This window comes from Citrobacter sp. wls714 (genome assembly GCF_005281025.1).
GTDB classification, from domain to species: domain Bacteria; phylum Pseudomonadota; class Gammaproteobacteria; order Enterobacterales; family Enterobacteriaceae; genus Citrobacter; species Citrobacter werkmanii.
Map to the genome: position 1 here is coordinate 1 of NZ_SZWZ01000039.1, position 46,875 is coordinate 46,875.

Here is a 46,875-nt window from a genome sequence, read left to right on the forward strand (position 1 = left end):
ATTATAGGGAGTTATTTCAGGCTGACAAGTTAAAAATACAAAAAACTTATCAAACGATTACTTTTTACTCAACCCTTCTATTTTTGCCTGGTTTTTAAACAAAAACGAGCCCCGCAGGGCTCGTTTATTGTCGTTTTGTGACTTACTGCACTGCCACGATACGGTCGTCGTTCACTTCCAGGCGAATGGCTTTGCCAGGAATCAGCTCCCCAGACAAAATTTGCTGCGCCAGCGGGTTTTCGATCTGTTGCTGGATAGCGCGTTTCAATGGACGCGCGCCATATACCGGATCGTAACCATTCGCGCTCAGCAGTTTGAGCGCTTCGTCAGAGATATGGATTTCATAGCCACGCTCTTCCAGACGTTTATACAGACGCTGCAGTTGGATCTGAGCAATAGAAGCAATGTGCTGCTCACCCAACGGATGGAATACCACAACCTCATCTATACGGTTGATAAATTCCGGACGGAAGTTATGGCTCACAACGCCCAGCACCATATCCTTCATGTGGCTGTAATCAAGCTCGCCAAAACGTTCCTGGATCAGATCGGACCCCAGGTTCGAAGTCATGATGACCACCGTATTACGGAAGTCGACCGTTCTCCCTTGCCCGTCAGTCAGACGACCATCGTCAAGCACTTGCAGCAGAATGTTGAACACATCCGGATGCGCTTTCTCCACTTCATCCAGCAGGATGACAGAGTAAGGACGACGGCGCACTGCTTCAGTGAGATAACCGCCCTCTTCGTAGCCGACATATCCCGGAGGCGCACCGACCAGACGAGACACCGAGTGTTTCTCCATAAACTCGGACATATCGATACGCACCATTGCATCGTCACTGTCGAACATAAAGTTTGCCAGCGCTTTACACAGTTCAGTTTTACCGACACCGGTCGGCCCAAGGAACAGGAATGAACCAATCGGACGGTTCGGGTCAGACAGCCCAGCACGGCTACGGCGAATCGCGTTAGATACCGCTTCAACCGCTTCGTTCTGGCCAATCACACGGCTGTGCAACTCCTGCTCCATACGCAACAGTTTTTCCCGTTCGCCTTCCAGCATGCGGGCAACCGGGATCCCCGTCCAACGCGCCAGCACTTCAGCAATTTCTGCATCGGTCACTTTGTTACGCAACAGACGCATAGTTTTACCTTCCGACTGGGTAGCGGCTTCCAGCTGTTTTTCCAGCTCCGGAATTTTACCGTACTGCAGCTCGGACATCCGCGCCAGATCGCCCACACGACGCGCCTGCTCAATGGCAATCTTCGCCTGCTCCAGCTCAGCCTTAATCGTCTGAGTACCAGATAGCGAGGCTTTTTCCGCTTTCCACTCTTCTTCCAACTCAGAATACTGGCGCTCTTTGTCGTCCAGTTCTTCGTTGAGCATATCGAGACGCTTTTTACTCGCCTCATCAGACTCTTTCATTAATGCCTGCTGTTCCAGTTTGAGCTGGATAATACGGCGGTCGAGTCTGTCCAGTTCTTCCGGCTTGGAGTCAATCTGCATACGAATGCTGGATGCCGCTTCATCGATTAGGTCGATAGCTTTATCCGGCAACTGACGGTCGGCAATATAGCGGTGAGACAGCGTCGCTGCCGCCACAATTGCCGGGTCAGTGATCTGCACATGGTGGTGCAGCTCATAACGCTCTTTCAGACCACGCAAAATGGCGATGGTGTCTTCTACTGAAGGTTCAGCCACAAACACTTTCTGGAAACGACGTTCCAGCGCCGCATCTTTTTCGATGTACTGACGATATTCATCGAGCGTGGTTGCGCCTACGCAGTGCAGTTCCCCACGCGCCAGCGCCGGTTTCAGCATGTTCCCGGCGTCCATGGCGCCATCGGCTTTACCCGCGCCAACCATGGTGTGCAGCTCATCAATAAACAAAATGACGTTGCCTTCTTGTTTAGAGAGATCGTTCAGCACACCTTTTAAACGTTCTTCAAACTCGCCACGATATTTCGCCCCGGCCACCAGCGCGCCCATATCCAGCGCCAGTACGCGGCGGCCTTTTAAGCCTTCCGGCACTTCGCCGTTGATAATACGCTGCGCCAGCCCTTCAACGATGGCAGTTTTACCGACGCCAGGTTCACCAATCAACACCGGGTTATTTTTAGTACGACGTTGCAGCACCTGAATGGTGCGGCGAATTTCTTCATCACGACCGATAACCGGATCGAGTTTGCCCTGTTCGGCGCGTTCGGTCAGATCGACGGTATATTTTTTCAAGGCCTGACGTTGGTCTTCAGCTCCCTGATCATTCACGCTTTCACCTCCACGCATTTGTTCAATTGCCTGAGTGATATTGGCGGTCGTCACCCCTGCTGATTTTAATAAATCGGTCAGCGTACCGCGTGACTCAAGCGCCGCCAGAACGAACAGTTCTGACGAAATAAAGTTGTCCCCTCGTTTTTGCGCCAGCTTGTCGCAAAGATTCAGTACGCGCACCAGATCCTGAGAAGGCTGCACATCACCGCCGGTGCCTTCTACCTGCGGCAAGCGGCTCAGCGCCTGGTCAATGGCTGTACGTAACTGGCCGGCATTAATGCCAGCAGAGGTTAATAAAGGACGTACCGATCCCCCTTCCTGATTCAGCAAGGCGCTCATTAGATGAAGTGGTTCGATGAATTGATTGTCGTGCCCCAATGCAAGTGACTGGGCATCGGCAAGAGCAAGCTGGAATTTATTAGTAAGACGATCCAGACGCATAACTCCTCCCATAACAGGTCAAAATTGCTACTGGAGATTAAATGAGGTCATCCCTCAATTATTCAAGGTGAATGACCTGAATTATGTGAAAAGAAAATTACACGTACCGGATCGTCTTGATTCTTTAGGTTATATCAGCCAAATAAAACTTGCCATACGCCCCGTGGTATTGTCGCGACGATAAGAGAAGAAAGTCTCACTTTCGCTGAAGGTGCAACGGTCACCGCCATAGAGGTGCGTCACGCCAACATTTGCCAGACGCTGGCGCGCAAGCTGGTAGATATCCGCCAGATATTTGTCTGCGCGCGGTACAAATGCGAAGTCTGCCTGCGAATCTTTCGCCATAAACGCTGTGCGGACTTCTGGCCCCACTTCGAACGCGTTCGGGCCAATCGCCGGGCCTAGCCAGGCAATAATATTTTCAGGTTTGTCGGCAAAACACGCTACCGTCTCTTCCAGCACGCCAGCGCATAATCCGCGCCAACCCGCATGGGCCGCCGCGACTTCCGTACCTGCACGATTACAAAATAATACGGGCAGACAGTCCGCCGTCATCACCGCACACACCGTGCCCGGCGTATTGCTGTATGACGCATCCGCACGTTTGGATGAGTACGGCTCGCCCGTCAGTTTCAGGACGTCCTTACCGTGGACCTGTTCCAGCCAGACTGGCTTTGAAGGCAGATTGCCCGCAGCAAACAGTCGTTTGCGGTTCTCTTCGACATGCTCCGGGTTATCGCCGCAATGGGCGCCCAGATTCAGCGAATCATAAGGCGGCATACTGATACCGCCAATACGGGTAGAACTACATGCCGCAACACCTTGCGGTAGCGGCCACTGCGGGACAATTAGCTTACTCATAACCAGGCAATATCATCCTTATGTTCTTCGAAATCAGCGCGCATCACTTCAATCAGTTCCACCATATCTTGCGGAATTGGCGCATGCCATTCCATTTCGATACCGGAAATCGGGTGATACAGACGCAGCATGGTCGCGTGCAGCGCCTGACGGTCGAACTTACGCAATACGGAAATAAATTCGTCAGAAGCGCCTTTCGGTGGACGCGGACGGCCGCCGTAGACCTGATCGCCCACCAGCGGATGGGTAATATGCGCCATGTGCACGCGGATCTGGTGCGTTCGTCCGGTTTCCAGACGCAACCGCAGACGCGTGTGCACACGGAAGTGTTCCATAATGCGATAGTGCGTCACCGCCGGTTTACCCATCGGGTGTACCGCCATGTGTGTACGCTTGGTCGGGTGACGGCTAATCGGCTCTTCAACGGTTCCGCCCGCTGTCATATGACCAATCGCCACGGCTTCGTACTCACGGGTAATTTCACGCAGCTGTAATGACTCCACCAGACGCGTTTGCGCCGGAACGGTTTTTGCCACCACCATTAATCCGGTCGTGTCTTTGTCCAGTCGATGGACGATACCCGCACGAGGAACATCTGCAATTGGCGGGTAGTAATGCAGCAACGCATTCAAAACCGTGCCATCAGGATTGCCTGCACCCGGATGCACCACGAGGTCACGCGGTTTGTTGATAACAAGAATATCGTCATCTTCATACACGATATCCAGCGGGATATCCTGAGGCTCAAAACGAACCTCTTCGTCAATTTCTGCATTGATGGAGACCTGCTCTCCACCCAACACTTTTTCTTTCGGTTTATCGCAAAGATTGCCATTTACCAGCACGCGCTGGTCGAGGATCCATTCTTTTATGCGCGATCGCGAATAATCAGGGAACAATTCGGCCAAAGCCTGATCTAAGCGTTGACCGAGCTGATTTTCGGAGACTGTTGCGGTGAGTTCTACTCGTTGTGCCATAAACTGCTTCTTTGTTTAACGTTGGGTTTTACGGCTTTGCCGTTTAATATAGTGTGCTATTGTAGCTGGTCTTAACCGGGAGCAGGAACAGAGAATCTCCCGTAAAACATTTTGAGGAAAGTCAAAACGTCATGACGCGCATGAAATATCTGGTGGCAGCAGCCACGTTGAGCCTGTTTTTGGCGGGTTGCTCTGGTTCAAAGGAAGAGGTGCCCGATAATCCGCCAAATGAAATCTACGCGACTGCTCAGCAAAAGCTGCAGGACGGTAACTGGAAACAGGCAATAACGCAATTGGAAGCGTTGGATAACCGTTATCCATTTGGACCGTATTCTCAGCAGGTGCAATTAGATCTCATCTACGCCTACTACAAAAACGCCGATCTGCCACTTGCTCAGGCTGCCATCGATCGTTTTATTCGTCTTAATCCGACACACCCTAACATTGATTATGTCATGTATATGCGTGGCCTGACCAATATGGCGTTGGATGATAGCGCACTGCAAGGATTCTTTGGGGTTGATCGCAGCGATCGCGATCCACAACATGCCCGAGCTGCGTTTAATGACTTTTCCAAACTGGTACGTGGCTATCCGAACAGCCAGTACACCACTGATGCCACTAAACGTCTGGTGTTCCTGAAAGATCGTCTGGCGAAGTATGAATACTCCGTTGCGGAATATTACACTGCCCGTGGCGCATGGGTGGCGGTGGTAAACCGTGTGGAAGGCATGCTGCGCGACTACCCGGATACCCAGGCAACGCGTGATGCTCTGCCGTTGATGGAAAACGCTTATCGCCAGATGCAAATGAATGCGCAGGCAGAAAAAGTAGCGAAAATCATTGCCGCCAACAGCAGTAATACCTGATTTACCTCAGAATGCAAAACGGCAGCCACGCCATAACTGAAGCGGTTTAGCTCCGACGCATCTCATCAAATATGGCCTGCTTTCTGCTATTCCTCAAGTAAAAAATCGCTTGTTCCTGCGGTGCCTCACAAAAAGGTTTTCTTGACAAAAAGCGACAAAATAATGTGATTTAAATCACACATTTTGACATTAGGAACGGTATGCTGGAATCACCAAGACGGGAAAGACAAGAGGTAAAATTTATGACAATGAACATTACCAGTAAACAAATGGAAATTACTCCGGCAATTCGCCAGCATGTCGCAGACCGTCTCGCCAAACTTGAAAAATGGCAAACTCATCTGATTAATCCACATATCATTCTGTCTAAGGAGCCACAGGGTTTCATTGCTGATGCTACCATCAATACACCGAACGGACATCTGGTCGCCAGCGCAAAACACGAGGATATGTACACCGCAATTAACGATTTGATCAACAAGCTGGAACGGCAGCTCAATAAAGTGCAGCACAAAGGCGAAGCCCGTCGTGCAACAACTTCAGTCAAAGACGCCAACTTCGTCGAAGCAGAAGAAGAGTAGTCCCTTACATTGAGTGTATCGCCAACGCGCCTTCGGGCGCGTTTTTTGTTGACAGGGTGAAAACAGTACGGGTACTTTACTGACGTAGCCAAAGGAAAATTACATGAAACTTGTCCCGTTCTTCTTCGCATTCTTTTTTTCCTTCCCCTGAATGGGAGGCGTTTCGTCGTGTGATAAAGAATGCGAAGACGAACAATAAGGCCTCCCACAACGGGGGGCCTTTTTTATTGATAACAAGAAAGGCAACACTATGACATCGGAAAACCCATTGCTGGCGCTGCGCGATAAAATCAGTTCGCTGGATGAAAAATTACTGGCCCTGCTGGCTGAACGGCGTGGGCTGGCCGTAGAAGTCGGTAAAGCTAAACTGCTTTCACATCGTCCGGTACGTGATATCGACCGCGAACGCGATCTGTTAGACCGACTGATTCAGCTTGGCAAAGCGCATCATCTCGACGCGCACTATATCACCCGCCTGTTCCAACTGATTATCGAAGACTCCGTCCTGACTCAGCAGGCACTGCTCCAGCAACACCTGAACAAAATTAACCCGCATTCCGCGCGCGTCGCCTTCCTTGGACCAAAAGGCTCATACTCACACCTCGCCGCACGTCAGTATGCTGCCCGTCATTTTGAACAATTCATTGAAAGCGGTTGCGCGAAATTTGCCGATATCTTTAATCAGGTCGAAACCGGACAAGCTGACTATGCGGTCGTCCCGATTGAAAACACCAGCTCCGGTGGGATTAACGACGTCTACGACCTGCTGCAGCACACCAGTCTGTCTATCGTTGGCGAGATGACTATTACGATTGACCACTGCGTACTGGTATCCGGCACAACCGATCTCGAGACCATTGATACGGTATACAGCCACCCGCAGCCGTTCCAACAGTGCAGCAAGTTCCTGAGCCGTTACCCACACTGGAAGATTGAGTACACCGAAAGCACCTCAGCGGCAATGGAAAAAGTTGCACAAGCTAACTCACCGCGCGTAGCCGCACTGGGGAGCGAAGCCGGAGGCGTACTGTATGGTTTGCAGGTTCTCGAGCATATCGAAGCTAACCAGACACAAAACATCACCCGCTTTGTGGTACTGGCACGCAAGGCTATCAATGTTTCCGACCAGGTTCCGGCGAAAACCACGCTGCTGATGGCAACAGGCCAACAGGCCGGTGCGCTGGTTGAAGCGCTGCTGGTACTGCGCAACCATAATCTGATTATGACTAAACTGGAGTCACGCCCGATTCACGGCAATCCATGGGAAGAGATGTTTTATCTTGATATCCAGGCCAATCTGGAATCCCCCCAAATGCAAAAAGCGTTAAAGGAATTGGGGGAGATTACGCGTTCGATGAAGGTGCTGGGATGTTACCCGAGTGAGAACGTGGTGCCGGTCGATCCGAGTTAACGTGACAATGCCGGATGGCGCCAGGCTTATCCGGCATCTTACTTAAGGACGGCTGTCATTCGCCTGACGCAACAGCGTACGGCTTTCGCTCTGGAAGCGTTTCGCATAATCGCCAAACCAGTGCTCCACCTTGCGGAAGCTGTCGATAAACGCTTGCTTATCGCCCTGCTCCAGTAAACCAATCGCCTCACCAAAACGTTGATAGTAGCGTTTGATCAGCGCAAGGTTGCTCTCAGACGACATAATGATATCAGCATAAAGCTGCGGATCCTGGGCAAACAGGCGTCCAACCATCGCCAGCTCAAGGCGGTAAATCGGCGAGGAGAGCGCCAGCAATTGTTCCAGTTGCACGTTTTCTTCCGCCAGATGCAGACCATAGGCAAAGGTCGCAAAGTGACGCAAGGCCTGAATAAACGCCATATTCTGGTCGTGTTCAACGGCGCTGATCCGATGCAGCCGCGCGCCCCAGACCTGAATCTGTTCCAGGAACCACTGATAGGCTTCCGGCTGACGTCCATCACACCAGACAACCACCTGTTTTGCCAGACTGCCGCTGTCCGGACCAAACATGGGATGTAACCCCACCACCGGACCATCGTGCGCTGCCAGCATCGCCTGTAAAGGACCATTTTTCACCGATGCCAAATCGACCAGAATACAGTCAGACGGCAGACGCGGTAATTTGGCGATCACCTGCTCGGTGACGTGGATCGGCACGCTGACGATCACCATGCCTGCATCAGAGACGATCTCCGGCGCGCGATCCCAGTCCTGCTGTTCCAGGATCCGCACCTGATAACCTGACAGAGTGAGCATTTTTTCGAAAAGACGCCCCATCTGACCACCGCCGCCGACGATCACCACCGGTCGCAGAGAAGGACAAAGAGTTTTAAATCCTTTGTCATTTTCACTGGAGTAGGACTCGCGCATAACCCGGCGCAGCACATCTTCAATCAGATCCGGCGGTACACCAAGGGCTTCCGCTTCCGCACGGCGTGAAGCCAACATAGAGGCCTCCCGCTCCGGCACGTAGATCGGCAGCCCAAAGCGGCTTTTTACTTCACCGACTTCAGCAACCAGCTCCAGGCGGCGTGCCAGCAAATCCAGCAGCGCCTTGTCGACTTCATCAATTTGATCGCGTAATGCGGTCAATTCAGCAACCATAACCAACCTCTTATGCTACACGCGCCGACAGCTGGCCGTTTAAATCCTGGCTAATTTCACGCAGCAGCGCATCCGTCATTTCCCAGCTAATGCACGCATCGGTTACGGACACACCGTATTTCATTGCGCTGCGCGGCTGTTCGGAAGACTGGTTGCCTTCATGAATATTACTTTCAATCATCAAACCAATGATCGAGCGATTGCCATCTTTGATTTGCGCAATCACGGATTCAGCCACGGCAGGCTGACGGCGGTAATCTTTATTGGAGTTACCATGACTGCAATCTACCATCAGGGAAGGTCTTAGTCCCGCCTGCTCCATCTCTTTTTCGCATTGGGCAACATCTGCCGGGCTGTAGTTCGGCGCTTTGCCGCCACGCAGGATCACATGACCGTCCGGATTGCCCTGAGTTTGCAGCAGCGCTACCTGCCCTGCCTGGTTAATACCGACAAAACGGTGTGACTGCGCCGCGGCACGCATGGCGTTGATAGCGGTGGCCAGGCTGCCGTCAGTGCCGTTCTTAAAGCCAACCGGCATCGAAAGACCAGAAGCCATTTCACGGTGAGTCTGTGATTCCGTGGTACGCGCACCGATTGCTGACCAGCTAAACAGATCGCCCAGGTACTGCGGGCTATTAGGATCCAGAGCTTCAGTTGCCAGCGGAAGTCCCATATTTACCAGTTCAAGCAGCAGCTGACGCGCAATTTTCAGTCCTGCTTCAACATCAAAAGAGCCATCCATATGAGGATCGTTAATTAACCCTTTCCAACCAACGGTAGTACGGGGTTTTTCAAAATAGACGCGCATCACCAGGTAGAGGTTATCGCTTACCTCTGCGGCAAGGGCTTTAAATCGACGAGCGTACTCAATTGCCATTTCAGGATCGTGAATGGAGCACGGACCACATACCACCAGCAGACGCGGATCTCGACCGGAGATAATATCTGAAATGGTTTTACGCGACTGGGCGATTTGCGCCTCTTGCGCCTGGCTCAGCGGAAATTCAGCTTTCAGCTGCTCCGGAGTCATCAGAACCTGTTCGTCGGTAATATGTACGTTGTTCAGCGCGTCTTTTTGCATGATGGTGATCCTGTTTAGCTCGTTTGCGATAGTTGATCCTCAGCGAGGAGGAAATAACGATATCACAACAGGTAAAGATTTCAATCCATAATCCGTAAATTTTACTTTACATCATGCTATTAAGCACTAAATAAAGCCCATCTGCATGTATATTTAAATTTACACCCACCCAATATCAGATCCACTATGCTTAAAAAAACGCGGGAGAACAGGCAATGAAGCAACTCATCAGCACCTTATTGATACTACTTCTGAGCGGCTGTCAGATAGATCCCTACACTCACGCTCCTACCTGGACAGGAACCGACTGGTACGATGCCGGGATACGCGATGCCATTTCAGGCTATGCGGTTAAAGATAATGAAATTCTTGCCGACAATTACAATGATCCAGAAGTCGATCGTACGGAATATCTTAAGGGTTACGCCGAGGGACAACGTAAAACCTGCCAGCAGGATTTTGTTTACGCCAGGGGTCTGGCCGGGAAAACCTTTCCCCCAAGTTGCGATACGGTCGAAAATGTTGACCAGTTACACAACGCCTGGCAAAAAGGGGAAAACGAAGCTAATGCCTCTATAAGATTAAATTAAACAATAGCTTATATTTTATAAGCACATAAGATTTAACTTAAATTATCAATAGCTTTATACCCGGAATAATGACGACTTAGGAAAATAATGTTATTTTGTCTCAAACAATCTTGAGTGTATTTCGACGCTTTACGGCAACCGCTGGTAGGTAACTATTCATGAGCTATTCTTACCGACTCATACTTCTACTGGCACTGCTCCTGACCGGATTACCGCTGTACGCCCAGAGCGTTACGGAAGAAGCAAAATCTGTACGCGCGATGGTTTCCGGCATCGTCAGTTATACACACTGGCCTTCACTTTCCGGGCCACCAAAACTGTGTATTTTCTCTTCATCGCGTTTTTCCAGTGTACTGGTAGATACCAGTACTGGTGCTTTACCCTATCTTCCCGTCATCATTCGTACGGAACAAGAAATATTAGTTGCGCAGTGTGATGGTTTTTATTTTGGAAAAGAATCCCCTGGTTATCAGGTGGAATTAAAGAATAAATATCCGACAAAGGCACTGTTATTAATCGCTGAACAGAATCCCGAATGCGTTATTGGCAGTGCCTTTTGCCTCATAATTAAAGATGAAGATGTGAGATTTTCCGTAAATATGGATTCCCTTTCACGCAGTGGCGTAAGGGTCAGTCCAGACGTATTGATGCTTGCACGGAATAAAAAGCATGGATAAGGGCCATTCTCCCATAACACGCCCGACGTTTAAGCGGACATTACGGCGTATCAGCATAATCAGCGTCCTGGTCACCATGACGTTGATCTGGCTACTGCTTAGCATTTCCTCCGTGCTGGCATTAAGACAGTATGCGCAAAAGAACCTGGACCTGACCGCAGCCACTATGACTCGGACACTTGAAGCTGCATTAGTCTTTTCTGACAGTGTTGCGGCCACAGAAACACTGGCGGCGCTAGGGCAACAAGGGCAGTTTTCCGTAGCGGAAGTGCGTAATAAAAATCAGAACGTGATTGCCACCTGGCGCTATGACGCGCAGGACACCACTGAAAAGATCAGCGGTCTGATCAGCCACTGGCTGTTTCCGCAACCGGTCACACAGCCCATTTTGCACAATGGCAGCGTGATTGGTGAAGTGCGCCTGACTGCCCGCGATAGCGTGATCAGCCATTTCATTTATCTGTCGCTGGCCGTTCTTACCGGATGCATTCTGCTGGCATCAGGCATTGCATTAATGCTCACTCGCTATTTGCACAATGGCGTAGTAGAAGCCCTGCAAAATATAACCGAGGTGGTACATGATGTCCGTACCAACCGTAACTTTTCACGACGTGTTTCAGAAGAACGTATCGAAGAATTTCATCTTTTTGCCCAGGATTTCAATAGCCTACTGGACGAAATGGAGGAATGGCAACTTCGGTTGCAGGCAAAGAACGCTCAGCTTTTGCGTACCGCGTTACATGATCCTCTGACAGGACTGGCAAATCGCGCCGCATTTCGCAGCAGCATTAACGCCCTGATGAACGACGATGCTGCCCGCAGCAGTTCTGCATTGCTATTCCTTGATGGTGATAATTTTAAATTTATTAACGATACCTGGGGCCACGCAGCGGGCGACCGTGTCCTGATTGAAGTTGCAAAAAGGCTGGCCGAGTTTGGAGGTGATCGACATCACCCCTACAGGCTTGGCGGCGATGAGTTTGCCATGGTGCTGTATAGCGTTCACTCAGAATACGAAGTTCAGCGTATCTGTGCCGCACTGTCGCAAGCGTTTAACCGACCTTTTGACCTGCACAATGGTCATCTGGCAAGCATGACACTCAGCATTGGCTTTGCGCTGACGTGGGAACATGCCTCTGCCGAGAAATTACAAGAACTTGCCGATCAAAATATGTATCAGGCCAAACATTTGCGTTCTGAACGCATTATTAAATAAGGAATTACACACATGTTAAAACGTCTATTTTCACCGTTTTTTCTGCTTTTACTGATCGTGGCAGGCTGTCAGGCACCTCAGGGAAAATTTACCCCGGAGCAAATTGCAGCTATGAAATCGTACGGATTTAGCGAAGTTTCAGGAGACTGGTCTCTTGGCCTTTCTGACAATATCCTGTTTGATAAAAACGACTATAAGCTCCGTCCGGAAAGTGAAAAGCAGATTCAGGAAATGGCATCCAAACTGGCTGCTACCGGGCTAAACCATGCACGTCTGGACGGTCATACGGATAACTACGGCGAAGACAGCTACAACGAAGCTCTGTCGCTCAAACGCGCAAATGTCGTGGCCGATGCCTGGGCACAAGGCGCTAATATTCCCCGTACCAATCTGACCACCCAGGGACTCGGGAAGAAATACCCTATCGCCAGTAACCAGACCTCAAAAGGTCGTGCTGAAAACCGCCGTGTCGCGGTAGTGATCGCCACACCGTAATCATTCCCGGCTGACTGTATCCAGAGAGTAATGTAAAATCCCCCGGCAGTCAGTCTGTTCCCATAAATAAATATCGCGATAAAAAAAGGGCCAGCCTTTCGGCCAGCCCTTTTCTAACAGGATGTCGCTTGCGCGAATCTTAGTTAAGACGCTCTTTGATACGAGCAGACTTACCAGTGCGCTCACGCAGGTAGTACAGTTTAGCTTTACGAACAGCACCACGACGTTTAACAGCAATGCTGTCAACTACCGGAGAGTGAGTCTGGAAGACACGCTCAACGCCTTCGCCGTTGGAAATTTTACGAACAGTGAATGCAGAGTGCAGACCGCGGCTACGAATAGCGATAACCACGCCCTCAAATGCCTGCAGACGTTTTTTGGAACCTTCAACAACCCATACTTTCACTTCCACGGTATCACCCGGACGGAAGGAAGGTACGTCCTGCTTCATCTGTTCTTGTTCAAGTTGCTTAATAATGTTGCTCATAATTTAATCTCTTATCCTGGGTAAACTGATATTGGGGGCTTACGCCTGCCCATCATGTTTATGTTGCTGTTGTGCGTGTTCCTTTTTGAACTCCGCCAGCAACCTTGCTTGCTCTTCAGTCAGAGCCAGGTTTTCCAGAAGTTCAGGTCTTCTAAGCCAGGTCCGGCCCAGCGACTGTTTCAAACGCCAGCGACGTATCTCAGCGTGGTTCCCCGACAGTAATACTGCCGGTACTTCCATCTGCTCTAACACTTCAGGTCGGGTATAGTGTGGACAGTCCAGCAACCCGTCAGCAAACGAATCTTCGATTGCTGATGCTTCATGACCCAGAACCCCCGGAATAAACCGGGAAACGGAGTCGATCAGCGTCATTGCCGGTAACTCACCACCACTGAGGACGTAATCGCCGATTGACCATTCTTCATCAATTTCGGTTTGAATCACGCGCTCATCGATACCTTCATAGCGACCACACACCAGAATCAGCTTTTGATTCGTGGCCAGTTCGCTGACGCCCGCTTGATCAAGCTTGCGTCCCTGAGGTGACAGATAAATCACCTTTGCGCCTTCACCAGCCGCAGCTTTTGCTGCATGAATGGCGTCCCGTAAGGGTTGCACCATCATTAACATCCCCGGTCCGCCGCCGTAAGGACGATCGTCCACGGTACGGTGCCGGTCATGAGTAAAGTCTCGAGGACTCCAGCTCTGGATGTTCAGCAGGCCATTTTTTACTGCCCGGCCAGTTACCCCGTAATCGGTAATTGCGCGGAACATTTCAGGAAACAGGCTAACGATACCTATAAACACAAGCCAATCCCCATAACGCCGACTTTTACCGTTTATCCGGTGGTTTAAAAACCAGGATCCCAATCTACTTCGATAGTACGAGTAGCGAGATCGACTTTCTTGATAACCTGCCCATCGAGGAACGGTACAAGACGTTCCTTGATACCAAACGCATCTTTCAGGTTTGCCTTGATGACGATGACGTCATTCGAACCGGTTTCCATCATATCGACGACTTTACCGAGATCGTAGCCTTCGGTGGTCACTACCTGGCAGCCCATAAGGTCTTTCCAGTAGTAGGAACCATCTTCCAGCGCTGGCAACTGCGAGGAATCCACGACAATTTCACAATTGGTCAGTAGATTCGCCGAATCACGATCGTCAACGCCTTTCAGCTTGATGATCAGATCCTGATTGTGGTGCTTCCAGCTTTCCAGCTGTACTTGCTGCCACTGACCCGCCTTCTGGATAAACCAGGGCTGATAGTCAAAAATGCTTTCGGCGTCTTCAGTGGAAGAAAACACTCTGAGCCAACCACGAATACCGTAAGAAGACCCCATTTTCCCCAAAACGATGGGTTCCACAGGAGCCTGCGCGGCGAGTTGCTTGCTCATCATGACCACCGTGACAGATTAAGCTGCTTTGTTTGCTGCTTTGATCAGCGTAGCTACGCGATCAGAAATAGTCGCGCCCTGGCCAACCCAGTGAGCGATGCGATCCAGATCCAGGCGAGTGCCTTCTTCTTTTTCGCTAGCGATTGGGTTAAAGAAGCCAACGCGCTCGATGAAGCGACCGTTGCGTGCATTACGGCTGTCGGTGACAACAACCTGGTAGAACGGACGCTTTTTAGCGCCGTGACGAGCTAAACGAATAGTAACCATAACATCCTCTTGTGTGAATAAAACACCGGGCCCCATCGAGGGAAGGGACCCGGTGTCATATTAAAAGCCCGAAAATTTTACTGATTTCTGGGAAAAAAGCAATCAACAGTTAATAACTCTGCTGTAGAAGGCCGTCGGCGGCGCAGCGAGTTCGGTGCCGGCGTGCGCGCAGCCACCGCAGCGTACACACAGTACGTGAGGATGGCGAGCACACCCCGGTGCCGAAGTAGCAAGTGAGCCAGGCCGGGAAATTAGCGACCCGGGAAGCCTGGCGGCATCATCCCCTTCATACTCCGCATCATCTTCGCCATCCCGCCCTTCTTCATTTTCTTCATCATGCGCTGCATGTCGTCGAACTGTTTCAGAAGGCGGTTAACGTCCTGTACCTGCATACCGCAGCCGGTAGCAATACGGCGTTTACGGGAACCTTTGATGATTTCCGGCTTAGCGCGTTCTTTCATCGTCATTGAGTTGATGATGGCTTCCATACGCACCAGTACTTTATCGTCCATCTGCGATTTCACATTGTCAGGGATCTGACCCATGCCCGGCAGTTTGCCCATCAGGCTTGCCATACCGCCCATGTTTTTCATCTGCTTGAGCTGCTCAAGGAAATCGTTGAGATCGAAGCCGTCGCCTTTTTTCAGCTTGCTGGCTAATTTCTCTGCCTGCGCGCGGTCAACTTTGCTTTCGATATCTTCGATCAGCGACAGCACGTCGCCCATGCCGAGAATACGTGAAGCAATACGATCCGGGTGGAAAGGCTCCAGCGCTTCGGTTTTCTCGCCGACACCGAGGAATTTAATCGGCTTGCCGGTGATATGACGAATAGAGAGCGCCGCACCGCCCCGCGCATCACCATCAACTTTGGTCAGCACCACGCCGGTTAACGGCAGCGCTTCGTTAAAGGCTTTTGCGGTATTCGCGGCATCCTGGCCGGTCATCGCATCGACAACAAACAGCGTTTCTACCGGCTTGATAGAAGCGTGGACCTGTTTGATTTCGTCCATCATCGCTTCGTCAACGTGCAGACGACCGGCGGTATCCACCAGCAGCACGTCGTAGAATTTGAGTTTGGCTTCTTTCAGCGCGGCGTTGGCGATATCGACCGGTTTTTGACCGACATCCGACGGGAAGAAGTCCACACCGACCTGCTCGGCCAGCGTTTCCAGCTGTTTAATCGCCGCCGGGCGATAAACGTCCGCGGAGACCACCAGAACTTTCTTCTTGTGCTTCTCACGCAGGAATTTCCCCAGCTTACCGACGCTGGTGGTTTTACCCGCCCCCTGCAAGCCCGCCATCAGCACGACGGCAGGCGGCTGAGCAGCCAGATTCAGGGTCTGGTTTTCTTCGCCCATTGCCGCAACCAGCTCGTTACGGACAATCTTGACGAATTCCTGACCCGGCGTCAGGCTTTTGTTAACTTCATGACCAACCGCTTTCTCTTTTACGCGATTGATAAACTCACGCACTACCGGCAGCGCTACGTCAGCCTCCAGCAGCGCCATGCGCACTTCGCGCAGCGTCTCTTTAACGTTGTCTTCAGTAAGGCGTCCACGGCCACTGATATTGCGCAGCGTGCGCGACAAACGATCGGTTAAATTATCAAACATTGTCTCTCGCCTGGGGTGGAAACGGTCGGTCGCGACAGCGACACATCAACAGAAATTTGTCGCAGTATAACATGAAGCCGCCTTTGTTGTTATGCAACGGTTGGAGCAGCGGTCACGTAACGCTATACTGCTTTTCTTTATCACTGGCCAACTGTCGACACCTAATATGCCCGTTTTTGCTCTGCTCGCCCTTGTCGCCTACTCAGTCAGCCTTGCGCTGATTATTCCCGCCCTGCTGCAAAAAAACAGCGGCTGGCGGCGTATGGCTATTCTTTCTGCGGTCGTCGCGCTGGTAAGCCATGCTATTGCCCTGGAAGCGCGTATCCTGCCCGGCGGTGAAAGCGGACAAAACCTGAGCCTGTTGAACGTCGGCTCGCTGGTTAGCCTGATGATCTGCACGGTAATGACTATCGTCGCTTCCCGCAACCGTGGCTGGCTATTACTGCCCATTGTCTACGCCTTTGCGCTGATCAACCTCGCCTTCGCGACGTTTATGCCTAACGAGTTCATCACCCATCTCGAAGCGACACCGGGCATGATGATTCACATCGGATTATCGCTGTTTGCTTACGCCACGCTGATTATTGCCGCACTGTATGCGTTACAACTGGCGTGGATCGACTATCAGTTGAAAAACAAAAAACTGGCGTTCAGCAATGAAATGCCGCCACTGATGAGCATTGAGCGGAAAATGTTTCATATCACCCAGATCGGCGTGGTTCTGCTGACGCTCACTCTGTGTACTGGCCTGTTTTACATGCATAACCTGTTCAGTACTGAGAATATTGATAAAGCCGTTCTTTCTATCGTGGCATGGTTTGTCTATATCGTTCTGTTGTGGGGGCATTACCATGAAGGCTGGCGCGGACGTCGCGTCGTATGGTTTAACGTCGCAGGCGCAGTCATTCTGACGCTGGCCTATTTCGGCAGCCGTATACTGCAGCAGTTCGTGAGTTAAATCTTTAAGGAACCCTACGTGGAACACATCTCCACCACCACGCTCATTGTCACGCTTCTCATCATGGTGGTCATTTCCGCCTATTTTTCCGGTTCTGAAACCGGAATGATGACCCTGAATCGCTATCGTCTGCGGCATCGGGCCAAGCAGGGTAATCGTCAGGCAAAACGCGTTGAAAAGTTACTTCGCAAACCGGATCGCCTGATAAGCCTGGTACTGATCGGGAATAACCTGGTGAATATTCTGGCCTCCGCGCTTGGCACTATTGTCGGTATGCGCCTGTATGGCGATGCCGGCGTCGCCATCGCTACCGGGGTGCTAACGTTTGTGGTGCTGGTTTTTGCCGAAGTACTGCCAAAGACCATTGCCGCGCTGTATCCAGAAAAAGTCGCCTACCCGAGCAGTTTTTTGCTGGCTCCCCTGCAAATCATCATGATGCCGCTGGTGTGGTTGCTTAATACCATCACCCGCCTGCTGATGCGCATGATGGGTATCAAAACGGATATCGTGGTGAGCGGTTCGCTGAGTAAAGATGAACTGCGAACGCTGGTCAATGAATCGCGCTCCCAAATCTCGCGTCGTAATCAGGATATGCTGCTGTCCGTGCTGGATCTGGAAAAAGTCAGCGTCGATGACATCATGGTGCCGCGCAGTGAAATCATCGGCATTGATATTAACGACGACTGGAAATCAATCGTGCGCCAGCTTTCGCACTCCCCTCACGGCCGCATCGTGCTGTACCGCGACTCACTCGACGATGCCATCAGTATGCTGCGCGTACGCGAAGCCTGGCGATTAATGGCGGAGAAAAAAGAGTTCACCAAAGAGACCATGTTACGCGCGGCCGACGAAATTTATTACGTCCCGGAAGGTACGCCCCTCAGCACCCAGCTCATTAAATTTCAGCGCAATAAGAAGAAAGTGGGTCTGGTGGTCAATGAATATGGCGATATTCAGGGGCTGGTCACGGTCGAAGATATTCTGGAAGAGATTGTCGGCGATTTCACCACATCAATGTCACCGACGCTTGCTGAAGAGGTGACGCCGCAGAATGATGGCTCAGTGATCATTGACGGCAGCGCCAACGTTCGTGAAATCAATAAGGCGTTTAACTGGCACCTGCCGGAGGATGACGCACGTACCGTGAACGGTATTATTCTTGAAGCGCTGGAAGAGATCCCGGTAGCTGGCACACGAGTGCGTATTGGGCAGTACGATATCGATATTCTCGACGTGCAGGACAATATGATTAAACAGGTACAGGTGTTGCCGGTTACACCACTGCGCGAGAGTGTAGCGGACCAGTGAGCATAGTCCGGGCCGGGTAGCGCATCAGCATTACCCGGCCCAGGGCTGATTAGCCTTTGGCTTTCGCCACGGAGACCATCGCCGCACGGATGGTACGTCCGTTCAGGGTATAGCCTTTCTGCATTACCATCAGCACATTACCGGCGGCAACGTCGTCAGACTCTACCATTGCAATGGCCTGATGCACGTTCGGGTCCATCGGCACATCGATATCCGCAACCACCTGCACACCAAACTTCGCCACCACATCCAGCATTGACTTACGCGTCAGCTCAATACCTTCAATCATTGGTGCCATCGCATCATTGTCTTTGTCCGCCACTTCCAGCGCACGATCCAGACTGTCCAGCACCGGCAGCAGCTCGTTGACGAATTTTTCCAGCGCAAATTTATGCGCTTTTTCTACATCCAGTTCGGTACGACGACGCAGGTTTTCCATTTCCGCTTTGATACGCAACACGCTGTCGCGCTCGCGAGTTTCGGCTTCAGCAAGCTGAGCTTCCAGATTCGCAATTTTTTCATCGCGCGGATCCACCTGCTCAGCAGAAGCGTCTGGTTCAACCGCCTCAACTTCTTCGTGCTGATCCATGATAATTTCTTCCGGGGCTTGCCCCTCAGGCGTTTTCTGTTCTTTACTACTCATGAATTTCTCCGCGTTTTTTTCGCATTCATCTCGCTAACCTGGATTATTATGGGGATAAGATTCAGGGTTTCAAGGGAAGTACTCACATTGTCACTAATCTTCGTTACAAGGACCTCGAGAAAATGAACAATCATTTCAAGTGTATTGGCATTGTGGGGCATCCACGTCACCCCACTGCACTGACAACACATGAAATGCTCTACCGCTGGCTGTGCGCCAAAGGTTATGAGGTTATCGTGGAGCAACAAATCGCGCACGAGCTACAGCTGAAAAATGTGAAAACCGGTACGCTCGCGGAGATTGGCCAGCAGGCAGACCTCGCCGTAGTCGTCGGCGGCGACGGCAATATGCTGGGCGCTGCGCGCACCCTTGCACGTTATGACATCAAGGTTATCGGAATTAACCGCGGTAACCTCGGTTTCCTCACCGACCTTGATCCAGACAATGCCCACCAACAGTTAGCTGACGTACTGGAAGGCCACTACATCAGCGAAAAACGCTTTTTACTCGAAGCCCAGGTATGCCAACAGGATTGCCAAAAGCGCATCAGCACCGCGATCAACGAAGTGGTGCTGCATCCAGGCAAAGTGGCGCATATGATTGAGTTCGAAGTGTATATCGATGAAATCTTTGCCTTCTCTCAGCGTTCCGACGGGCTAATTATCTCTACGCCTACCGGCTCTACCGCCTACTCGCTCTCTGCCGGAGGCCCAATTCTGACGCCTTCCCTGGATGCCATTACGCTGGTGCCGATGTTCCCGCATACGCTTTCTGCGCGCCCGCTGGTGATCAACAGTAGCAGCACAATTCGCCTGCGCTTTTCTCATCGCCGTAGCGATCTGGAGATCAGCTGCGACAGCCAAATCGCCCTGCCGATACAGGAAGGTGAAGACGTATTGATCCGCCGCTGTGATTATCATCTGAACCTGATACATCCAAAAGATTACAGCTATTTCAATACATTAAGTACCAAGCTGGGCTGGTCAAAAAAATTATTCTAATTTAACGCCAACCTCTTTACTGTATAAAAAACCAGTTTATACTGTATGTAATTACAGTTATGGTTTTTCATACAGGAAAACAGCTATGTTGGCACAACTGACCATCAGCAATTTTGCTATCGTTCGTGAACTTGAGATCGATTTCCAGAACGGCATGACCGTCATCACCGGTGAGACAGGTGCGGGTAAGTCCATTGCCATTGATGCTCTCGGTTTGTGCCTGGGCGGGCGCGCAGAAGCCGACATGGTGCGCGCAGGCGCTGCGCGAGCCGACCTCTGTGCCCGTTTCGCCTTAAAAGACACCCCAGCAGCCCTGCGCTGGCTGGAAGAGAACCAGCTTGAAGACGGCCGTGAGTGCTTGCTGCGTCGCGTTATCAGCAGCGACGGCCGCTCCCGTGGCTTTATTAACGGTACCGCCGTTCCGCTATCACAGCTTCGTGAGCTGGGCCAGTTGCTGATTCAAATCCACGGTCAGCACGCACACCAGCTTCTGACAAAATCCGAACACCAAAAATTCCTGCTTGATGGTTACGCCAATGAAGCGTCCCTGACCCAGGAAATGACCGCGCGCTATCAGCTATGGCACCAAAGCTGCCGCGATCTGGCGCATCATCAGCAACAAAGCCAGGAGCGCGCAGCACGGGCGGAACTGTTGCAATATCAGCTAAAAGAATTGAACGAATTCAACCCACAGCCGGGCGAGTTTGAGCAAATTGATGAAGAGTACAAGCGTCTGGCTAACAGCGGGCAATTGCTCACCACCAGCCAGCAGGCTCTGGCTATCCTCGCGGATGGCGAAGACATCAATCTGCAGAGCCAGCTGTACACCGCAAAGCACCTGGTCACCGAACTGGCAGGCATGGACGGCAAACTTTCCGGTATCCTCGATATGCTGGAAGAGGCAACCATTCAGCTCAGCGAAGCCAGCGATGAACTGCGCCACTATTGCGATCGTCTGGATTTAGACCCTAACCGTTTGTTCGAACTTGAGCAGCGTATTTCAAAGCAAATCTCGTTGGCACGTAAGCATCACGTCTCTCCGGAAGCGCTGCCGCAGTTCTATCAGTCTTTGTTAGATGAACAGCAGCAACTTGACGATCAGGCCGACTCGCTCGAAACCTTAACCCTGGCGGTGAACAATCACCATCAGCAGGCGCTGGAAACAGCAAAAAGGTTGCACCAACAGCGCCAGCATTACGCCCAGGAACTGGGGCAACTCATTACCGAGAGTATGCATACCCTTTCGATGCCACATGGTCTCTTTTGCATTGATGTAAAATTTGAGGAGCATCATCTGAGCGCAGACGGTGCTGACCGCGTGGAGTTTAAAGTTACCACTAACCCGGGTCAGCCGTTACAACCGATCGCGAAAGTTGCTTCCGGCGGCGAGCTGTCGCGCATCGCTCTGGCTATTCAGGTTATTACCGCACGTAAAATGGAAACCCCAGCGCTGATTTTCGATGAGGTTGATGTCGGCATCAGCGGTCCGACTGCGGCGGTCGTGGGCAAAATGCTGCGGCAGTTGGGAGAATCAACCCAGGTAATGTGCGTAACGCACCTGCCGCAGGTTGCTGGTTGTGGTCATCAACATTTCTATGTCAGCAAAGAAACTGACGGCGCAATGACGGAAACACACATGCAGCCGCTTGATAAACGCGCACGTCTGCAGGAGTTAGCCCGCTTACTTGGCGGAAGCGAAGTCACACGCAATACCCTCGCAAACGCAAAAGAACTGCTGGCAGCATAAACTTTTTTCCCTTGTGAAGGTCTGAGTTCAACATAAAATCGCCGACCGACCCGACAGCAAAAGGTTTTAAAGTGGTGAAAGGTCTATTATCATCGGCATATTACATATGAGCCGCGTACTGCTCGGGCCCGAAAAGGAATCAAATCACTATGCGCTGTAAAACGCTGACTGCTGCTGCAGCAGTACTACTGATGTTGACTGCAGGCTGTTCCACTCTGGAGCGAGTGGTTTACCGCCCTGACATCAACCAGGGAAATTATCTGACACCGACCGATGTCGCCAAAGTGCGTACAGGCATGACGCAACAGCAGGTTGCTTATGCTCTGGGTACCCCGATGATGTCCGATCCTTTTGGCACTAACACCTGGTTCTATGTGTTCCGTCAGCAACCTGGACACGAAGGCGTAACTCAGCAAACGCTGACGCTGACCTTTAACAGCAGCGGCGTATTGACCAACATTGATAACAAACCTGCCCTGACCGACAACAAGTAGGTTTGAGAGATTAAAAAAAGGTGCTCAATGAGCACCTTTTTTATTGTCTGTTATTTTTTAGCGGATTTCTCTGCTCGCTGCCTGCGCAGCTCTTTGGGATCGGCAATCAACGGCCGATAAATTTCCACCCGCTCGCCGTCATGCAGAACATCAGCAAGCTTTACCGGACGGCTGTAGATGCCCACTTTATTTTTGCTGAGATCGATATCATTACGTAATTCCAGCAACCCGGAAGCGCGGATAGCCTCTTCCACCGTAGCGCCCTGCTGCAGCGTTACGCGCTGTAAATACTGTTTTTCAGGCAGCGCGTATGCCACTTCAACGACAATTTTAGCCGACGCTGACACTGTAAACCTCTTTCGCGCGAACGGTGAAAGCCTGCACCATATTCGAAGCCAGCTCTTTAAAGATGCGGCCAAACGCCAGCTCGATGAGTTTATTCGTGAACTCAAAATCGAGATGAAACTCAATGCGGCACGCGTCCTGGCTTAACGGCGTAAATTTCCAGCCGCCAATCAGTTTTTTAAACGGTCCATCGACCAGATGCATCAGGATGCTCTGATTACTGGTCAGTTGGTTACGCGTGGTGAACGTTTTGCTAATCCCTGCTTTAGAGACGTCCACAGCGGCCGTCATTTGTCCCGGAGTCGACTCCAGTACGCGGCTACCGGTGCACCCCGGTAAAAACTGGGGATAGGATTTAACATCATTCACTAACTGATACATCTGCTCCGCACTGTAAGGTACTAAAGCGGTCCGGCTAATCTGAGGCATAACAATTTCCATCAATATCAATCACACAAATAATACCATTTATCACTCGCTAAAAAAAACGCTATAGCCCAACTCGTGCTAAGATAGCGCCTTGCGCCCCGCTGGATGAAATGGGGTGTTTTTCGATTCCAGATTACCTATACTGAGCGGCATTATGACGAAGAAAAAAGCACACAAACCTGGCTCAGCCACAATCGCGCTTAACAAACGCGCACGACACGAATACTTTATCGAAGAAGAGTTCGAAGCAGGACTCGCTCTGCAGGGCTGGGAAGTCAAATCCTTGCGCGCAGGTAAAGCCAACATCGGCGATAGCTACGTTATACTCAAAGACGGCGAAGCGTTCCTGTTTGGCGCCAACTTCACACCGATGGCCGTTGCTTCAACACACGTGGTATGCGATCCCACCCGTACCCGTAAACTACTGTTAAACCAGCGCGAACTCGACTCTTTGTATGGTCGCATGAATCGTGATGGTTATACCGTGGTAGCACTTTCGCTGTACTGGAAGAACGCCTGGTGTAAAGTGAAAATCGGCGTCGCAAAAGGTAAGAAACAACACGACAAGCGCTCCGATGTGAAAGAACGTGAATGGCAGGTGGATAAAGCACGTATTATGAAAAATGCCGGGCGATAACCTTCTTTTCTTTGTGGCCAGTCTATCACCATGATGACTGGCCTTTATTTTTTAGTTATTGAAAGTCGCATTATACATTCATAGTAATTATAGATTCCATTGCTGAATCGTTCAGCTAAAAATACAACCTCCAATCCGCAGGCAAGGAGTAGCCTAATAGAATAAAACTTCAAGTACTCCCGCCCTATATTTTCCACTCTACGAAATAGCATTATTATTACTGTTGTTTATTATTAACAATAAATAATAAAAGCAATGATTACAGCAAGTTATAAATAAAGCCTATTTATCGAAACGTTTAACTCTTTTCGGTGAAAAATGTCATCATATATTTTTAATATCTGGACATTGCAGAAAAGTTTCTTTCTGACTATATCATCTAATACGAAAGAACTATTTTTGGTGCTCAGACTACGACTTTATTTGTTCAGAAACTGATATCTGTAAATCTCATCCATGAAATTACATGTGCAAGTTCATCATTATGATGAACGAGGCACCTGTCTGCTCATTTTCCCGGCACGCCGTTGCGGATTAATACTCCCGACCTGCCATCAGGAGTGAACATATGCGTCTACTCGCCGTTGTATCGAAGTTGACTGGTGTTTCTACCAATGTTGAAGCCTCTGAAATTACGCTCAACTCACCTTCTATTGTGAAACTGTCCGTTTCGCGTGAGGAGGTCAGCCAGTTGACTCGCGTTAATCAGGATCTGGTTGTCACACTCCGTTCAGGTGAAACCATCACCATTAAAAATTTTTACGTCGGAAAAGGTGATGCGCAAAACCAGCTGGTTCTGGAAGACAGCAATGGCGCGCTGTGGTGGGTTCAGGATACGGATGGCGCTTTCCATTTTCAGCACCTGGACGATCTCACGCCGCTGATGACGGCCGAAGGCAGTCATGACGGTGGCGCAGTCTGGCCCTGGGTTCTCGGCGGGGTCGTTGCCGCAGGTGGGATTGCAGCTATAGCCTCTTCTGGCGGCGGTGGCGGACATCACAATAACGACAACGGCTCAGGCAATGGTAATCCCGGTGGTAGTACGGATCCTGGCGTTGGAACAAATCCAGATGGTGGCACTAATCCAGGCGGTAATAATAGCGGAGATACCACTCCACCAACATCCCCAACTGCACTGGTGGTCTCCCCTGATGGCAAGTCGTTGACCGGGCAGGCAGAACCGGGCAGTACAGTCATCATTAAAGATGCGCAGGGCAACATTGTTGGTCAGGGTAAAGCAGACAGTGACGGCAAATTTGCGATCGATCTTAATCCCCCTAAACTCAGCGGAGAACACCTGACCGTTACCGCAACCGATGCGGCAGGTAATACCAGCCCCGCCGCGAGCGTTAACGCGCCCGATATTCCTCTGCCTGCCACACCGGTAATTTCTGCTGCTATAGACGATCAGGCTCCGGAAACCGGGACTGTCGCTAACAAGCAATTTACCAATGACAATACCCCAACGCTACAGGGAACCGGCACCCCCGGCTCAACTATCCATATTTATGTTGATGGTAAAGAGACAGGTACCGCCGTGGTGGGATCGAATGGAAAATGGAGCTTTGCTATTGCCACACCGCTGGCAGATGGTGAACACAGCTTTACAGCCATTGCTACCAACCTTAAAGGCAGCAGCGGAGAATCTACCCAATTCACGCTCAACATTGATACTCACACCCCGGAAGCCCCTGTACTTGAAGCCCTAACGGATAAAACAGGGTACATTACTGGTCTACTCATCAATAACGCACACACTGATGAAGCAAAACCAACCCTATCCGGTAAAGGTGAAGCAGGAAATACCATCACCATCCGTGAAGGGAACATCATTCTGGGGACGACTGTCGTTGATGCCAGCGGCCAGTGGAGCTTCACCCCGACAACAGCGTTAAGCGACGGCGCACATACGTTCACGATCCAACAGACGGATAAAGCAGGAAACGTCAGCGAAATAACGACAACCCCAACGATTATTGTTGATACGACTCCCCCACCTGCTGCGGTGGTTGACTCAGTCTCCGTGGATGGCACCACCGTAACAGGCCATGCTGAAATCGGCAGTACCGTCTCCATCTATGATGCCGATAACAATCTCCTCGGTTCAGCTGTAGTAGGCCAGGATGGCTTATTCAGTATTACGCTGAATCCAGCGAAAACGCATGGCGAAACGCTGGAAACACGTATCCGGGACGAGGTAGGTAATAACGGACCGGCAGGCCAATTTACTGCATCAAACTCTCAATATCCTTCTCAACCGATCATCATCACCGTGTCAGATGACATTGGGAGCGTGACCGGTGCTTTGAAAAACGGCGATGCTACAGATGACAATCGCCCGACCATCAGCGGCACTGCTGAACCGGGAAGTGTTATCACAATTAATGACAATGGCGTGCCAATGCCAACAATCCCGCCGGTGATTGCTGACAACGATGGGAAGTGGAGCTTTACGCCCTCTCAGCCACTTCCTGATGGCGATCATCTTTTTACCGCAACGGCGACAAATAACTTCGGCACCAGCGGACAGTCCATCAGCTTTGCGGTTGATATCGACACCCAACCTCCGGTGCTGGAAGATTTGGAAGTCATTAATCAGGGAACCACGCTGACAGGCTCCACCGAAGCAGGCAGCACGGTGGTGATTAAAGACAGTCAGGGAAATGTTTTGGGAAGCGGTAAGGCAGGTAATGACGGCTCATTCTCAATAGGCATTAATCCCGCCAAAACCAATGGTGAAACGCTGACCATTTCGGTTACTGATAGAGCCTCAAATACGGGTCCTGTAGAGAGCCTGAAAGTACCGGATATTTCGCCACCAGCCTCCCCTTCCGGACTAACTGTCGCTGCCGACGGTGAATCCGTTAGTGGTCAGGCGGAACCCGGTTCTACGGTTATCATCAAAGACGTCGCGGGTAACGTACTGGGTACCGGGATCGCCAACGGCAGCGGGCAATTCATCGCCCCGCTAAATTCACCACAAACCAATGGCGAAGCGTTAACGGCAACAGCCAAAGACGCTGCACAAAATGAGAGTCTACCGTCTACCGTGCTCGCACCGGATACGACCGCACCACTCGCACCAGAAGATGTGAAGGTGAGCCCGGAAGGCACCAGCGTAACGGGGACGGCTGAACCAGGCAGTACAATAACCATTACCGCACCGGACGGCAGCACCATCGGTACTGGAAAAACGGGAAGCGATGGCAACTTTAGCGTACCGCTTTCACCTGCGCAGACAAATGGCGAAACCGTCAGCGTCACCGCCACTGACAGCGCTAAAAATGAAAGCCCGGCGAAAACCGCAGTTGCGCCGGATACTACCGCCCCAGATAAGCCCATTATTTTGCAGGTATTTGATGACGTCGCAGGCGATACCGGGCCACTCACCAGTGGACAAACAACCAACGATAACCGTCCGACGCTGAGCGGCACAGCAGAAGCTGGCTCAACTGTAGAGATATTTGATAACGGGACATCTCTAGGTGTGGCCGTAATGCAGCCAGACGGTAGCTGGAGCTTCACCCCTCAGACCGACCTCGGTGAAGGGAAACACCAGCTTACGGCTGTCGCTACAGATACCAAAGGCAACGCCAGCCCGGCGACCGCGTTTGAACTGATTGTTGATACGCAGTCACCGCAAATGCCTGCCATTACCCATGTAACGGATGACAAGCCGGGCATTGTCGGTTCCATCGCCAATAACGGTCTGACCAACGATAACACGCCAACCATCAACGGAACCGGCGAACCCGGCTCAATAGTTCATCTGATGCGTGACGGGCAACTGATTGCAGATATTACCGTCGATACTAGCGGGATATGGAGCTACACCCCGCCGCAAACGTTGCCCGATAATAAATATGAATTTACGGTGACAGCCAGCGACAACAATGGAAACACGACACCTCTCTCCGCAGGGTTCACCATTACCATTGACAGCACGGCACCTCTCGCCCCGGGATTTTCTGCGATCCTTGATCCTGATAAAAATCCTATCGATACCAGTCAACCGACCAACTCTTCTCAGCCACAGTTAACCGGTAGTGGCACCGCTGGCGACACCATCACCATTTATGACAATGGCAAGCCGATTGGCGAAACAAAGGTTGGCACGGATGGAAGCTGGCAATTCACGCCGCCAGTGGTTCTGGGTGACGGCACACATGTTCTGACGGCAACCGCCAGCGATCCGGCGGGCAATGAAGGCCCGAAATCCACCAGCTTCACGCTACAGGTCGATACAAATGCGCCAAATGCACCACAAATCCTGTCAGCAACCATTGTTGTGGGTACCGAAAATGTCGTCCTGGCTAATGGCAGCACAACGAATCAGGAAACCCCACTTCTGAGCGGTACCGGTGAGCCAGGCGCCACGATCACGCTCTATAATAATGGCACTGAGGTGGACACGGTAAAGGTCAATGCACAAGGGAAATGGACCTACCAGCCAACCGCCAATTTATCTGAAGGGTTAAACGTCATTACCGCGACGGCTACCGATGCGGCAGGCAACGTCAGCCCGGTATCCGGCGTCTACTCGATCACAATTGATACCATTCCACCTGCGAAACCTGACGTACCGCTAATCACCGATAACGTTCTACCCGTTGTCGGAAACGTTGCCAGTGGTGGCACAACCAATGACACCACGCCCACCTTCAGCGGGAAGGGAGAGCCGGGTAGCACTATCACTATCTATAATAACGGCAGCGAAATTGGTCAAACAACGGTAGGTGATAACGGGAGCTGGACCTTTACCCCGAGCCCATTAGACCCAGACACGACTTACGTCATCACCACAACTGAAACCGACATTGCGGGCAATACCAGCGATCCGTCGGATCCGGTCACCCTAACCATTGACACAACGGTCCCAACCACTCCCACTATTGAATTTGCGACGGATGATGACAACACGCCCAATGCCAACTTTAACAACAACGCCACCACCGATGACAATACGCCGGTTATTCATGGTACGGGTGAAGCTGGCAGCATTATTACTGTATTCAATGGCACTACCGTTCTGGGCGTGGCCACTGTCGACAGTTTTGGCAACTGGAAATTCCCCATTACCAGCGCCCTGCTCGATGGAACCTATACCCTGACCGCCAGCGCAAAAGACGCCGCCGGTAATCCCAGCGGGACATCGAACAGCTTTACCTTTACCGTTGATACCATTCCTCTGCAGGCACCGGTAGTGACGGAAATCCTTGATAACGTCAACCCGGTCACTGGCACTCTGAGCGATGGCTCCTTCACTAACGACCAGACGTTAACCATCAACGGCACCGGCGAGACGGGCAGCACAATAACGATTTATGACAATGGCACAGCTATAGGAACCGCAAACGTCATTGATGGAAAATGGACCTTCACCACGCCTGCACTTTCAGAAGATCCTCACGCGCTGACCTTCAGTGCAGATGACGGAGCCGGAAACACGACGGTTCAAACGCCGGCCATTAATATCACCGTAGATATTACACCGCCGCCAGCCCCGACGATCCAGACTGTCTCACCGGATGGCACCCGGGTTGCTGGTCTGGCAGATCCTTTCGCCACGGTTGAAATTCGCGATGCTTCCGGCACGCTAATCGGTACCGCAACCGCAAATAATACCGGCGAATTCGCCGTAACCTTAAGCCCGGCGCAGACCAACGGCGGTGAACTCACGGCGAAAGCAATTGATCGCGCGGGTAACGAAAGCCCCAACGCGACCTTTCCCGCCTCTGACAGCGGCCTGCCTGATGTGCCGTTCATTATCGCGATTGACGACGATGTCGGTAGCGTACAGGGAAATATTCTCACTGCTGGCGGTAGAACAGATGACACCACCCCCATGCTTCGTGGCACAACGGAAGTGGGATCGACGGTCGAAGTCTTTATTAACGGCACCAGCGCTGGCCAGGCCATCGTTGATACCAGCGGCAATTGGACATTTGCGGTTCCCACCCTGCCAGGCGAAGGGAACTACAATTTTACCGTTCAGGCCACCAACGGTAACGGCAAGGGCGGTCTGTCCGCCCCCGTTGCAATAACGGTAGATTTAACCGCACCGCTCCAGCCGGTGATTGTTAACGCGACGGATGACGTTCCCGGCTACACCGGCTCACTGGCTAACGCCGCGCTAACAAACGATGCGCGCCCTACGCTCAACGGTACCGGCGAAGCAGGTGCCACTATAACCATCTTTGATAATGGCAATGCGATCGGCACTACCACCGTAGCTCAAAACGGTAGCTGGAGCTTCACGCCGGGAAGTAATCTCAGTAACAGCCAGCATGTGTTCACCGCCCGCGCAACGGATAGTGCGGGTAATACCGGGGCTATTTCGGGCGATTTCACCCTGACCATTGACGCACAAGCGCCCACCGTCCCGACAATTACATCGGTGATTGACGATAACAACCTACCGAACGTTTCCGTCTTACCAGGCCAGGTAACTGACGATCGCCAGCCCGTGCTGAACGGTACGGGCGAAACCGGTGCGACAATTAATATCTTTGATAACGGCGTACTCCTTGGTACGACCGTAGTAGGTGCAGGAGGAGCCTGGTCCTGGACGGTTGACAGCGCGCTAACGGAAGGCAGCCACACCCTGACCGTCAGCGCCACCGACCCGGCAGGTAACACCAGCGCAGCCTCCTCTGGGTGGAATATCGTCGTGGATGTGACGCCCCCCGCCGTACCAACGCTCACTTCCGTGGTAGACGATCAGCCCGGTTTAACCGGCAATCTGGTCAGCGGTCAACTCACCAACGACGCGACTCCGACGCTCAACGGTCGCGGAGAAATCGGAGCTACAATTAATATCTGGCTGGATGGCGGAACAACACCGATTGGCACAGCCATTGTTGATGGAACCGGGTCGTGGAGCTTCACGCCTGGAACGCCACTCACTAATGGTAACCATACCTTTACCCTCAGCGCGACTGACCCAGCCGGCAACACCAGCGCCCTGTCCGGTGGATTTACGCTGAATGTTGACGCCACTCCACCTATAGCGCCAGTCATTACCAGCATCGCGGATAATACGGCCCCCGTGATAGGCGTCGTACCGAATGGTGGAAGCACCAACGAGACAAGGCCGACAATTACCGGAACCGGTGAAGCAGGCTCGACAATCTCTATTTATAACGGCGCTTCTCTCGTGGGCACCGCCCTTGTCCAGGCCAACGGCAACTGGAGCTTTACACCAACAAATGCGCTTGCTGCAGGCACATGGAATCTTACCGCGAAGGCAACTGACACCGCGGGTAATACTGGGCCGGCATCGGATGTTCGCTCATTCACTATTGATACTACCGCCCCCGTTGCACCTGTCATAACCACCGTCTTTGACGATCAAGGGCCACTCACCGGCAATCTCAGCAATGGACAAATTACTGATGATGCCCGCCCGACATTCAGCGGTACCAGCGAACCCAACGCCATAATCCGTATCTTTGACAACGGCTCTTTGTTAACGGAGATAACCGCTAACAGCAGCGGTAACTGGAGCTATACGCCTACGCAACCAACAGCGCCTGCAATGGCCACGGGAAACCATGTCATCACCGTAACGGCCATCGATGCGGCGGGTAATGTGAGTCCTGCATCGGACAGCTTCACATTCGTGGTGGATACCACCGCGCCATTACTACCGGTTATTACCCTGGTGACCGATGATATGCCCCCTGGCACCGGGGCGATTACTAACGGACAAAGTACCAACGATCCAACGCCGACGTTTAGCGGAACAGCGGAGGCCGGAGCCACAATCACCCTGTATGAGAATAATACCGTCCTGGGAACCACCACCGTGTTAGCCAACGGTACCTGGAGCGTCACCACCTCCACGTTGGGAAGCGGTACACATACCATTACCGCTGTCGCTACAGATGCAGCAGGCAACGCCAGCCAACCAACAGGCGGTTTTACGCTGACTGTCGACACATCGGCCCCCGCTACGCCAACCCTGACTACCGTCGTGGATGACGTTGCTGGCGGTGTATTCGGCAACCTGAATAACGGTCAGATCAGTAATGACAGCCGGCCAACACTAAACGGGACTGCTGAGGTGGGAAGTACGGTAAGTGTTTATGACGGCAACACATTGTTGGGAACAACCACGGCTGGAGCAGGTGGTGTCTGGAGCTTCACGCCGGGAACCCCGCTCAGCGAAGGCTCGCACACGCTAACCGTCACCGCCACCGATGCGGCGGGTAATAACAGCCCGGCGACCAACAGTTTTGTGATAGTCGTTGATACCACCGCGCCAGGCGTGCCAGTTATTGTCAGCATTATTGATGATGTGCCTAACATCACTGGTGCAGTGGGTAATGGTCAGTCCACCAATGATACCCTCCCCACGCTCAACGGCACGGCGGAAGCCAACAGCACGGTCAATATCTTTGACAACGGCGCGCTGGTGGCCTCCGTAACGGCGAACGCCAGCGGAAACTGGACCTGGACTCCCACCTCAGCGTTGGGCCAGGGCACGCATGCTTATACGGTGAATGCCACTGATACGGCGGGTAACGTGAGCCCCACCTCCCCTGGCTCGTCGATTGTAGTGGATACCCTCGCGCCCGGCGCGCCAACGGGCCTTACTATCAATGCCACCGGAAACCGCGTCACCGGTACAGCTGAAGCAGGGAGCACCGTGACCATTACGTCCAGTACAGGAACCGTACTGGGAACCGCCACTGCGGATGGTGCAGGCAGCTTTGTGGTGACGCTTTCCCCGGCGCAAACCAGCGGCCAGGCGCTGCTGGCATTTGCTCAGGATAAAGCGGGCAATATCGGTGTTTCTGCCGGGTTCACTGCCCCAGATACCCGCGTACCCGATGCCCCAACCATCGTCAGTGTTGTGGATGATTTCGGCATTTATACCGGGATTATCGCCAATGGCCAGGTAACCAACGATGCCTTACCTACGCTAAACGGAACGGCACAGGCCAATGCCGTCATCAATATTTACAACAACGGGGCGCTGCTTGGCTTCACAACGGCTAACGCCAGCGGCGTCTGGTCCTTCACGCCTGACAGCAATTTGACCGAGGGCTCGCACGCCTTTACCGCGACCGCAACCAACGCGAACGGCACAGGAGCCGCATCAGGTCCCGCCACGGTGGTGGTCGATACACTGGCTCCCAATACGCCAACCGGCATACTGAGTGCGGATGGCGGTTCGCTAACAGGTCAGGCAGAAGCAAACAGCACGGTGACGGTGACAATCCCTGGCGCGGGTACCTACACCACGACGGCAGGAAGCAACGGCGCCTGGTCATTGACCTTGCCGACCAAACAAATTGAAGGGCAGAAGCTGGGCATAACCGCAACCGATGCGGCGGGCAATACGTCGGGGTCGCTCTCCATTACCGCCCCAATCCTCCCACTCTCGGCTAACGATAACGTCACCAGCCTCGCTCTGACGACCACCGCAACCACCAGCTCACAAAGCTACTCTGACTACGGTCTGCTGTTGGTAGGTGCTTTGGGGAATGTCGCCTCCGTTCTGGGTAATGACACCGCACAGGTACAGTTCACCATTGCCGCCGGCGGTTCTGGCAATGTTACGATCGATGCGGCAGCGACAGGCATTGTTCTGTCATTGCTCAGTACCCAGGAGATTGTGGTGCAGCGCTTTGATGCCACTCTCGGCACCTGGAGCACTTTCATCAACACTGCAAATGGCGACTTCGCTAACCTACTGACGTTAACTGGTAGCGGCGTCACCCTGAATCTGACCGGCCTGACCGGCGGGCAGTATCGCGTGCTGACGTATAACACCAGCCTGCTGGCGACAGGTTCATATACCAGCCTGGACGTAGACGTTCATCAGACCAGCGCAGGCGTTGTCAGCGGGCCGACCGTCAATACTGGCAACGTGATGGCCGATGACGTTACGCCAACCGGAACAACACTAACATCAGTCACTGATGCCAGCGGGAAAACCACCGTCGTTGGCGCGGGTGGGGTCGATATCACAGGTCAGTACGGCACCCTGCACATCAACCAGGACGGCAGCTACAGCTACAAATTAACTAACACCAGCGCCGCGGTTTACGGTCAAAAAGAGAGCTTCACCTATACCATCACACAGGGTAGCAACAGCAGCTCGGCACATCTGGTGATCAACCTGGGGCCAGCCCCGGCGGCCACCACCGTTATTGCGGCCGACAACAATGCTGCCATGGTCTTTGATACCAGCGTCAGCTATGTCAACAATGGGCCATCAGTACAAAGCGGTCTGACGGTATTAAGCGTCGGAGTTGGTACCGTACTTAACGCCAACCTGCTTGATGACATGAGCAATCCGATTATCTTTGATGTAGAGGATGGCTCAACCCGTACGATGACCATTCAAGGGACCGTTGGCGGCGTAACGCTGGCCTCAACGTTCGATCTTTATATCTACCGCTTCAATGATGCGATCCAGCAGTTTGAACAATACCGGGTGCAAAAAGGCTGGATCAACACCCTGCTGCTGAATGGCAATTCGCAGCCGTTGACGGTAACGCTGCCAGGCGGTGAATACCTGTTTGTACTGAATACCGCCAGCGGGATCAGCGCCCTCACCGGTTACACGCTCAATATCTCGCAGGATCATACCTATGCCGTTGATAGCACTACCGCCAATACCACCGGCAATGTGCTAACTAACGATATTGTGCCGCCAGATGCGGTGATCACTGAAGTCAACGGCGTGGCTGTCCCGGCATCGGGAAGCACCACCATAAACGGACTCTACGGTACGTTATCCATTGATGCAAAAGGAAATTACACCTATACCCTGAAAAACGGCGTTGGTGCGGACAGCATCAAATCCCCGGACAGCTTCGTCTATACCGTTCGCGCGCAGAATGGTGATACGGATACCGGCTCACTGAACATCACGCCAACCCCGCAGGCGTTGAATGCCGTCGATGACGTCAGCAGCATCATGGCGGTAAATACCGTTCAGGACTCGGCTGCATATGGCAGCGGCGCGCTGGGAACAGCGACAATTCCGACCCTGGGGAGCAAGGCAACCGCGACAGGTTCGTTTGACATCGCGACAAATGACGTCCTGAAAAACGCCACGCTTAACTTCGATATCAACACGCTAATCACCGTCGGTACGCTCGGTGTGAGCTGGACGATAACCGGCCCTGGCGGATACACACTTTCAGGTACGGTACCTGCCAGCGCCATCAGTCTGTTAGGCAGTTCAATCGCGGTCTCGCTGGGGAATGCCGAACTGACCGCAGGTCATTACAGCGTCAGCTTCACAGGAACGATGGGAGGGCTGGCCGTGGGCGACGTCAGCATTACGCCGAACGTCACCGGCACCACCTGGCACCTTAATACCTTTGACGTCAACACCACCACGGTAAATGGCAATATTTTTGATGGTAGTGATGCGGCTGGCGCCCACGATCAGCTGTCAACCGTCCATACCCTGCTTACCGTCAATGGCTATAACGGCAGTACCGCCACGCTCAATCCGACCAGCAGTACCAGTAGCGCCACCGTTCAGGGCCATTATGGTTCACTGACCATGAATCTGGATGGCTCCTACACCTACACGCTGAAGCCGGGTACGACCGTGGCATCGATGACCACCAAAGAGACCTTCACCTATACGCTTAATGACCAAAACGGACATACGGACACCGCCACGCTGACCATCAATATGAATCCGCAGCTGGCAAGCTCCTCACAGCATGATGTGATCACCGGATCGGTCTACGGCGATACGCTTATCTATCACCTGCTTAATGCCAACAACGCAACCGGAGGGAACAACAGCGACAGCTGGACCAACTTCTCTATGGCCCAGGGTGACAAGATCGATATCCACGAACTGCTGAGCGGATGGAACCATCAGGCCTCAACGCTTGGAAACTACGTGCAAGTCACCACCAACGGATCCAACACCGTGATCGCCATCGACCGCGATGGTACGGGTGGAACTTATCAATCCACCAACCTCATCACCCTGGAGAACGTCAACACCACGCTGAATGAACTGCTACAGAACAACCATCTCATCACGGGTGGTTAATACATAAAGCTCCGGGCGCCACGACGCCCGGAGCAACTGCCGTAACGGTTGTATTTGAAAGGGATGAGATATGGGAAAAGTCATGCCCGTGGCATTACTGCTGGCATTAACGCTGTGTTCCATGCGGGTGAATGCCGAAGATGAACCGCAAATTATTACGCCGGAAGGGTTGGCAAACAGCCAGATGCTTCCAAACCTTGACGGCTCCGTTGCCGATCTGCCGCTAAGCTCCGCCGCCCCCGGAACTCTGACGCTGAACGATGCTGTGAGTCGTGCCGTGAGCTGGCACCCATCCATTCGTGAATCTATCGGCAAATTACTCACACAGAATGAGCAGATAGACGTGGCGAAATCGAAATATTACCCGCAGGTAACTGCCGGAATGAACAACGGCTACAGCAATACTTACACCGACCACGGCTTTAGCCCGGCCCTGGTTATTTCGGTGTCACAAATGCTGTATGACTTCGGCAAAGTGGCCAGCCAGGTCCGCGCTGAAACCGCAGGTTCCGCGCAGCAGCAGGCTAATGTGTTACTCAGTATTGATACCATCGCGCACGCGACCGCCAACGCGATAGTCCAGGTGCAGACGTGGCAGCAAATGGTGGATGCCGCCGAGGAGCAACTCGCCGCCCTCAACGGCATTGGCCGATTGACCCGGCAACGCAATGATGAAGGCGCAACCTCGCTATCGGACGTGGTGCAAACCGATGCGCGTATAGAGTCTGCGCGTTCGCAACTGGCGCAGTACCAGGCCAATCTCGACAGCAGCAAGGCAACGCTGATGAGTTTTCTCGGCTGGAACTCGCTCAACGGCATCAGCAATGAATTCCCCGGCAAACTGGACAGCAGTTGTGATGTCGTAAAACCCGACGATAAGTTGGTTCCTGCCGTGCTGGCGGCGTGGGCGCAGGCAAATGTGGCGCAGGCCAACCTCGACTACGCCAACGCGCAAATGACGCCGACTATCTCTCTGGAGCCGTCGGTTCAGCACTATCTCAACGACAAATACCCCAGCCATGAGGTACTCGACAAAACCCAGTACTCCGCATGGGTAAAAGTTGAAATGCCGCTGTATCAGGGGGGTGGACTTACCGCCAGACGCAATGCCGCCAGTCATGCGGTTGAGTCAGCCCAGTATTCTATTCAACGAACCCGGCTTGAGGTACGGCAGAAATTACTGGAATCCCGCAGCCAGGCGATGAGTCTCGCCACCGCCCTGCAAATTCTGCGACGCCAGCAGCGACTGAGTGAACAAACGCGCGAGCTGTATCAACAGCAGTATCTGGATCTTGGTTCACGCCCGTTGCTCGATGTGCTTAACGCCGAGCAGGAGGTGTATCAGGCGCGCTTTGCTGAACTCCAGACCCAAAACCAGCTGCGCCAGTTACAGCTTAACTGCCTCTACAATACCGGATCGCTACGCCAGGCGTTCGCCTTAAATAACCGCAGCATTCAATCGGTGGAGATACAGCTATGAGCGACGTCGATTCACATGCGGAAGAGGCCATTGGCGAACAGGCTCTGAGCCAGTGGGCGCAGGCGATGACGTATATTGCCAGCCACTATCGCGTTGCCTGCTCCCCCGGCGCAATCCAGGCCAACGCCCCGTGGTTTGCAGGGAAAAACCGCACCCTCGCGCTGACACAACTGGCGCGCCAGGCGGGCCTGTCATTTCACGCGCTGGACACCACAAAGCAGGCGTTCAGCCAGTGGCGTTTACCGGTAGTAGCGGAACTGCGCGACGGCCAAATCATGGTGATAGAGCATTTCAACGGTGACGATGCACTGGATGTTTTTATCATCGCCGAAGAGGGGCAACGTAACCGGGTGACGGTCGCAGAGCTTGTGCCAGAGATCGTAAGCATTACCGCGCTGCGTCCGCTTTCGGCGCTAAAAGACAGTCGGGTAGACCGCTATATTTCTCGCTTTAAACCCGACTGGATGCGCGAACTGGTTTTACAGGATATCCACCCTTACCTGCCAGTGATGGTTGCCGCTTTTCTGATTAACGTTCTGTCGCTCTCCGGGATTATCTTTTCGATGCAGGTCTACGATCGGGTGATTCCGGCGCAGTCATATCCGACGCTGTATGTTCTCTCAACCGGCGTTCTGGTGGCGGTCCTGTTTGGCTTTCTGCTGCGCGAAGCACGTACCCACATTATGGATCTGCTGGGTAAACGCGCCGATATGCGCATTTCTGATCGGGTATTCAGCCATGCCCTGCGGCTGCGTAATAGCGCCGTACCTCGCTCGACGGGGAGCTTTATTTCTCAACTCCGCGAGCTGGAGCAGGTTCGCGAGATGATCACCTCCTCAACCATGTCGACTATTGTCGATCTGCCTTTTTTCTTTCTGTTTATCGTGGTGCTGGCCTGCATTGCCCCGCCGCTGGCATGGATAGCGCCCGTCGCCGCCCTGCTGATGATCCTGCCAGGTTTACTGTTACAGAAGAAGCTGGCGGTGCTCGCCAACCAGGCCGCACATGAATCCACCCTGCGTAATGCGGTACTGGTTGAAAGCGTTCAGGGGCTGGAGGACATCAAGCTGATGCAGGCGGAAAACCGCTTTTTACAGCAGTGGAACAGCTACATCCGCATTACCGGAGAGTCCGGGCTGCGCACGCGCAAGCTGACTCAGGGGCTGATTGGCTGGGGCATGTCGGTACAGAGTCTGGTCTACGCCGCCATTATTATGTTCGGCGCGCCGATGGTCATTGAAGGCACGATGACCACCGGGGCCGTGGTGGCCGCCTCCATGCTCGGTTCCAGAATGATTGCCCCAATGGCTAACCTGTGCGGCGTGCTGGCCCGCTGGCAGCAGGTTAAAGCAGCGAAGATGGGGTTGGACAGCATCATGCAGCTCCCCACCGAAACGCAATACGATGAAGATCGGGTACATCAGGAGATTCTTCACGGTCATTATCTTTTTGAAAACGCGCACTTTCGCTACCACAGCGACGATCAGCGCGTTCCGCTGCGTATCTCCCGTCTGGAGATCATGCCCGGGGAACGAATAGCGATCCTCGGTCGTAACGGCGCGGGGAAATCAACGCTGCTGCAGGCCATGGCGGGCGGCGTGGAGATTATTCAGGGCGATGTCCGACTCGATAACCTGAGCCTGGCGCAAATCGATATGGCCGACTTACGCCGCAACATCGGTTTTCTCAGCCAGAATGCGCGCCTGTTTTTCGGCACCCTGCGTGAGAACCTGACTCTCGGCGCGCCGCATGCCAGCGACGCGCAGATATTCGAAGCGCTGGAGGTCAGCGGCGCAGCGGCTTTTGTTAAACAACTCGCCAAAGGGCTGGCGCATCCGATTATGGAGGGCGGCAACGGTCTGTCCGGGGGACAGAGGCAGTCGATTTTGCTGGCAAGAATGCTGCTGCGCTCGCCCAATATCGTACTACTCGACGAACCCAGTGCTTCACTGGATGAACATACCGAGCGGGAGTTTATTCAGCGGCTGAACCTGTGGCTGGGCAACCGCACATTGATTGTCGCCACCCATCGCGTGCCGGTTCTGGAACTGGTCGAGCGCGTGGTGGTGTTGAAAGAAGGTCAACTGGTGATGGATGCCCCGAAAGCGCAGGCGTTGAATGCGAGTCGGGCACCTGTACCGACTCACGGTCGGGAGTGGAAAAATGAAAACCAATCCGCATGACGCCGCCATGGACGATCTCGATATCCGCCGCGAACACCGTTTTTCCGGGGCCAGCCGCATTATTCTGCTCAGCACGCTGTTGTTTGCCGTGCTGGGTATCTGGGCGTATTTCGGTAAACTGGATGAAGTGTCGACCGGCAGCGGGAAAGTGATCCCCAGCTCACGTGAGCAGGTATTGCAGTCGCTGGATGGCGGGATCCTCGCCGAGCTGACGGTGCGCGAGGGCGATAAGGTGCAGGCCAATCAAATAGTGGCACGCCTCGATCCTACCCGCTCTGAGTCCAACGTTGGGGAAAGCGCCGCCCGCTATCGCGCCTCGCTGGCTTCCAGCGCGCGGCTTAATGCTGAAGTTAACGATCTGCCGCTGACCTTTCCCGATTCACTGCGCGCCTGGCCGGATCTCATCGCCTCCGAAACGCGTCTGTATAAAAGCCGCCGCGCGCAGCTTGCTGATTCTATGGCGGAACTGCAGGACGCGCTGGTCTCAGTTAACAAAGAGCTGGCCATTACCCAGCGCCTGGAGAAAAGCGGCGCCGCCAGCCATGTGGAAGTGCTGCGCCTGCAACGACAAAAAAGCGATCTGGGATTAAAAATTACCGACCTGCGTTCCCAATACTTCGTGCAGGCGCGTGAAGCGCTGTCTAAAGCCAACGCCGAAGTGGATATGCTGGCAGCTATTTTGAAAGGACGTGAGGATTCCGTCACCCGGCTGACCGTGCGCGCGCCCATGCGCGGTATTGTGAAAAATATCCAGGTCACCACCATCGGTGGGGTTATCCCACCCAATGGCGAAATGATGGAAATAGTGCCAATAGACGATCATCTACTCATTGAAACCCGTCTGTCGCCACGTGATATCGCATTTATTCACCCAGGCCAGCGAGCGCTGGTCAAGATAACCGCTTATGACTACGCCATTTATGGCGGTCTGGAAGGCGTAGTTGAAACCATCTCTCCGGACACCATCCAGGATAAAGCGAAACCGGAAATCTTCTACTACCGAGTGTTTATCCGTACCCATCAGGACTACCTGGAGAACAAACTGGGACGCCATTTCTCCATCGTACCGGGCATGATTGCCACAGTGGATATAAAAACAGGTGAAAAAACCATCGCCGACTATTTAATCAAACCATTTAATCGGGCTAAAGAAGCGCTGCGCGAGCGGTAAATCCTTGAGGATAAGGGGTTGCGGGGGCTGGTCACGCGTGTCACAAGTCTGTTATACTTGCTCTAACACATTGGGGCTGATTCTGGATTCGACGGGATTCGCGAAACCCAAGGTGCATGCCGAGGGGCGGTTGGCCTCGTAAAAAGCCGCAAAAAAATAGTCGCAAACGACGAAAACTACGCTTTAGCAGCTTAATAACCTGCTCTGAGCCCTCTCTCCCTAGCTTCCGCTCTTAAGACGGGGATCAAAGAGAGGTCAAACCCAAAAGAGATCGCGTGGATGCCCTGCCTGGGGTTGAAGCGTTAAAACTAATCAGGCTAGTCTGGTAGTGGCGTGTCCGTCCGCAGGTGCCAGGCGAATGTAAAGACGAACTAAGCATGTAGTACCGAGGATGTAGGAATTTCGGACGCGGGTTCAACTCCCGCCAGCTCCACCAAAATTCTCCATCGGTGATTACCAGAGTCATCCGATGAAGTCCTAAGAGCCCGCACGGCGCAAGCCCTGCGGGCTTTTTTGTGCCCTCACTTTGTCCCGCGAAGTCCGAAGAGAACTAATTAAATCCGAACCTTTTAGGCCCATTGATAGGCCCAACGAAAAGCTCTATTGTTTTCGTTGGGCCTAAACGCATGGAGACTCCCCATGGCAAGAAAAACCAAGCCGTTAACCGATACGGAAATCAAAGCCGCCAAACCTAAAGATGCCGATTACCAGCTATATGATGGTGACGGGCTTACTCTGTTAATCAAGTCCAGTGGTAGTAAGCTCTGGCAATTCCGTTACTATCGACCTCTGACAAAACAGCGAACCAAGCAAAGCTTCGGAGCCTACCCTGCTGTCTCCCTTTCTGATGCGCGTAAACTCAGAGCTGAATCTCGAGTTTTATTGGCGAAAGACATTGATCCTCAGGAACATCAGAAAGAGCAGGTTAGAAATTCTCAAGAGGCTAAAACCAACACTTTCCTGTTAGTTGCCGAGCGTTGGTGGAATGTGAAGAAAGCCAGCGTAACAGAGGACTATGCCGATGATATCTGGCGCTCGCTTGAGAGAGATGTTTTCCCAGCAATCGGTGATATCAGTGTCACCGAGATTAAGGCTCATACTCTGGTTAAAGCAGTGCAGCCGGTTCAGGCCAGAGGTGCATTAGAGACTGTTCGCCGCCTTTGTCAGCGTATTAACGAAGTCATGATTTATGCTCAGAACACAGGCCTAATTGATGCTGTTCCCAGCGTTAACATCGGGAAAGCATTCGAGAAACCGCAGAAGAAAAACATGCCTAGTATCCGCCCGGATCAACTTCCACAATTAATGCAGACTATGCGCACGGCAAGTATCAGCCTGTCCACACGATGCCTATTCATGTGGCAGCTTCTCACCATTACCCGCCCTGCCGAGGCCGCTGAAGCTAGATGGGATGAGATCGATTTTGATGCTAGCGAATGGAAAATCCCTGCTGCACGAATGAAGATGAACCGGGACCATACGGTTCCACTATCCGATGAGGCCCTCTCTGTTTTGGAAATGATGAAGTCACTTAGTGGTGGCCGAGAATTTATCTTTCCCAGTCGCATTAAGCCTACCCAGCCGATGAACAGCCAGACAGTGAATGCAGCCCTTAAGCGTGCTGGTTTAGGAGGCGTACTCGTTTCACACGGCTTACGTTCTATCGCCAGTACGGCACTCAATGAGGAAGGATTTCCACCTGATGTCATTGAAGCAGCACTTGCTCATGTAGACAAAAATGAGGTACGTCGCGCTTATAATCGCAGTGATTATCTTGAGCAACGTCGTCCGATGATGCAATGGTGGGCTGATTTTGTAAAAGCAGCAGATAGCGGCAGTATCGTTAATAGTGGGGTTAGGGGAATACGGCTTGTGGGATGAATCCTTTATCAGCACCCATAATGGGTGCTGATAATTCAACTATTAATAATACGGGCTTTTATCCTGTGACTTTCTTTTTTCTAGCAACTGTATTATCTAAAGCCAATTTGATACTTTCAATATTTCTTGACCAGTTTTTAATAATAGTATCTTCCAAAGCATCTTGGCTCATTGTTGCGATACGATATTTTTTACTTTCATTATTAATGTCAAAATTTGACTCTTTAATAAAGTCCCACAAAGGATCAATGAGAGCATTTACCGCAGCTGCTTTACTTTTCCACCCACCTTCAGGAACAGATTCATTGATCAAATAAACAAGTTTATCTTGAATTACTCGATATACTTCCGCTTTACTGCTCCCACCTTGTTTTCCGGCTTTAGCTCTAACATGGGATATTTTTTTTGAGCACATACAGAAACATGAAACCATGACATACCAATACATCTATCAAATAATTCAGAAGATTTAATGAATGCTTTAATAGCAACACACTCATTCTCTGACATAACTGATTTTCCCCATTGATAAGACATCGAGGCAAAAAATAGATGTGATTTAAACACATCATTAATTAAAAAAGGATCCTGAATAAGATGAGAAAATGTTCCCCTGAAAATACGTGACTTTAACTCTTTCCAGCATTCCTGAACTGGATCATATAATTCAGCATATTCCTCTATTAATTGACCCACTCTGTCACCAGTACAATATTTATACTCTTCATGAGATGGAGCACTATACAAAACCACACGTGTTCCTACCTTATCAGAATTCCAGAACTGATCTCGCATTTCGCTTAGTTCCTTCAGTATCGCAGGATAACTTTCGCTGAGCATATCAATGTATATGTCCCAATCACATTCGACCATCTGCCCAGAAAGACAAACCGATTTTTGACTAATTTCTTCGCAAAACTCAATCGCTGTCAACATAAAAACACCAAATATCAATTAGTTAAGTGTTGTAAAAAATGTATTTTTGGTACGCGGATTTTTTGCATTAATGCTTGCCGCTAATCTTTCTACAACCAAAATGAACTAACGAGAGGCAATCAAGCATGAACAATCCATCAACCGTTAGGATACTCCGCTTACCTACGGTAATCCAAAAAACTGGTATGGCAAGGGCAACAATCTACGACTGGTTGAACCCCAAATCACCGCGTTACGACGCTTCCTTCCCCAAAAAGCGAATGCTCGGAGTGAAATCTGTTGGATGGGTTGAATCAGAGATTGATGAATGGCTATCGCAACGCAGCAAACTTATTTGAAGTAATTACCTAACATACATTCAAAATGTTGTAATTAGAGTTATTTCATCCTGCTATTTCTGCTATTAATAGCGGAATAACAACTTGCGCAGAATTTTTTAACGTGAATTGTATTAGAGGTATTATATGTTTAACGGTCATCCTTTTCCTGTAAATGCGTTCCCTCAGATTATCAGAAATGCAATTTATGAAGTGGAACAGCATACGCAGGCCCCTCAAGGTTTGATTGCTGCTTCTGCTCTTGGGGTAATATCTCTTGCCTGTCAGAACCGGATTGATGTTTGTCGACTTACTAATCTACGTAGCCCAGTATCACTTTACTTGCTGACACTTGCAGAATCTGGCGAACGGAAAAGTACGGTTGATAAAATGCTGATGAAGCCATTATATCAACTGGAGGAAGAATTATTTGATAAGTACACGCATGCTCTTAATACCTGGCGAAGTGATGAAGAAATTTTTAATTTTGAAAGAAAAGCACTGATGTCAAAACTCAAATCAGATATTCGCCGTAACAAAGATCATCTGGCGACAAATGAACAACTTAAAGCGCTGTTGGCGTCGCACCAGCAACCACCGATCAGGTTCAAGCAGATATTTAATGATGCCACTCCTGCGGCTATTAAAGATTACCTCTGTGGTTATTGGCGATCTATCGGTATCATGTCTGATGAGGCTGGCACTATTTTTAACGGTTACACGCTGAACGAACTGCCTTTCATCAACAAAATGTGGGATGGCGCAACATTTTCAGTGGAAAGGAAAAGTGAGCCAGAGAAATTAATCAGAGATGCCAGACTGACGCTAGCACTTATGGTTCAGCCTGATGTGTTTAAAGGTTATCTGCAACGTAAAGGCGATACAGCCAAAGGGATCGGTTTTTTCGCTCGATGTCTCATATGCCAGCCTGATTCAAAGCAAGGTTCCAGAAGAATCTCCAGCCCCGTTGTTTCAAGCGAACATTTGCCGGTATTCCATCAACGACTGATGGAGATAGTTAACGAAAGTATTGCCAGAGATAATCAAAATGATCGTCTTTGCCTGCGATTTTCTGTAGAAGCAGAAAATCGCTGGATCGAATTTTATAACAAGGTGGAGTCAGATATGGGCTTACTCGGCACCTTATCAGATTTTAGAGACTATGCATCTAAGGTCGCAGAAAATATGGCCAGAGTGGCCTCTCTGCTGCATTATTTTAATGGCAATGATGGAGATATATCTCTTTCTGCAGTCGAAGATGCTGTGAAGATAACTACCTGGTATGTTAATGAGTACATCCACATATTTTCTAAACCTCAGGAATTAACGCCCGCAATCTCGGAGGCGGATGAGCTTTATTGGTGGATAAAAAATCATTGTAACCGCCTTGTTGTACCTTACATTACTAAAAATACTGTTCTCCAATATGGTCCTAATAAATTTAGAAAGCGTAGTAAAGCAAATGAATTACTCGGTATGTTGTACTCTCAAAATAGAATACTAGTGGCAAAGAAAGGCAAAACCACATTGATAACCATAGCTGGTTTAAACCCCGTGCTTTGATGATAACAAATGATTTTAATTCAGGAGTAAAAACAAACACCGAGCCCAGTCCGGCTAATAGTTTGTTATCATGATAGGTAATATATATTGTATATATTACCTACACCAATATCAATAAATAGGATACAATATGACATACGATAGTGAATTCGGATCACACGTATCCCTATATCGGGATAGAATACAACAGGTTATTGATGACTCCCTCAACGAACATCCTAACTCAATGATTCTTCGTGTTGATCTGCATGATCCAATTGATACAGAAAATATGGATAACCCATTCTTTCAACCCAGAGTTGACTCTGGTGCTATATCTCGCTTTACCAGTGCGTTAAAAGCAAAGCTTGAACACGATAAGCATATTAAAACTCAACGAAAAGACTGGCCTGATACCCGACATTCAACCTTACGTTACGCATGGGTCCGAGAATATACCAAAAATGGAAAACGGCATTACCATCTGATATTGTGTTTCAATCAGGATGCTTATTATCATTTGGGGGATTATGACTTAAAGCGTAACACGTTACGTACAATGATAACAACAGCCTGGTACAGTGCACTTGGCATCCCGATAGATGACTCTGGGAAGCTAGTTAATTACCCATCAAATGGAAAATATCTCCTAAATCGTAAAAGGGACAACTTTGAGCAGACTTATAGCGATTTGATGAACAGGGTGGATTACATGACCAAAGTAAGAACTAAAATAGTCGGTGATGGGGACCGTAATTTCGGCTGCAGTCGCGGGTAATTTATTTTTTACAGCAATGGCCTTTCTTATGGATGGAAAGGCCAAACCCATCAGTTAAAGATGGTTGTTTTACTATAATCCAACGACCTCATCCCCGATATTAGTCAAAATCATTAATTCTTTAATCTCTCGTTGTGCCAACTGTAATTCAAACTGCTCTTGAATTAACATCCACTTCGACCAACTTCCACCGACTACATGCGATAATCGGAGTGCCATAGCTTTCGTCAGTGAAACTGAACCGTTCAACAATTCAACTATCTCTTGCTCGCGACATCCCATGTAAACCGAAAATTTATTCAGTCCTATATTTGATACCGCTAGTATTTCGGCCAGTTTAATGCCGGGATGATCAGGAAGTAAGGTCATGCCGTATTCATCCTGATAAATTCCATAAATAGAACAGCCAGTTTCTCTCAGTTCTCGTAAATTCTTCCCTGCAAACTTCAGCTCGTGTGAAAGCCCGAGAAACTCACCAGTAAATTCATATTCTGCTTCAGGCCTATGGTGGCATTTGATCAATGCAAATGCCGCCCCTACTTTCTCAACTGTTACAGGGAAGGTGCGAATAAGCAGGTCATTT

General features: G+C 51.3%; 38 protein-coding genes, 1 other RNA gene and 1 other annotated feature. Of the genes, 23 read left to right on the forward strand and 16 right to left on the reverse strand.

Annotated elements, in window-relative coordinates:
* Positions 1–142 precede the first annotated feature (142 nt).
* The 3 genes from clpB to rluD form a co-directional block, all read right to left on the reverse strand.
* The gene (gene clpB, locus FDX11_RS10005) at positions 143–2,716 is read right to left on the reverse strand and encodes an ATP-dependent chaperone ClpB (protein ID WP_042313309.1); all 2,574 of its coding nucleotides are present in this window, start codon (positions 2,714–2,716) and stop codon (positions 143–145) included.
* A 129-nt stretch (positions 2,717–2,845) separates the two neighbouring features.
* Positions 2,846–3,577 carry a purine nucleoside phosphorylase YfiH gene (gene yfiH, locus FDX11_RS10010; protein ID WP_137397840.1) on the reverse strand — a complete coding sequence of 244 codons (732 nt, stop codon included), beginning with the start codon at positions 3,575–3,577 and terminating at the stop codon, positions 2,846–2,848.
* Positions 3,574–4,554, reverse strand: coding sequence for a 23S rRNA pseudouridine(1911/1915/1917) synthase RluD (gene rluD / locus FDX11_RS10015; protein ID WP_042313304.1), 981 nt, complete (start codon positions 4,552–4,554; stop codon positions 3,574–3,576). Before rluD ends, yfiH begins: the two co-directional genes overlap by 4 nt.
* Positions 4,555–4,685: 131 nt before the next feature.
* Here rluD and bamD point away from each other — a divergent pair, with 131 nt between their 5' ends.
* The 4 genes from bamD to pheA all read left to right on the forward strand — a co-directional run bounded on the left by bamD (position 4,686) and on the right by pheA (position 7,415).
* The gene (bamD, locus tag FDX11_RS10020; protein ID WP_005130417.1) at positions 4,686–5,423 is read left to right on the forward strand and encodes an outer membrane protein assembly factor BamD; all 738 of its coding nucleotides are present in this window, start codon (positions 4,686–4,688) and stop codon (positions 5,421–5,423) included.
* A gap of 242 nt (positions 5,424–5,665) precedes the next feature.
* On the forward strand, positions 5,666–6,004 hold the full coding sequence (gene raiA / locus FDX11_RS10025) for a ribosome-associated translation inhibitor RaiA (RefSeq protein ID WP_003031244.1): 339 nt from the start codon (positions 5,666–5,668) through the stop codon (positions 6,002–6,004).
* Between the two features lie 102 nt (positions 6,005–6,106).
* Positions 6,107–6,232, forward strand: a sequence feature (Phe leader region).
* Complete coding sequence (gene pheL, locus FDX11_RS25255) at positions 6,108–6,155, forward strand: pheA operon leader peptide PheL (RefSeq protein WP_212734561.1); 48 nt, start codon at positions 6,108–6,110, stop codon at positions 6,153–6,155. Its footprint overlaps the feature before it by 48 nt.
* Before the next feature lie 22 nt (positions 6,233–6,254).
* The gene (gene pheA, locus FDX11_RS10030) at positions 6,255–7,415 is read left to right on the forward strand and encodes a bifunctional chorismate mutase/prephenate dehydratase (protein ID WP_038642743.1); all 1,161 of its coding nucleotides are present in this window, start codon (positions 6,255–6,257) and stop codon (positions 7,413–7,415) included.
* A gap of 42 nt (positions 7,416–7,457) precedes the next feature.
* Here the strand turns inward: pheA and tyrA are convergent, their stop codons facing one another.
* Positions 7,458–8,579 (reverse strand): bifunctional chorismate mutase/prephenate dehydrogenase, encoded by a 1,122-nt coding sequence (tyrA, locus tag FDX11_RS10035; protein ID WP_003826456.1) that lies wholly within the window; start codon positions 8,577–8,579, stop codon positions 7,458–7,460.
* A 10-nt stretch (positions 8,580–8,589) separates the two neighbouring features.
* A complete protein-coding gene (gene aroF / locus FDX11_RS10040; RefSeq protein ID WP_042313300.1) occupies positions 8,590–9,660 on the reverse strand; it encodes a 3-deoxy-7-phosphoheptulonate synthase AroF in 1,071 nt (356 codons plus the stop codon).
* Positions 9,661–9,875: 215 nt separating this feature from the next.
* On the opposite strand from aroF, the gene FDX11_RS10045 reads away from it, so the two are divergent.
* The 4 genes from FDX11_RS10045 to FDX11_RS10060 all read left to right on the forward strand — a co-directional run bounded on the left by FDX11_RS10045 (position 9,876) and on the right by FDX11_RS10060 (position 12,638).
* Entirely contained in the window at positions 9,876–10,250 is a 375-nt protein-coding gene (locus tag FDX11_RS10045; protein WP_042313298.1) for a DUF2799 domain-containing protein, read from the forward strand.
* 158 nt (positions 10,251–10,408) lie between these two features.
* Positions 10,409–10,927 carry a YfiR family protein gene (locus FDX11_RS10050; protein WP_042313295.1) on the forward strand — a complete coding sequence of 173 codons (519 nt, stop codon included), beginning with the start codon at positions 10,409–10,411 and terminating at the stop codon, positions 10,925–10,927.
* Positions 10,920–12,143 (forward strand): diguanylate cyclase DgcN, encoded by a 1,224-nt coding sequence (dgcN, locus tag FDX11_RS10055; RefSeq protein WP_042313293.1) that lies wholly within the window; start codon positions 10,920–10,922, stop codon positions 12,141–12,143. The genes FDX11_RS10050 and dgcN overlap by 8 nt, the downstream gene beginning before the upstream one ends.
* A gap of 12 nt (positions 12,144–12,155) precedes the next feature.
* On the forward strand, positions 12,156–12,638 hold the full coding sequence (locus tag FDX11_RS10060) for an OmpA family protein (RefSeq protein WP_038642755.1): 483 nt from the start codon (positions 12,156–12,158) through the stop codon (positions 12,636–12,638).
* A 139-nt stretch (positions 12,639–12,777) separates the two neighbouring features.
* Here the strand turns inward: FDX11_RS10060 and rplS are convergent, their stop codons facing one another.
* The 5 genes from rplS to ffh all read right to left on the reverse strand — a co-directional run bounded on the left by rplS (position 12,778) and on the right by ffh (position 16,405).
* On the reverse strand, positions 12,778–13,125 hold the full coding sequence (gene rplS / locus FDX11_RS10065; protein WP_006687325.1) for a 50S ribosomal protein L19: 348 nt from the start codon (positions 13,123–13,125) through the stop codon (positions 12,778–12,780).
* Between the two features lie 39 nt (positions 13,126–13,164).
* The gene (trmD, locus tag FDX11_RS10070) at positions 13,165–13,932 is read right to left on the reverse strand and encodes a tRNA (guanosine(37)-N1)-methyltransferase TrmD (RefSeq protein ID WP_003031232.1); all 768 of its coding nucleotides are present in this window, start codon (positions 13,930–13,932) and stop codon (positions 13,165–13,167) included.
* Between the two features lie 44 nt (positions 13,933–13,976).
* The gene (rimM, locus tag FDX11_RS10075) at positions 13,977–14,525 is read right to left on the reverse strand and encodes a ribosome maturation factor RimM (protein ID WP_003031230.1); all 549 of its coding nucleotides are present in this window, start codon (positions 14,523–14,525) and stop codon (positions 13,977–13,979) included.
* 18 nt (positions 14,526–14,543) lie between these two features.
* On the reverse strand, positions 14,544–14,792 hold the full coding sequence (rpsP, locus tag FDX11_RS10080) for a 30S ribosomal protein S16 (RefSeq protein WP_003031228.1): 249 nt from the start codon (positions 14,790–14,792) through the stop codon (positions 14,544–14,546).
* 251 nt (positions 14,793–15,043) lie between these two features.
* A complete protein-coding gene (gene ffh, locus FDX11_RS10085; RefSeq protein ID WP_137397841.1) occupies positions 15,044–16,405 on the reverse strand; it encodes a signal recognition particle protein in 1,362 nt (453 codons plus the stop codon).
* Positions 16,406–16,571: 166 nt separating this feature from the next.
* Here ffh and FDX11_RS10090 point away from each other — a divergent pair, with 166 nt between their 5' ends.
* Complete coding sequence (locus FDX11_RS10090; protein ID WP_042313291.1) at positions 16,572–17,363, forward strand: inner membrane protein YpjD; 792 nt, start codon at positions 16,572–16,574, stop codon at positions 17,361–17,363.
* A gap of 18 nt (positions 17,364–17,381) precedes the next feature.
* Positions 17,382–18,671, forward strand: a complete 1,290-nt coding sequence (locus FDX11_RS10095; RefSeq protein ID WP_137349537.1) for an HlyC/CorC family transporter — start codon at positions 17,382–17,384, stop codon at positions 18,669–18,671.
* Between the two features lie 49 nt (positions 18,672–18,720).
* Here the strand turns inward: FDX11_RS10095 and grpE are convergent, their stop codons facing one another.
* On the reverse strand, positions 18,721–19,314 hold the full coding sequence (gene grpE / locus FDX11_RS10100; protein ID WP_038642760.1) for a nucleotide exchange factor GrpE: 594 nt from the start codon (positions 19,312–19,314) through the stop codon (positions 18,721–18,723).
* A 122-nt stretch (positions 19,315–19,436) separates the two neighbouring features.
* On the opposite strand from grpE, the gene nadK reads away from it, so the two are divergent.
* The 3 genes from nadK to bamE all read left to right on the forward strand — a co-directional run bounded on the left by nadK (position 19,437) and on the right by bamE (position 22,556).
* Positions 19,437–20,315, forward strand: coding sequence for an NAD(+) kinase (gene nadK, locus FDX11_RS10105; protein WP_042313284.1), 879 nt, complete (start codon positions 19,437–19,439; stop codon positions 20,313–20,315).
* Between the two features lie 85 nt (positions 20,316–20,400).
* Positions 20,401–22,062, forward strand: coding sequence for a DNA repair protein RecN (gene recN, locus FDX11_RS10110; RefSeq protein WP_137349536.1), 1,662 nt, complete (start codon positions 20,401–20,403; stop codon positions 22,060–22,062).
* A 149-nt stretch (positions 22,063–22,211) separates the two neighbouring features.
* The gene (gene bamE, locus FDX11_RS10115) at positions 22,212–22,556 is read left to right on the forward strand and encodes an outer membrane protein assembly factor BamE (RefSeq protein WP_003826401.1); all 345 of its coding nucleotides are present in this window, start codon (positions 22,212–22,214) and stop codon (positions 22,554–22,556) included.
* A 50-nt stretch (positions 22,557–22,606) separates the two neighbouring features.
* On the opposite strand, the gene FDX11_RS10120 is transcribed toward bamE, so the two are convergent.
* Positions 22,607–22,903, reverse strand: coding sequence for an RnfH family protein (locus FDX11_RS10120; protein WP_137365388.1), 297 nt, complete (start codon positions 22,901–22,903; stop codon positions 22,607–22,609).
* Positions 22,887–23,330, reverse strand: coding sequence for a type II toxin-antitoxin system toxin RatA (gene ratA / locus FDX11_RS10125; RefSeq protein WP_038642770.1), 444 nt, complete (start codon positions 23,328–23,330; stop codon positions 22,887–22,889). Before ratA ends, FDX11_RS10120 begins: the two co-directional genes overlap by 17 nt.
* Positions 23,331–23,484: 154 nt before the next feature.
* Here ratA and smpB point away from each other — a divergent pair, with 154 nt between their 5' ends.
* The 7 genes from smpB to FDX11_RS10160 all read left to right on the forward strand — a co-directional run bounded on the left by smpB (position 23,485) and on the right by FDX11_RS10160 (position 42,719).
* Positions 23,485–23,967, forward strand: coding sequence for an SsrA-binding protein SmpB (gene smpB, locus FDX11_RS10130; protein WP_043017973.1), 483 nt, complete (start codon positions 23,485–23,487; stop codon positions 23,965–23,967).
* Positions 23,968–24,535: 568 nt separating this feature from the next.
* Positions 24,536–36,004, forward strand: coding sequence for a BapA/Bap/LapF family large adhesin (locus FDX11_RS10135; RefSeq protein WP_137397842.1), 11,469 nt, complete (start codon positions 24,536–24,538; stop codon positions 36,002–36,004).
* Between the two features lie 70 nt (positions 36,005–36,074).
* Entirely contained in the window at positions 36,075–37,484 is a 1,410-nt protein-coding gene (locus FDX11_RS10140) for a TolC family outer membrane protein (protein WP_137361382.1), read from the forward strand.
* Positions 37,481–39,667, forward strand: coding sequence for a type I secretion system permease/ATPase (locus FDX11_RS10145; RefSeq protein WP_137397843.1), 2,187 nt, complete (start codon positions 37,481–37,483; stop codon positions 39,665–39,667). Before FDX11_RS10140 ends, FDX11_RS10145 begins: the two co-directional genes overlap by 4 nt.
* Positions 39,668–39,674: 7 nt before the next feature.
* A complete protein-coding gene (locus FDX11_RS10150) occupies positions 39,675–40,838 on the forward strand; it encodes an HlyD family efflux transporter periplasmic adaptor subunit (protein WP_137349546.1) in 1,164 nt (387 codons plus the stop codon).
* Between the two features lie 72 nt (positions 40,839–40,910).
* Positions 40,911–41,274, forward strand: a transfer-messenger RNA (tmRNA) gene (gene ssrA, locus FDX11_RS10155).
* A 203-nt stretch (positions 41,275–41,477) separates the two neighbouring features.
* Entirely contained in the window at positions 41,478–42,719 is a 1,242-nt protein-coding gene (locus FDX11_RS10160) for an integrase (protein WP_007870243.1), read from the forward strand.
* Between the two features lie 58 nt (positions 42,720–42,777).
* On the opposite strand, the gene FDX11_RS25435 is transcribed toward FDX11_RS10160, so the two are convergent.
* Both FDX11_RS25435 and FDX11_RS10165 read right to left on the reverse strand, forming a co-directional pair.
* Positions 42,778–43,032: a hypothetical protein gene (locus tag FDX11_RS25435; RefSeq protein ID WP_244586576.1), complete on the reverse strand. Its 255-nt coding sequence runs from the start codon at positions 43,030–43,032 to the stop codon at positions 42,778–42,780.
* A 20-nt stretch (positions 43,033–43,052) separates the two neighbouring features.
* Complete coding sequence (locus tag FDX11_RS10165; RefSeq protein WP_249360724.1) at positions 43,053–43,655, reverse strand: hypothetical protein; 603 nt, start codon at positions 43,653–43,655, stop codon at positions 43,053–43,055.
* A 125-nt stretch (positions 43,656–43,780) separates the two neighbouring features.
* On the opposite strand from FDX11_RS10165, the gene FDX11_RS10170 reads away from it, so the two are divergent.
* The 3 genes from FDX11_RS10170 (at position 43,781) to FDX11_RS10180 (ending at position 46,292) form a co-directional block, all read left to right on the forward strand.
* Complete coding sequence (locus FDX11_RS10170) at positions 43,781–43,993, forward strand: AlpA family transcriptional regulator (protein ID WP_001618769.1); 213 nt, start codon at positions 43,781–43,783, stop codon at positions 43,991–43,993.
* Between the two features lie 126 nt (positions 43,994–44,119).
* The gene (locus FDX11_RS10175) at positions 44,120–45,535 is read left to right on the forward strand and encodes a YfjI family protein (protein WP_001618770.1); all 1,416 of its coding nucleotides are present in this window, start codon (positions 44,120–44,122) and stop codon (positions 45,533–45,535) included.
* A gap of 130 nt (positions 45,536–45,665) precedes the next feature.
* Positions 45,666–46,292 carry an inovirus Gp2 family protein gene (locus tag FDX11_RS10180; RefSeq protein ID WP_001618771.1) on the forward strand — a complete coding sequence of 209 codons (627 nt, stop codon included), beginning with the start codon at positions 45,666–45,668 and terminating at the stop codon, positions 46,290–46,292.
* A 72-nt stretch (positions 46,293–46,364) separates the two neighbouring features.
* On the opposite strand, the gene FDX11_RS10185 is transcribed toward FDX11_RS10180, so the two are convergent.
* Complete coding sequence (locus FDX11_RS10185) at positions 46,365–46,868, reverse strand: HigA family addiction module antidote protein (protein WP_249360725.1); 504 nt, start codon at positions 46,866–46,868, stop codon at positions 46,365–46,367.
* Positions 46,869–46,875: the final 7 nt, after the last annotated feature.

Coding starts and splice junctions, on each gene's coding strand:
- FDX11_RS10170 (WP_001618769.1), top strand. CDS start 43,781: ATGAACAATCCATCAACCGTTAGGATACTCCGCTTACCTACGGTAATC.
- bamE (WP_003826401.1), top strand. CDS start 22,212: ATGCGCTGTAAAACGCTGACTGCTGCTGCAGCAGTACTACTGATGTTG.
- bamD (WP_005130417.1), top strand. CDS start 4,686: ATGACGCGCATGAAATATCTGGTGGCAGCAGCCACGTTGAGCCTGTTT.
- aroF (WP_042313300.1), bottom strand. CDS start 9,660: ATGCAAAAAGACGCGCTGAACAACGTACATATTACCGACGAACAGGTT.
- FDX11_RS10175 (WP_001618770.1), top strand. CDS start 44,120: ATGTTTAACGGTCATCCTTTTCCTGTAAATGCGTTCCCTCAGATTATC.
- smpB (WP_043017973.1), top strand. CDS start 23,485: ATGACGAAGAAAAAAGCACACAAACCTGGCTCAGCCACAATCGCGCTT.
- tyrA (WP_003826456.1), bottom strand. CDS start 8,579: ATGGTTGCTGAATTGACCGCATTACGCGATCAAATTGATGAAGTCGAC.
- FDX11_RS10140 (WP_137361382.1), top strand. CDS start 36,075: ATGGGAAAAGTCATGCCCGTGGCATTACTGCTGGCATTAACGCTGTGT.
- recN (WP_137349536.1), top strand. CDS start 20,401: ATGTTGGCACAACTGACCATCAGCAATTTTGCTATCGTTCGTGAACTT.
- FDX11_RS10135 (WP_137397842.1), top strand. CDS start 24,536: ATGCGTCTACTCGCCGTTGTATCGAAGTTGACTGGTGTTTCTACCAAT.
- FDX11_RS10045 (WP_042313298.1), top strand. CDS start 9,876: ATGAAGCAACTCATCAGCACCTTATTGATACTACTTCTGAGCGGCTGT.
- FDX11_RS10160 (WP_007870243.1), top strand. CDS start 41,478: ATGGCAAGAAAAACCAAGCCGTTAACCGATACGGAAATCAAAGCCGCC.
- dgcN (WP_042313293.1), top strand. CDS start 10,920: ATGGATAAGGGCCATTCTCCCATAACACGCCCGACGTTTAAGCGGACA.
- FDX11_RS10165 (WP_249360724.1), bottom strand. CDS start 43,655: ATGTTGACAGCGATTGAGTTTTGCGAAGAAATTAGTCAAAAATCGGTT.
- rimM (WP_003031230.1), bottom strand. CDS start 14,525: ATGAGCAAGCAACTCGCCGCGCAGGCTCCTGTGGAACCCATCGTTTTG.
- nadK (WP_042313284.1), top strand. CDS start 19,437: ATGAACAATCATTTCAAGTGTATTGGCATTGTGGGGCATCCACGTCAC.
- ratA (WP_038642770.1), bottom strand. CDS start 23,330: ATGCCTCAGATTAGCCGGACCGCTTTAGTACCTTACAGTGCGGAGCAG.
- ffh (WP_137397841.1), bottom strand. CDS start 16,405: ATGTTTGATAATTTAACCGATCGTTTGTCGCGCACGCTGCGCAATATC.
- FDX11_RS10050 (WP_042313295.1), top strand. CDS start 10,409: ATGAGCTATTCTTACCGACTCATACTTCTACTGGCACTGCTCCTGACC.
- rluD (WP_042313304.1), bottom strand. CDS start 4,554: ATGGCACAACGAGTAGAACTCACCGCAACAGTCTCCGAAAATCAGCTC.
- rplS (WP_006687325.1), bottom strand. CDS start 13,125: ATGAGCAACATTATTAAGCAACTTGAACAAGAACAGATGAAGCAGGAC.
- raiA (WP_003031244.1), top strand. CDS start 5,666: ATGACAATGAACATTACCAGTAAACAAATGGAAATTACTCCGGCAATT.
- clpB (WP_042313309.1), bottom strand. CDS start 2,716: ATGCGTCTGGATCGTCTTACTAATAAATTCCAGCTTGCTCTTGCCGAT.
- FDX11_RS10090 (WP_042313291.1), top strand. CDS start 16,572: ATGCCCGTTTTTGCTCTGCTCGCCCTTGTCGCCTACTCAGTCAGCCTT.
- pheA (WP_038642743.1), top strand. CDS start 6,255: ATGACATCGGAAAACCCATTGCTGGCGCTGCGCGATAAAATCAGTTCG.
- yfiH (WP_137397840.1), bottom strand. CDS start 3,577: ATGAGTAAGCTAATTGTCCCGCAGTGGCCGCTACCGCAAGGTGTTGCG.
- rpsP (WP_003031228.1), bottom strand. CDS start 14,792: ATGGTTACTATTCGTTTAGCTCGTCACGGCGCTAAAAAGCGTCCGTTC.
- grpE (WP_038642760.1), bottom strand. CDS start 19,314: ATGAGTAGTAAAGAACAGAAAACGCCTGAGGGGCAAGCCCCGGAAGAA.
- FDX11_RS10060 (WP_038642755.1), top strand. CDS start 12,156: ATGTTAAAACGTCTATTTTCACCGTTTTTTCTGCTTTTACTGATCGTG.
- FDX11_RS10180 (WP_001618771.1), top strand. CDS start 45,666: ATGACATACGATAGTGAATTCGGATCACACGTATCCCTATATCGGGAT.
- FDX11_RS10150 (WP_137349546.1), top strand. CDS start 39,675: ATGGACGATCTCGATATCCGCCGCGAACACCGTTTTTCCGGGGCCAGC.
- FDX11_RS10145 (WP_137397843.1), top strand. CDS start 37,481: ATGAGCGACGTCGATTCACATGCGGAAGAGGCCATTGGCGAACAGGCT.